At 33.5% G+C, this 41517-nt stretch carries 49 protein-coding genes, 1 tRNA gene and 1 pseudogene (1 of these 51 cut by a window edge); 44 read left to right on the plus strand and 7 right to left on the minus strand.

The features are described 5' to 3' along the window. Nucleotides 1–11, minus strand: the 5' end (the start) of a protein-coding gene (locus tag ACFSW4_RS05975; protein WP_377328085.1) for a hypothetical protein. The gene continues 394 nt to the left of window position 1, outside the view; only the first 11 of its 405 coding nucleotides appear in the window; the start codon lies at nucleotides 9–11; its stop codon lies beyond the left edge, outside the window. A 422-nt stretch (nucleotides 12–433) separates the two neighbouring features. On the opposite strand from ACFSW4_RS05975, the gene ACFSW4_RS05980 reads away from it, so the two are divergent. After that, a complete protein-coding gene (locus ACFSW4_RS05980; protein ID WP_054751342.1) occupies nucleotides 434–1090 on the plus strand; it encodes a hypothetical protein in 657 nt (218 codons plus the stop codon). Nucleotides 1091–1470: 380 nt separating this feature from the next. Here the strand turns inward: ACFSW4_RS05980 and lexA are convergent, their stop codons facing one another. Beyond that, entirely contained in the window at nucleotides 1471–2091 is a 621-nt protein-coding gene (lexA, locus tag ACFSW4_RS05985) for a transcriptional repressor LexA (RefSeq protein ID WP_054751340.1), read from the minus strand. Nucleotides 2092–2238: 147 nt separating this feature from the next. Between lexA and ACFSW4_RS05990 the strand changes: the two genes are divergently transcribed. From ACFSW4_RS05990 to ACFSW4_RS06045, 12 genes are all read left to right on the plus strand, one after another. Further along, nucleotides 2239–2472, plus strand: coding sequence for a DUF896 domain-containing protein (locus tag ACFSW4_RS05990; protein ID WP_054751338.1), 234 nt, complete (start codon nucleotides 2239–2241; stop codon nucleotides 2470–2472). A 218-nt stretch (nucleotides 2473–2690) separates the two neighbouring features. Further along, nucleotides 2691–4703 carry a transketolase gene (gene tkt / locus ACFSW4_RS05995; RefSeq protein ID WP_449305823.1) on the plus strand — a complete coding sequence of 671 codons (2013 nt, stop codon included), beginning with the start codon at nucleotides 2691–2693 and terminating at the stop codon, nucleotides 4701–4703. 95 nt (nucleotides 4704–4798) lie between these two features. Beyond that, nucleotides 4799–5233: a sporulation inhibitor of replication protein SirA gene (gene sirA / locus ACFSW4_RS06000; RefSeq protein ID WP_054751334.1), complete on the plus strand. Its 435-nt coding sequence runs from the start codon at nucleotides 4799–4801 to the stop codon at nucleotides 5231–5233. Between the two features lie 78 nt (nucleotides 5234–5311). Then, nucleotides 5312–5548: a YneF family protein gene (locus tag ACFSW4_RS06005; protein ID WP_377328089.1), complete on the plus strand. Its 237-nt coding sequence runs from the start codon at nucleotides 5312–5314 to the stop codon at nucleotides 5546–5548. A 136-nt stretch (nucleotides 5549–5684) separates the two neighbouring features. Beyond that, nucleotides 5685–6386, plus strand: coding sequence for a cytochrome c biogenesis CcdA family protein (locus ACFSW4_RS06010; protein ID WP_377328091.1), 702 nt, complete (start codon nucleotides 5685–5687; stop codon nucleotides 6384–6386). Between the two features lie 70 nt (nucleotides 6387–6456). Then, a complete protein-coding gene (locus ACFSW4_RS06015; RefSeq protein WP_054751331.1) occupies nucleotides 6457–6912 on the plus strand; it encodes a Na(+)/H(+) antiporter subunit B in 456 nt (151 codons plus the stop codon). Nucleotides 6913–6956: 44 nt separating this feature from the next. Further along, nucleotides 6957–7427 carry a CcdC family protein gene (locus ACFSW4_RS06020; protein ID WP_377328143.1) on the plus strand — a complete coding sequence of 157 codons (471 nt, stop codon included), beginning with the start codon at nucleotides 6957–6959 and terminating at the stop codon, nucleotides 7425–7427. A gap of 81 nt (nucleotides 7428–7508) precedes the next feature. Further along, complete coding sequence (locus tag ACFSW4_RS06025) at nucleotides 7509–8171, plus strand: hypothetical protein (protein WP_054751329.1); 663 nt, start codon at nucleotides 7509–7511, stop codon at nucleotides 8169–8171. Continuing rightward, entirely contained in the window at nucleotides 8150–8893 is a 744-nt protein-coding gene (locus ACFSW4_RS06030; protein ID WP_377328093.1) for a cytochrome c biogenesis CcdA family protein, read from the plus strand. The genes ACFSW4_RS06025 and ACFSW4_RS06030 overlap by 22 nt, the downstream gene beginning before the upstream one ends. A 16-nt stretch (nucleotides 8894–8909) precedes the next feature. Beyond that, nucleotides 8910–9482 (plus strand): TlpA family protein disulfide reductase, encoded by a 573-nt coding sequence (locus ACFSW4_RS06035; RefSeq protein ID WP_054751327.1) that lies wholly within the window; start codon nucleotides 8910–8912, stop codon nucleotides 9480–9482. 46 nt (nucleotides 9483–9528) lie between these two features. Further along, nucleotides 9529–10224 carry a response regulator transcription factor gene (locus ACFSW4_RS06040; RefSeq protein WP_377328095.1) on the plus strand — a complete coding sequence of 232 codons (696 nt, stop codon included), beginning with the start codon at nucleotides 9529–9531 and terminating at the stop codon, nucleotides 10222–10224. Next, entirely contained in the window at nucleotides 10217–11284 is a 1068-nt protein-coding gene (locus ACFSW4_RS06045; protein ID WP_377328097.1) for a sensor histidine kinase, read from the plus strand. The genes ACFSW4_RS06040 and ACFSW4_RS06045 overlap by 8 nt, the downstream gene beginning before the upstream one ends. Nucleotides 11285–11292: 8 nt before the next feature. Here the strand turns inward: ACFSW4_RS06045 and ACFSW4_RS06050 are convergent, their stop codons facing one another. Both ACFSW4_RS06050 and ACFSW4_RS06055 read right to left on the minus strand, forming a co-directional pair. Next, entirely contained in the window at nucleotides 11293–11724 is a 432-nt protein-coding gene (locus tag ACFSW4_RS06050; RefSeq protein ID WP_377328099.1) for a DUF2621 family protein, read from the minus strand. A 26-nt stretch (nucleotides 11725–11750) separates the two neighbouring features. After that, a tRNA-Sec gene (locus ACFSW4_RS06055) sits at nucleotides 11751–11847 on the minus strand. Between the two features lie 848 nt (nucleotides 11848–12695). Here ACFSW4_RS06055 and ACFSW4_RS06060 point away from each other — a divergent pair. The 21 genes from ACFSW4_RS06060 (at nucleotide 12696) to ACFSW4_RS06160 (ending at nucleotide 26891) form a co-directional block, all read left to right on the plus strand. Further along, on the plus strand, nucleotides 12696–12908 hold the full coding sequence (locus ACFSW4_RS06060; RefSeq protein WP_377328101.1) for a BhlA/UviB family holin-like peptide: 213 nt from the start codon (nucleotides 12696–12698) through the stop codon (nucleotides 12906–12908). Nucleotides 12909–12912: 4 nt separating this feature from the next. Beyond that, nucleotides 12913–13263, plus strand: a complete 351-nt coding sequence (locus ACFSW4_RS06065; protein WP_054751323.1) for a hypothetical protein — start codon at nucleotides 12913–12915, stop codon at nucleotides 13261–13263. A gap of 14 nt (nucleotides 13264–13277) precedes the next feature. After that, complete coding sequence (locus ACFSW4_RS06070; RefSeq protein ID WP_377328103.1) at nucleotides 13278–14537, plus strand: hypothetical protein; 1260 nt, start codon at nucleotides 13278–13280, stop codon at nucleotides 14535–14537. Continuing rightward, a complete protein-coding gene (locus tag ACFSW4_RS06075; protein WP_377328105.1) occupies nucleotides 14534–14812 on the plus strand; it encodes a hypothetical protein in 279 nt (92 codons plus the stop codon). The genes ACFSW4_RS06070 and ACFSW4_RS06075 overlap by 4 nt, the downstream gene beginning before the upstream one ends. Nucleotides 14813–14828: 16 nt before the next feature. Beyond that, the gene (locus tag ACFSW4_RS06080; protein WP_054751319.1) at nucleotides 14829–15257 is read left to right on the plus strand and encodes a hypothetical protein; all 429 of its coding nucleotides are present in this window, start codon (nucleotides 14829–14831) and stop codon (nucleotides 15255–15257) included. Between the two features lie 55 nt (nucleotides 15258–15312). Continuing rightward, nucleotides 15313–16188, plus strand: a complete 876-nt coding sequence (locus ACFSW4_RS06085; RefSeq protein WP_054751317.1) for an SU10 major capsid protein — start codon at nucleotides 15313–15315, stop codon at nucleotides 16186–16188. A 422-nt stretch (nucleotides 16189–16610) separates the two neighbouring features. Continuing rightward, nucleotides 16611–17411, plus strand: coding sequence for a hypothetical protein (locus ACFSW4_RS06090; RefSeq protein ID WP_377328107.1), 801 nt, complete (start codon nucleotides 16611–16613; stop codon nucleotides 17409–17411). Nucleotide 17412: 1 nt separating this feature from the next. Further along, a complete protein-coding gene (locus tag ACFSW4_RS06095) occupies nucleotides 17413–17616 on the plus strand; it encodes a hypothetical protein (RefSeq protein ID WP_054751310.1) in 204 nt (67 codons plus the stop codon). Between the two features lie 502 nt (nucleotides 17617–18118). Then, nucleotides 18119–18997, plus strand: a complete 879-nt coding sequence (locus ACFSW4_RS06100) for a hypothetical protein (RefSeq protein WP_054751309.1) — start codon at nucleotides 18119–18121, stop codon at nucleotides 18995–18997. A gap of 49 nt (nucleotides 18998–19046) precedes the next feature. Beyond that, nucleotides 19047–19262: a hypothetical protein gene (locus tag ACFSW4_RS06105; protein ID WP_054751307.1), complete on the plus strand. Its 216-nt coding sequence runs from the start codon at nucleotides 19047–19049 to the stop codon at nucleotides 19260–19262. Next, on the plus strand, nucleotides 19259–19654 hold the full coding sequence (locus ACFSW4_RS06110; RefSeq protein WP_054751306.1) for a hypothetical protein: 396 nt from the start codon (nucleotides 19259–19261) through the stop codon (nucleotides 19652–19654). Before ACFSW4_RS06105 ends, ACFSW4_RS06110 begins: the two co-directional genes overlap by 4 nt. 13 nt (nucleotides 19655–19667) lie before the next feature. Continuing rightward, a complete protein-coding gene (locus tag ACFSW4_RS06115; protein ID WP_377328109.1) occupies nucleotides 19668–21272 on the plus strand; it encodes a terminase large subunit domain-containing protein in 1605 nt (534 codons plus the stop codon). Nucleotides 21273–21291: 19 nt separating this feature from the next. Beyond that, nucleotides 21292–22641, plus strand: coding sequence for a phage portal protein (locus ACFSW4_RS06120; RefSeq protein WP_377328111.1), 1350 nt, complete (start codon nucleotides 21292–21294; stop codon nucleotides 22639–22641). A gap of 904 nt (nucleotides 22642–23545) precedes the next feature. After that, a complete protein-coding gene (locus ACFSW4_RS06125; protein ID WP_377328113.1) occupies nucleotides 23546–23956 on the plus strand; it encodes a hypothetical protein in 411 nt (136 codons plus the stop codon). Nucleotides 23957–24014: 58 nt separating this feature from the next. Next, on the plus strand, nucleotides 24015–24149 hold the full coding sequence (locus ACFSW4_RS06130) for a hypothetical protein (protein WP_279401168.1): 135 nt from the start codon (nucleotides 24015–24017) through the stop codon (nucleotides 24147–24149). 101 nt (nucleotides 24150–24250) lie between these two features. Next, entirely contained in the window at nucleotides 24251–24544 is a 294-nt protein-coding gene (locus tag ACFSW4_RS06135) for a hypothetical protein (RefSeq protein ID WP_054751298.1), read from the plus strand. An 81-nt stretch (nucleotides 24545–24625) separates the two neighbouring features. Continuing rightward, nucleotides 24626–25024, plus strand: a complete 399-nt coding sequence (locus ACFSW4_RS06140) for a hypothetical protein (RefSeq protein WP_377328115.1) — start codon at nucleotides 24626–24628, stop codon at nucleotides 25022–25024. Nucleotides 25025–25080: 56 nt separating this feature from the next. Continuing rightward, complete coding sequence (locus ACFSW4_RS06145) at nucleotides 25081–25293, plus strand: hypothetical protein (protein ID WP_054751294.1); 213 nt, start codon at nucleotides 25081–25083, stop codon at nucleotides 25291–25293. Nucleotides 25294–25399: 106 nt separating this feature from the next. After that, nucleotides 25400–25909, plus strand: coding sequence for a DUF2441 domain-containing protein (locus tag ACFSW4_RS06150; protein ID WP_377328117.1), 510 nt, complete (start codon nucleotides 25400–25402; stop codon nucleotides 25907–25909). A 50-nt stretch (nucleotides 25910–25959) separates the two neighbouring features. After that, complete coding sequence (locus ACFSW4_RS06155) at nucleotides 25960–26304, plus strand: hypothetical protein (protein WP_377328119.1); 345 nt, start codon at nucleotides 25960–25962, stop codon at nucleotides 26302–26304. Between the two features lie 8 nt (nucleotides 26305–26312). Next, on the plus strand, nucleotides 26313–26891 hold the full coding sequence (locus tag ACFSW4_RS06160; RefSeq protein ID WP_377328121.1) for a hypothetical protein: 579 nt from the start codon (nucleotides 26313–26315) through the stop codon (nucleotides 26889–26891). Nucleotides 26892–26939: 48 nt separating this feature from the next. Here the strand turns inward: ACFSW4_RS06160 and ACFSW4_RS06165 are convergent, their stop codons facing one another. After that, on the minus strand, nucleotides 26940–27896 hold the full coding sequence (locus tag ACFSW4_RS06165) for a tyrosine-type recombinase/integrase (protein ID WP_054751284.1): 957 nt from the start codon (nucleotides 27894–27896) through the stop codon (nucleotides 26940–26942). Between the two features lie 462 nt (nucleotides 27897–28358). Here ACFSW4_RS06165 and ACFSW4_RS06170 point away from each other — a divergent pair, with 462 nt between their 5' ends. Together ACFSW4_RS06170 and selB are read left to right on the plus strand one after the other, a co-directional pair. After that, nucleotides 28359–29432 (plus strand): ATP-binding protein, encoded by a 1074-nt coding sequence (locus ACFSW4_RS06170; RefSeq protein ID WP_054751282.1) that lies wholly within the window; start codon nucleotides 28359–28361, stop codon nucleotides 29430–29432. A 19-nt stretch (nucleotides 29433–29451) separates the two neighbouring features. Further along, nucleotides 29452–31302 (plus strand): selenocysteine-specific translation elongation factor, encoded by a 1851-nt coding sequence (gene selB / locus ACFSW4_RS06175; protein ID WP_377328123.1) that lies wholly within the window; start codon nucleotides 29452–29454, stop codon nucleotides 31300–31302. Between the two features lie 37 nt (nucleotides 31303–31339). On the opposite strand, the gene selD is transcribed toward selB, so the two are convergent. Beyond that, the gene (gene selD / locus ACFSW4_RS06180; protein WP_377328125.1) at nucleotides 31340–32389 is read right to left on the minus strand and encodes a selenide, water dikinase SelD; all 1050 of its coding nucleotides are present in this window, start codon (nucleotides 32387–32389) and stop codon (nucleotides 31340–31342) included. Between the two features lie 162 nt (nucleotides 32390–32551). On the opposite strand from selD, the pseudogene ACFSW4_RS06185 reads away from it, so the two are divergent. From ACFSW4_RS06185 to acnA, 3 genes and pseudogenes are all read left to right on the plus strand, one after another. Continuing rightward, a pseudogene (locus ACFSW4_RS06185) lies at nucleotides 32552–32752 on the plus strand (SelT/SelW/SelH family protein); the annotation flags it as partial. Nucleotides 32753–32799: 47 nt separating this feature from the next. Then, nucleotides 32800–34191, plus strand: coding sequence for an L-seryl-tRNA(Sec) selenium transferase (gene selA / locus ACFSW4_RS06190; RefSeq protein WP_377328127.1), 1392 nt, complete (start codon nucleotides 32800–32802; stop codon nucleotides 34189–34191). A gap of 158 nt (nucleotides 34192–34349) precedes the next feature. Beyond that, a complete protein-coding gene (gene acnA, locus ACFSW4_RS06195; RefSeq protein ID WP_054751273.1) occupies nucleotides 34350–37055 on the plus strand; it encodes an aconitate hydratase AcnA in 2706 nt (901 codons plus the stop codon). 49 nt (nucleotides 37056–37104) lie between these two features. Here the strand turns inward: acnA and ACFSW4_RS06200 are convergent, their stop codons facing one another. Continuing rightward, complete coding sequence (locus ACFSW4_RS06200) at nucleotides 37105–39222, minus strand: catalase (protein ID WP_377328129.1); 2118 nt, start codon at nucleotides 39220–39222, stop codon at nucleotides 37105–37107. Nucleotides 39223–39414: 192 nt separating this feature from the next. Here ACFSW4_RS06200 and ACFSW4_RS06205 point away from each other — a divergent pair, with 192 nt between their 5' ends. From ACFSW4_RS06205 to ACFSW4_RS06225, 5 genes are all read left to right on the plus strand, one after another. Beyond that, a complete protein-coding gene (locus tag ACFSW4_RS06205; RefSeq protein WP_377328131.1) occupies nucleotides 39415–39981 on the plus strand; it encodes a redoxin domain-containing protein in 567 nt (188 codons plus the stop codon). 58 nt (nucleotides 39982–40039) lie between these two features. Next, on the plus strand, nucleotides 40040–40186 hold the full coding sequence (locus tag ACFSW4_RS06210; protein ID WP_377328133.1) for an FbpB family small basic protein: 147 nt from the start codon (nucleotides 40040–40042) through the stop codon (nucleotides 40184–40186). Nucleotides 40187–40238: 52 nt separating this feature from the next. Continuing rightward, nucleotides 40239–40460, plus strand: coding sequence for a small acid-soluble spore protein Tlp (tlp, locus tag ACFSW4_RS06215; protein WP_377328135.1), 222 nt, complete (start codon nucleotides 40239–40241; stop codon nucleotides 40458–40460). A 102-nt stretch (nucleotides 40461–40562) separates the two neighbouring features. Then, nucleotides 40563–40982 carry an acyl-CoA thioesterase gene (locus tag ACFSW4_RS06220; RefSeq protein ID WP_054751267.1) on the plus strand — a complete coding sequence of 140 codons (420 nt, stop codon included), beginning with the start codon at nucleotides 40563–40565 and terminating at the stop codon, nucleotides 40980–40982. 3 nt (nucleotides 40983–40985) lie between these two features. Continuing rightward, complete coding sequence (locus ACFSW4_RS06225) at nucleotides 40986–41282, plus strand: hypothetical protein (RefSeq protein WP_054751265.1); 297 nt, start codon at nucleotides 40986–40988, stop codon at nucleotides 41280–41282. The last annotated feature ends 235 nt before the right edge of the window (nucleotides 41283–41517 follow it).

Below are 41517 nucleotides of genomic sequence, written 5' to 3' on the forward strand. Positions count from 1 at the left end.
AATTTTCTCATCTAAAATAATCACTCCTTTATTATAAGGATTGATAATTAGTGGATAAAATATACAAAATATTTATTCTCTAACTGAAATTTAATTACTCCAATATGTATTGTTACAGACTATCAATTAGGAGTGATTACTACAAGGTTAGACTTTTATGCAAGTTGAATCCATTTAATTATTGATCCCATCATTTCATTGAATATAAACACACCTCTAAATAATAAATAGATAACCATTATTTCCTGATTAAGTATTTTGTTTCTCTATAATCTAAATGAGGATTAGAATTATTCATTCAGAACACTAGAGTTAAGTATAACTAAAGTTATATGAACCAATAATAATAATTCAACATATAAATTTTGAACTTGTAAGACTATTGTCACATTTTGTATAATGTTGGTAATGGTAAATAAAGGGGGAATATTTTATGGAGAAAGTATTAGAAATCGTGAAATCAAAGTACTTTGTAGCGATAGTCGTTGCTATCATATTTATCGTGATTGGTTATCAAGCAGGTTACGGTAGTGGGTTTGATGATAAGAAGGCTTTGATTGATAATAAGAAAGTTTCTTATGAGAGTCTAAATGAACAAGTTAAAGGGCTACAAACAGATGTTAGTAGTTATGATGAAGAATTGGCTGCTAAGGAAAGTGAACTAAAAGATATTAATAGTCAACTTGAAGAAAAGAAATCCGATTTAGAAAAGTTAATACAACTTGAGAAAGACCGAGATATTCTAAAATCGGAAAAATCAAATCTGGAGTCCGAGGTTAATTCATTAAGAGACAGTGTAGATAAATTGGAATCTAAACTTGCTGATTTAAAAGGTGGAGTCGAAAGAGCTGAAGGTGAAGCTAAACGTTTAGGTGCTGGACAATACCTGGTCGGAATGGACTTACCACCAGGTCGTTACGAAGTCTTTCCAGAAGGGTCTGGTAGTAATTTTGTGGTTTATAACAGTGAGGGAAGTTTAAAAGTAAATACGATATTAGGTAATAATGGTGTAGATAGCTATGTATTCTTGGTTAATGAAGAAGATTATATCGAAACAGAGGCGGCAGTTAAATTTGTGCCAGTAGAATAACAAAAAAGAGAAGGGTCTATTATTAGATCCTTCTCTTTTAGTGTATATTTTAGAAAACTTTAATCTAAGTCATAATTAATTCACCCATGAATTACCCAGTATTTACCCAGAAAAATTAATTTAATTTTATTTAGAAAAACTCAAAACACTTTTATAATGTGGATTATATCAGCATTTAGCTTAATTTTATTTAGATTAAATTAAGCAAGGTATGTTCAGAACTCAAGTTCATCCTTGGGAACGTGAGCAATATATGAGTAGTTATTAATATGATTAAACCCCTTAGTACATGGTGTGCTAAGGGGCTTTTTTTGCTAATTTAATAATTAATAAATATATAAAAAGCTGTCCCTTTTACAGGAACAGCTAATTCATTAATATTAGTGAATTTCCCGATACAAACCAATGACTTTTCCTAAAATAGAAACCTGATTCAATATAATAGGTTCCATCGTTGGATTTTCAGGTTCCAGGCGGTATTGGTTTTCATCTTTAAAGAAACGTTTAACCGTTGCTTCGTCATCTTCAGTCATGGCAACCACGATATCCCCGTTATTCGCCGTTGCTTGTTTTCTAACGATGACCATGTCTCTGTCAAAAATCCCAGCTTCTATCATACTATCACCTTGGATTGAAAGAACAAAGACGTCATCTTCAGTTGCTGAAATAGTAGATGGAATCGGGATAAATTCTTCTACATTTTCAATCGCCGTAATAGGTTCGCCGGCCGTTACTTTACCGATTAAAGGAGCGTATAAAGCGCTACGTTCATGGACGGTACTACCGTCATCATACACGATTTCAATAGCCCTAGGTTTAGTAGGGTCGCGCCGAATATAACCCTTTTCTTCTAATCTAGATAAATGACCATGAACAGTAGAACTTGAAGCTAAGCCAACAGCTTCGGCAATTTCTCTAACAGAAGGTGGGTAACCTTTTAAATTGACATTATTAACTATGAAATCAAAAATCTCTTTTTGTCTCTTTGATAGTTTTTTCATATTTTCACCTCAACGTTTAATCCTGGGTTTATTATAGCAATATTAACCAATATAAGCAAACATTCGTTCGTAAAAATTTAAAAACTTGTCTAAGAAGGATTCAACATGTAAAATGACAATCGAACCTATATAAAGGAGTTTTTTTGAATGATTTCTGATGAACGAATTAAACGGATAAATGAATTAGCTAATAAATCAAAGACAGAAGGTTTAACTGATCAAGAAAAGAAAGAGCAAAAGAAGTTAAGAGAAGAGTATTTACAAGCATTTCGGCAGTCATTTAAGAACCAACTAAAATCAGTTAAAGTTGTAGACCCTGAAGGTACAGATGTTACACCTGATAAATTAAAGAACGAAAAAGAAAATGGTCAAAAGCACTAAAAGGTTTCTTCAAATAGAAGGAATCTTTTTTTGTATGGATTTATCGATAGATTTGTTATAATAAATTTTGTGTGATTAATGATACATAAAGGGTATGGTATTTAAGGATGACAAGTTTTGTGTTGTGTATACTAAAAGTATTGTAAAATTACTATAAAATAACTTGTCAGATGTTACTAAACCATATACGATAAATGGTGGTAACTGATTGAACGGATATGAAAGGGGATTTTAAATTGACGAATATTGAACAAAAATCAATCAATACGATCAGAACACTTGCGATTGATGCAGTTGAGAAAGCAAGCTCTGGTCACCCAGGTATGCCAATGGGTGCAGCTCCTATGGCGTATACATTATGGAGTAAAGTTATGAATCATAACCCTAAAAATTCTTCATGGTTTAACCGAGATCGATTTGTTCTATCGGCTGGTCATGGGTCTATGCTACTTTATGCTTTACTTCATTTATCTGGCTATAAAGTATCAATGGATGATATTAAGAATTTCCGCCAGTGGGGGTCTAAAACACCTGGTCACCCTGAATTTGGTCATACAGATGGTGTCGAGGCAACAACTGGTCCATTAGGCCAAGGAATTGCTATGTCAGTGGGTATGGCGATGGCAGAACGTTTCTTAGCTTCCAAGTTTAATAAAGACAATCAAAATGTGGTAGACCATTATACGTATAGTATTTGTGGTGATGGTGATCTAATGGAAGGTGTATCTCAAGAAGCAGCTTCATTAGCAGGTCATTTAAAGCTTGGAAAATTAATCGTTATGTATGATTCCAATGATATTTCATTAGACGGTGATCTAAATCGTTCATTTTCAGAGAGTGTTGAAGATCGTTTTAAAGCGTATGGATGGCAAGTCATTCGCGTAGAAGACGGAAATGATACTGAAGCTATCGAAAAAGCATTATTAGATGCGAAAGCGACAGATGACAAGCCTACTTTAATTGAAGTAAAAACAGTCATTGGTTATGGGGCACCAAACAAAGGTGGTAAATCTGATGCCCACGGAGCTCCATTAGGTGATGAAGAGCGTCAATTAGTAAGAGAACATTATAATTGGGATCATGAAGATTTCCACGTACCAGAAGAAGTAAAAGCTGACTTTGAAGAAAAAATGGTAAAGCGTGGTAAAGAAGCTGAAGATGAGTGGAATCAATTACTTGGACAGTATAAATCAGAACACCCTGAATTAGCTAAGGAATTTGAACTGGCGATGAACGGAGAGCTTCCTGTTAACTGGAATGCAGATCTTCCAACCTATGATGAGGACTCAAAAGCACTAGCTACTCGTGCAGCTTCAGGCGAAGTACTTAATGCGATTGCTAAAAATGTGCCGCATTTATTTGGCGGAAGTGCCGATTTAGCTGGTTCAAATAAAACGATGTTAAAAGATGAAGAAGACTTCAAATATCCTGACTATTCTGGTCGTAACATTTGGTTTGGAGTACGTGAATTTGCTATGGCTTGTGCACTAAATGGTATGGCTCTACACGGCGGAGTTAAGGTGTATGGAGGTACGTTCTTTGTATTTAGTGATTACTTACGTCCAGCACTTCGTCTATCTGCATTAATGGGTACTCCAGTTACGTATGTACTAACCCACGACTCGATTGCTGTTGGGGAAGATGGACCTACTCATGAACCGGTTGAGCAACTTCCATCTTTACGTGCGATGCCGCATTTAAAACTAATTAGGCCTGCAGATGCTAATGAAACAAAAGTAGCTTGGGAAATTGCAGTTCAGTCTACTGATACTCCGACTGCATTAGTCTTAACTAGACAAGGGTTACCAGTACTGCCTGAAACAGCTAAAAAGGCACCCGAAGGTGTTCGTAAAGGTGCATATGTGGTTAATGAGGTTGAAAAACCAGATCTATTATTGTTAGCTTCAGGTTCGGAAGTTCAGTTAGTTCACAAAGCTAGTGAACAGTTAAAAGAAGAAGGAATTAACGCTCAAGTCGTGAGTATGCCTTCTTGGTACTTATTCGATCAACAAGATGATGATTATAAGGAATCAGTACTACCAAACAATGTTAAAGCTCGTTTAGCTGTAGAAATGGCTTCTCCATTTGGATGGGAGAGGTATACGGGGTTAGACGGTGATGTATTAGGAATTCCTACATTTGGTGCATCAGCTCCTGGAAACAAAGTTATTGAAGAGTACGGTTTTACGGTTGAGAATGTTGTAAGTCGTGCGAAAAAGCTTTTAAAATAGGTATTTTGACAAAAACAATCAGTTTACAGGATTAAAATTTTGACAAATTTCGCCTAAGATTATTGATATGATATGTCCCAAAAGGGGGACATATCATGTATCAATATCATTTATATTTAGTGAAATCAGATTATGCGAAGCATTTTTATTATAAAATTGATACGGTATATCGTTTCTTGCAAGAACAAATGATGGATCAACCATCTAAATCCGCACAAGGACAGTATAAGCTTGTATTGGACAAGGTATATGCGAAGGATCTATTTCTACATTTAAATTATTGGAAAGATCAAGATATTCATATAAATATGAACCGTAATCATATTAACTTAATGGATTGTAAGCAATCGATCTCGTTAACAGTTAATGACTATTCAATTTCAATTTCTGCTGAGACAATTGTTGACTTAGATCAAATATTGTTTCGATCAATTAAGACTTTCCACCCTCACGTATTTGTAGTAAATTATGAAACTTATGAATGTGGGTGGATTACACCTTTTGTTGGTAAACAAATCTATTCACTATAATCAAATTTCGACTATTGTCATAGGGTTGTTGTTTTAATATACTTATTGAGAGACAACTAGAAGGAGGAAAATTTAATAATGGATACAATTTGGGTCGTATTAATTGCTTTAGGAGCACTTATTATCGGTCTTGCTATTGGTGTTTTTGTTGCTCGTAAGATGATGATGAGTTACCTTAAGAAAAACCCACCTATTAATGAACAAATGTTACGCACAATGATGATGCAAATGGGTCAAAAACCATCACAAAAGAAAATTAATCAAATGATGAGAGCAATGAATCAACAAATGGATGAGCCAAAAAAGAAAAAATAAGTTAAAAGGATGGACAAGTAGTCTATCCTTTTTTAATTTCTGTTATTTTTTCACTAAATTTTCAAGCATTACAAGATAACTAAGGCCTGTAATTTGGTACGATACATGTAGGTTATGTTTAGAAGGAGAGTTTTTAATGGACCTTAATATATTTTTAGCCTTTGGTGCAGGGTTCTTATCTTTTATTTCACCATGCGTCTTACCGCTATATCCGGTGTTCTTATCCTACGTCACAGGAATGAGTGTTGAAGAGTTAAAGACTGAAAATGCAATGCTTAGAAAAAGAAGTTTATTACATACATTATTTTTCCTTATTGGATTTTCGGCAATCTTTATCATTATGGGATTCTCAACTTACTATATAGGTGAGTTTTTAATCACTTATCAAGACTTAATCCGTCAGCTGGGTGCCGTTTTAATTATATTTTTTGGCTTCTTCATGATTGGAATCTTTAACTTTGAATTTCTTATGAAAGAACGTAAGGTGACAATCAAGAACAGGCCAGCAGGATATATTGGAACATTGTTAATAGGAATGGCTTTTTCGATGAGCTGGACACCTTGTACAGGCCCGATTTTGGGCGCTGTGATTACTTTAGCAGCATCAGATCCTCAATCTGCTGTTGTCTTAATGACAGCTTATTCTCTAGGCTTCTCAATTCCATTTTTCATTTTATCATTCTTTGTTGGCAAAATGGATTGGTTAAAACGTCATTCAGCTAAAATTTCTAAAGTTGGAGGATATATTCTAATCTTCCTAGGTATTGCTTTATTTTTTGATTGGATGAAAGACCTTACAGCTTATTTAGCTAGCTTCTTTGGTTTTACAGGTTTCTAATATCGTTTGTATTTCATATATTAAGTGTATTAGAATAAAGTTAATGAACGTATCGTGAAGGAGTTATGTTATGAAGCAACCTAATGATCTAATACTACGTACTACGACTCAATTAATTGCCTTTATTCTATTAGGTTTTAGTGTTTATTTATTCTTTGCTGGTCACAATGCACCTGGAGGCGGTTTTATTGGAGGATTAATGACCTCAGCCGCCATTATATTAATGTACATGACTTATGGCTTTGATAAAATCGAGAAAATATTACCCGTAAACTTCAGAACTTTATTTGTCACGGGTTTATTAATCGCTACGTTAGCTGGAATTGGCTCCATTTTCTTTGGTGAGTCCTTTTTATCACATACATCAGAATACTTTAATATTCCACTTCTAGGTGAAAAACACTTAGCAACTGCTATGATTTTTGATTTAGGTGTATATTTAGTAGTAGTAGGAATCACTTTAACCATTATTTTATCGATTTCAACCGATTCAGACGATAATGAATCTGACAATGTAGGTGTATAATAGTGTTCTTTGAAAGTACTTTATTTGCTGTGTTAACGACAGTGATGTTTATAGTAGGCGCTATAACAATGATTATAGTGAGGTCTCGTGCATCAAAAAAACCAGCAAGTGTAAAAAAAATTATATTACCACCACTTGGTATGAGTACGGGTGCATTTATGTTTCTCATTCCATATTTTCAAGTATCTTGGTGGCAAGTCCTTGAAGCTATTTCGGTAGGAATGGCCTTTTCGGTTTTATTAATTTGGACTTCTAATTTTGAAGTCAAGGGAAAAGATATTTATTTAAAACCATCTAAAGCCTTTATATTTATATTAGTTTTCTTATTATTGTTAAGGATTGCTCTTAAGGCTTATTTAGGACAAGAAGTTTCAGTTGGTGAGACAAGTGGCATGTTTTATTTACTTGCATTCGGTATGTTGTTCACATGGCGAATCGCTATGTTGATTAAATTTATGAAAATTAAGCAAAGCTTAAATTTCAGTCAGGTTAATTTCAGTTCACGGTCAAATTAATTTGGTCGTGAACTTTTTCTTTACATTCATCAAATTTTCATATTCATTCATTATGATTATTATAGAACGGAAGGTGAAAGTATGGCAGCAACGTCAGTATTAATATCAGTCGGAACATTAGTAGTCAGCTTTATCGTCGGTATAATAACTTATTTCTTGACTAGTCAAGAATCAATTGATGTAAGAAAAAAGAATATCGAAGAAGTGTCATCGTTTATTGTAAATGTCATCATATTTATTTGGATTGGGAAAATCCTTTTAAACATCAATCTTTTTATTCAGGACCCGTTAGCTGTATTAGCTTATCCAAGTTATTCTAGTGCATTTTACATAGGATTAATTGGTGCAGTTCTTGTCTTCGTTAGGAGGATGAAAAAAGGATTGGTTGATTTGGCGCCATTTCTAAACTCTTTGATGGTCATCTTTATTTTTACCTCTTTTACTTATGAATTTGTAGATTATGTTTGGAATGATAACTTATATACTTGGCGATACTTAACGTTGTTATTTGGAATAACGATGATCTATATTATGATTTCAAATAAGGTGTCATATTACTTAACAAGTGGACTATTAATGGTCTTATGGGGACTTGGACAAACTATTTTGTCAATATTACTTCCGTTTACAACAGTTTTTGGCTATTTAATTTCTATTTGGTTTTTCATTATTATTAGCATAATTGGGATCGTTTTGTTATTAACTAGAAAGCAGGTGAAAGCATGGCAGAAACAGCAGACTTAACTATTTGGTTAGCTTTAGGTGCGGGAATATTGTCGTTTTTATCCCCGTGCACTCTACCTTTGTTTCCCGCTTACATTTCTTATATAACGGGTGTAAGTGTTAAGGAATTACAAAATGATAAAAGTTTGAAAGTCCGGTCACTTATTCTGATTCACTCAGTCCTATTTTTATTTGGTGTATCGCTAGTTTTTATCGGATTAGGATTGGGCGCTTCATATTTAGGTCAATTTATTCAAGGGTTTCTAGTTGGGGAATCCGGCCAATTATTACAACGGATCGCTGGGATTTTTATTATCATAATGGGATTATTTGTAGCAGGTTGGTTAAATATAACGTCTTTTATGAAAGAAAAGCGTATTCAATTTGCTAATAAACCTCGCGGATATTTGGGAACCGTATTAATAGGAATGGGATTTGCAGCAGGTTGGACTCCGTGTATCGGTCCAATCTTTGGTTCAATATTAGTTTTAGCAGCAAATAACCCTGCCCAAGGTTCACTATATACCATTTTTTATGTCATAGGATTTGCTTTGCCGTTTTTAATCTTAACATTCTTTATGAGTTCAGCGAGGTGGATTGTTAAGTATAGCGGATTAATTATGAAAATTGGTGGTACCATCATGATCATCATGGGGGTTTTATTATTCACAGGTCAAATGTCAAGAATATCAAGCTTCCTATTAAGATTAGTGCAAGATACTTGGATGGCTAACTTAGGTTAGATGGAGGGAAAATAGGATGAAAAAGTATATCATTTTAGCTGTTCTAATAGTGATGTTTGGGTGGGCGGTTTATGACTTTGTTCAGTCAAACGAAACAAATCAAGAACAAGATGATAGTGGTTTTATGATTAGCAGTGAACCGAATGCAGAGAATACCGAAGAATCTAAAGTAGGATTAGATATCGGTAGTAAAGCACCAGACTTTGAGCTTGAAAATCTTCAGGGAGAAACTGTTAAGCTATCAGATTACCGAGGTCAAAAAGTGATGATTAACTTTTGGGCAACTTGGTGTCCGCCATGCCGAGCGGAAATGCCTGATATGCAAAAGTTTTATGAGGAAAAAGAGGTCGTTATATTAGCAGTTGATATGTTTGAAACAGAACAAAACTTAGATAATGTAAAAAACTTTAAGAACGATTTCAACTTAACTTTTCCAATTTTAATTGATGAAGGTGATGTTTCAACAGAGTATCAAATACTTCCGATACCTACTTCATATTTTGTGGATTCAAAAGGAATTATAAGACATAAATCCATGGGAGCTATGAATTATGAACAAATGATTCAAGCGTATGAAAAGATGGATTAGCCCCGTATAGTTTAATATAATGGTAAGGTAGGTGAGGTGTTTAGACATGAAAGAGACAATTTTAATAGTTGAAGATGAAGAGATGATTAGAAATTTAATAAGGTTATATTTAGAAAAAGAACAATACGAAGTCATTGAAGCTGCAGATGGAATTGAGGCACAAGCACAATTCCTTAAACACCAGCCTTGCCTCATTATATTAGATTTAATGCTACCTAAATTATCTGGTGAAGAATTTTGTGAATGGGTGAGAAATCAGGAAACAACACAGGAAACATCGATCATTATGTTATCTGCTAAAACACAAGTAGATGATAAAGTTAATGGTCTCAAATTGGGCGCTGATGATTATCTAACCAAACCATTTAACCCTGAAGAGTTATTAGCTCATATTGAAGCGGTGCTAAGGCGTACGGGGAGGTTTTGTCATAAAATTACTTACGATGGGCTTAGCATTAAGGTTAGAAAAGGTGAAGTGACATTAAATGGTGAGCCTATTCAATTGACAAAGCATGAATTTAATTTACTTTATTTTCTAATGTCTAACCCTAACTCAGTATATAGTCGTGAACAATTAATAGAACAGCTTTATCCAAACTATGAACACGATATTTTAGACAGAACGATCGATGCCCACATTAAAAAGCTACGATTAAAAATTAATGATCAAAAAGATCCAAAGCGCATTCAAACAGTGAGAGGAATGGGATACAAATTTGTCCCGAATCAGGAACATGTTTAAAAGCTTATTGGTAAGATTAACGTCACTTAACATTTTAATGATTACATTAAGTATTTTAATCAGTAGTTTTGCCATATACCAAACGGCATGTATATTGGTTGATTCCATTGGCAACCTCAATGAGAATCGGCAGTCACAGTTTGAGTGGATTCTATTTCAATATTTATTTGTATTTAGTTTTCTAACCATTATAATTGGGAGCGTTTTGCATTTTTATTTAACCAAAAGTTTAATTAATCCCATTCGTAAGTTGATTTTATCTACGAAAAAATTAAAAGAAGGCGAAATCCCTGAATCAGTTAATTATGAATCCAATAATGAAATCGGTGAATTAGTGAATCATTATAATGAACTGTTACACCGGCTTAAGGAAAACAATCAGTTAAGAAGAAAAATGGTTACAGATCTTTCGCATGAAGTCAGAACACCTATTCAAAACTTAAACGGCTATTTATACGCTATTAAAAATGGTGATATAGAGCAAAATGAAGTCGTAATGGAATCGTTGTTTAATGAATCAGAAAGATTGAAACATTTAATCGAACAGTTAGATCAGCTAAAAGAATGGGATTTAGCTAAACATAACGTCATACTCGATAAATCTACTGTTGAGATTTCAAATTTGATTCGAAGATGTGTATCAATTTTTCAGTGGAAATTTGATCAAGTTCATATTTCAATTGATTTGAAGTTAGATGAAGACCTGATTGAATTGCAAGAAGAAGGGATTCAACAAGTAATCAATAATTTACTAGATAATGCTTATAGATATCATGAAGGGTCTGATCCAGTTCAAATTCATGGTAAAAAACACGAAGACTACTATGAATTCAGTATAATAAGCAAAGGGCAACCTATAGCACCTACCGATCAAGAAGAAATTTTTAAACGATTTTACAGATTGAATCAACATGAAAAGAAGATTAACAGCACGGGATTAGGTTTAGCCATTGCCAAGGAGATAATTTCTAATCATAAGGGGAATATTGGAGTTTATTCATCAAAACAAGAGAATACTTTCTGGTTTACATTACCAAAAAGAAAAACAATGAGTACTTAATCATAAGCTCATTGTTTTTCTAATAAATGTTCATAAGAAGAGAAATCTATATTTTTTTCATTTAGTCGTTTGACTAAAAACTTATGATCTCGTTTAGGAGTTGCTAGTATGTAGCCTTCAATAATCACATCTAAAGTTATCTTCTTTTTGCGCTTTTGAAGTGCGACCTTCCCTATTTTAGCTGCTATTTTTTGTTTAGCTACATCCCTAAAAAGCTGAGGTACAGGTTCAACAAGTTCGTTTAATAATTTCTTTTCCTCTTCACCCCACATGTGGATGGTCTGGTCTACATAGTATTCTTCCCAGTCAATAATGGATTTTCCATCATCCTTAGGCAATTTTTTTAGGAATTTACGAAACATAAAAAAGCCGCCTATTCCTAATAACCCAATCATAATTAAGCCCCATAATATCATTAAATAACCAACTGTCTCAGACATGTTATTCACTCTCTTTAATTAATTGATGGCGGGACTGTGTGGGAATCGAACCCACCGAAGACGACACGCGCCTTCCAGGAGGTTTTGAAGACCTTGACAAGCACCAGCATTGTAACCAGCCCCATAAACCCTGTTATATCAAGGTTTTTAAAACCTTTATAACGGTTTTTTTAACAGTTTGAATCGGTTTTAACTTGTCCTCTTTCAGTTTCAAATTATACTTTTATTCTATTAAATTATCAATTATTAAGTAAAGTTCATTTAAAATTTGTTCAAGTTTAGAAATTGGCTGAATTAATGATATAATTGCATTTATTTTTGAAAATTTTTTAAAGGTTTTGTTTTCCCTTGTTAATGCTGATTGTTTTGACTAAGGAGATAATCGACCATATAGGGAATCCAAAAATAATGTTACGATTTAAGAATTGCTGTAACCCTTGATACAATAGGGTTTTTAAACGAAAATCTTTAGGCAATGTCGATACCCCCAATAAATACTGCCTATTTCGACAAAAGAGATAATCGACCATATAGGAAGGTGTAATTATTGCAGTGGACATTTAGAAAACGCTGTAACCCTTGGTATTACAGAGTTTTTAATCGAAAATTTTTAGGCGATGTCGATAGTATCTGTATTTATGGGGTATCTCAACAAATGACTTAATGCACCATATAGGAAGGTTCAGATTAAAAACCTTCATTTTAAGCCCAAAAGTGTCAAGTAAACAGCCCTTGAACCCTTGATATGACTGGCCTCTTATTTTCTCCTAATGGTAGGGTATGATTAATTTGTTTTAAGCAGTCAAATTGATTGATTGTTTAAAAGAGATTAACTATCTCTATGTAAGCACTAATTATTAATAACCTCCAAGAAGTCACGTTTTGACTTCTACTTTTCGCTAGAGTAGTCGTTTTGGCTACTCTATTTTATTTTTTTACTCATAAATATGAGTGGACAGGAGAGATAAAAAATGGATTTATCACAAATACCTTTAGATGTTTGGTTATCGCAAGGTGTTTTTGCGATACTATTTGTTTGGCTATTGATTGATACAAGAAAAGAAGCCAAAAAACGAGAAGAACAACTGACAGCACAGATAGACAGGCAAAATGAATCACAATCTAAAATTGTACAGACATTAGAACGCCTAGAAACCAAAATACAAAATATTAAGGGGGAATAAATGAATGGCTGAAATTACACAAGACGCATATCAAGATTTACGTGATTATATTCAAAACAGTTGGCAGTTTATCGAACTTCAAGACGATAGTGGAACAGCAGTATTACGACTTGATCCTAGCGACAGTCGAGTAACGTGGACGCATACAGCAGGAAGTCAAATTTTACAATTACAAGTAGTAGTTAAAGGTTCTGATACTGATATTACTGCCCCACAAACATTTGCACAATCGGTTATTTTCAATGTTGCTAGTGGTGGTAATCCATTAAGCACAGAAACATTTACAGCATTTACAATCGAACAAGACGAAGATCAATTAACGGTGATACATAATATTGAAGTACCGCAAGTTTAAGGCGGTGATTAATTATGGCAACTTTAATAAGTACACCGCAAGATTTAGATAATATTAGAAATGATTTAACTGGTACTTTTGAATTAACAAATGACATTGATATGTCTGGTTGGGGTAATTGGACACCAATTGATGATTTTGGTGGTTCATTAGATGGTAAAGGATATAAGATTCTTAATTTATCTATTAATCACAATGCTCATACTGGTTTGTTTGGGATAACTTCATCTACTTTTACAATTTTATATTTAGGATTTGAAAATATAGATATTGTAAACAGTAATTCAAATGCAGGTGCTTTAATTGGGTACACAAGTGGTAGCAACACTATTATTGATAACTGTTTTGTTGAAGGTGGAACAATTCAAGCATATGGTTATGCAGGTGGATTAATAGGTAACTTACGAGGAACTGCAACAGTAACAAATAGTTATACTAATTTAGATTCTATACATACTACTAATTATCGTTCAAGCGGTTTTATTGGTGCATTTGTGGGTGATAATCATTTGGTTGAAAATTGTTATTCAGTTACTAATAGTTTAACCTCTGCTGACCCTAATGAAGTATTTGGTTTTGCTTGGTATGAAAATAATTCAACAGTAAATAACTGTTTTTGGGATACAGAGGTAAGTGGTGTAACTCAAACACATCATGGTACAGGTAAAACAACAGCAGAAATGCAAACTCAATCTACCTATACCAATTGGGATTTTACTTCTATATGGGGGATAAATGGTAGTTATCCATATTTACAAGTGTTTGGTACACCTGAACAACCTGCTAAACAAGAATCTAGAGAAGTAACCTCTTACCTTAATATTATTACTTCTCAATTAGATGTCGCAATAGATGACTATGTACCACCAAAAATAGAAACACGATCTATTCAATCTGATATACAACCTATTTCTAGCCACATACAGAGCCACAGAGCAACTTTAAGAAGTATTGAAGGGTATTTGTCTAGGATTGATACAAATGCCACACAATCAAGCCATATCGTACGAGTTGGGAATGTAACAAGTTTTGTTTCTCCAATTCAATCTAGCGTTAATGTATCAACTTATCGACAACCTATAATACAAACTATTAATCTAGTATCGTATTTGAACCGCATACAAGCCGATACAGACGTTTTATTACCATCTAGTAGTAAAACCATTAATGGTTACATAACTATCGAGAGTAACCAATCTCGAACGTCATATAACGTGAATAATACTTATAGTCAAGTTATAGAAAATCCATCTTACAGTGAGGTGATGGAATGATTTATAAAGGTGATACTGTTCGTTTAAAAGTACACTTTAAATCGTTGAACGGACAGTCAGTTAATCCAGTTGACGTGTACTTAACAATCTATGATAAAGACCAAACTGAAATTGAATCAATTGCTTTAGACGACACCAATCAAGAAGATGTAGGTGTCTTTTTTTATGACTATGTACTACCCAATGACAAACCTGAAGTGATTTTCGAGTTTAGAGGATTGCATAATCAAAAACCTATCCTTGTTAGAGATAGGATTGAATCAAAATTTATTTAAAAAGGAGAGATTGTGTATGGCTGAAGAAAACACATTTACACAAGAACAGGTAGATGAGGCAATTCAGAACGCTAAAACAGAATGGACTGAGCAAGAGTTAGATCCAATCGTTACAGAACGTGATGAGTTACTTCAATACAAGCCGAAAGAATTAACAGAAGAAGAAAAAGCGTTAGCAGAAAAAGAGCAGAATTTATTTAAGCGTGAAGTAAATGCAACTTTAAAAGAAAATGGATTAGAGCAATTTGCTGATGTAGTTAAAGTACAAGATGAAGAAGAACTTAATCAAGCAGTTAAATCACTTAATCAGATTGTCAACGATATTAAAACAAGCGTTGGCTATGTACCACAGGATCATGCGACTGATGATGAGTATTCTAAGTTTGAAAAAGATAAGGATACAAAAGGCATGATAGGTACAAAATTAACTAAACTCTTTGGATAAGCCGATTTTATCGGTTTATATAAATTAAAACAACTATTAAAGGAGATTGATATTAATGTTTAACTCAGATAACTTTACACAAGCAGAACGAATTAGTTTAGCAAAGGAAATCGCAGTAATTGGTGTTCAAGCGACACCTTTAACATCTATGCTTATGGCAAAAGGTAATATTGAAAAAGCACTTAGCACTGTTTACACTTGGAGAGAAAAGACGTTGGATTCTACGGATGACATTTCAGCAGAAGAAGGTTCAGATACAACAACTTTCTATGAATCTGCTAGAGCAGAACTAAATAACGTGCTTGAAATCTTCAAAAAGGGTGCTAGTATCTCAGGTTCAGCACAGGCAATGAAATCTAGTCAATTAGCAGAAGAAGTAAATGATCGTCTATTAGAACTAAAAATCAACATGGAGAAGAAATTAATCAATGGTCTAAAAGATGATGGTTCGACTTCAGGTATTCGTCATATGAGTGGTCTAATTGAATTTGCAGACGCTAGTAACGCAGTCGCAGCGACTGACGCTGTAACTGAAGACAATATTAAAACTGCTATGCGTAACCTTTGGGATCAAGATTTAGCAGAGGGTACTTATTATGCTTTAGTCAATGCGGACATTAAAGAAGACGTAGACGCTATCTATCAAGATCGTTACAACTACAATCACAAACAAACTAACTTTGGTTTAGTGGTTGATTCTGTAACAACTAACTACGGTACTGTAAACTTTATTTTATCTAAGCACGTACCTGTTGATAAAGCAGTATTTTTTAATGACGCTTATGTTGACCTTGCATATTTACGTGAGCCACATTTTGAGCCACTTGCTAAAACAGGTGACTCTGTTAAAGGTCAAGTAATTGCTGAATCTACACTTAAAGTAGGATCACCTAAAGGTGTTGGTGTATTAACTGTAACTGCTGGTGTATAAATTTATACATAATCAAGGGCTGTCCATTTTGGGCAGTCCTTTTTAATTTTAAAAGGAGAAATTGGAGATGTTTAGAAAGGAAGAATATCTATTAAAACGTAGACGTAAATGTATTACTCATAAAGATTTATCCGAAGTACTAAATTGCAGTCAATCACTTATCAGTAGATATGAAACTGGTGATTGTAATATGTCAGACGACAAGATAGAGAGATATAAAAGATACATAGATCAAAAATAAAATCGAAAAGTAGAGGTGAAAATGTGAAGGTATTAGTAAATTCATCTTAACCACTTCTTCTCACCTACACTAAGTAGGCAAGATAAGGAGTGGCAGGAGATGAAATATTTAAGCCGAGTATCAGAGAGATAGTGGGAGGATTTACTTCTTTCACTAAAAAATGAAAAAAGAATTAAAAGACATGTTTCCAAAATGGTGTTTTGAAAAAGGTAACTACTCAACAGTATTAACAAATGATTTAGATAGTTTGTTGGGTTGTGTGATTGAGCAATATGTAAATGGTTATGAAATAAATCACTTTTACGACTTTAACACGTTGTTTGTAAATGACCCTAACTATCAATCAAAATTAATAGGTGTCGATTTAGCATTACACAATGGTAGATCGTGGTGTAATCATGTAGTTAAAGTGTCTGAAGGTGATTATGTGAATCCTAAAACAGCCAATATTAATGCAATAAACGGCATACATAAGGATAATTATTTTGATAAATATGCTATGTCAACAGCATTATTAATGTGGTCATTTTATGATTTACCATTGCCAAAAACTAAACTAGGTAAAATGCTGATTTTATCAATTGATAGTGGATTTTTAGGACACTACAATGACCGATTTAAAGATATACATACACACTACCTAGAGTTATTGGAGTTCCCAGAGTTGATTGATCTATTAAATGAAACGGATATTGAGGAATTTTATGAGTTACAACAACAATACAAAACTAAAGCAACTATTAAATTAAATGATGAAGGTTATCTAGAAACTAATCTACCCTTGTCCAAGTTGGAAGGGGTTTTTAATTTGCCTTTAGAACTACCTAGAGGGCAATTTACGTTACAGAAGAAGTATATTGATTATGCCTGTAGCACAAACAAAATTAATAGCAAAAGTGATATTAAACGTCAATTAGTATCTTTTGCTTTAACCAACAGAAACTTTTGTAAATTTACATACTTAAAAAGGGAGAGAAATTAATATGAAAATTAAAAATGATGATCTATTTTACTGTTACAGTAAAAAATTAAGCACGTATATCTATAAACATTCTGACGGAAAAATTGTACCTTTAACAATTGCAATTAATCCTAAGTCACAAAAAATGTTCAGTTTATATCCTAAATCAGAAGAATTGCAGAAGTGTTTAGATGTTTATAAAGAAGAAAATAGTCAAAATAAATAAATTTGAGCAATTATATTGAATTTACTCTGAAAATCAGTAAGGTTAAAAGCGTTGATATAATAGGGTTTTTGGGAAATGAATTAAAATTTACTCGGAAAATAAGATTTTGGTATCTGAAAACCTAATATTTACTCGGAAAATAGGAACAGTTAATGAGTTAAAAGTGCCGATTTACTCTGTTTTTAGGTATATAGTAAAACAATCAAAATTATAGTCCAAACTTATACATTTTACAGTATGTTTGGACGATATTCCAAAAATAGTAAATACCAGTTTACTCGCTAATTCGGAATGATAAAACTATTAATATACCAAATTTACTCTGTATTTAGGTATATAATTAATTATAATTAATAATCTCTTAAAGAATTATAATTAATATTTCCTTGCTTTTGTACTAGACGTACAACGCAAGAGAACAAGACAACTCATTTTTCTGTTTCTGGTCTGTTTAAATTTAATTTCTAATTTAACAATTTATAATTCAAAAAGGGGTTTTTAAATGGAAAAGTTTGCAGTCAGTTCTATTAAAATTAAATCATCATGGTTTGACAGTAATAGGAAAAAGAAATCTGTCTTTAAGAAAATGGGAAAAGATGAAGGTTTAAATTTATACTTACAATTGTTCCGTTTCAGGGTACATCAAGGTTCTAAAGACGAACATTATTTTATTACTAGCATTGGCTCGTTGGTAAAATACACAAAGGTGAATATCAAAACTAAACTGTCAAAGAAAGATATACATAAACTACTTAAACAAATGGATCATGCAGGAGTTATCGAACTGCAAAATTATAAACGTTGGGATACATTATTAGATGAAAAAGGCAATGTTTATGATGATAAAATGATAATACTTAAAGCAACAGACGTTCCGAATGTCTATAACGAAGATATAGATATTCCCAAAACTGAAGATGACTACTATATTCCAGTTTCTTTTGATTTAATTAATCACATGTACGAACAAGATCTAACTTCTAAAGCGGTAACGATTTATCTATTGGTTCGTAAACTATCAAATTCATCTGCTGAACGTAAAGCATGGATAAACATTAATACAATCAAAAATTGGCTTGGCTTTGGCAATGACACAATTAAAGATTGTTTAATTGACCTTAATAAACTTGGGGTTGTGGCTACTAACGTAAGAAATAAGAAAGGTGGCATAAAATTTGAACATTATGCTGTCTTTGGTGGATTGAAAAATCTAGAACAGCATAAACAAGACAATTTAGACGTAATTAGTAAATTTCTAAAACGATATAATGAAGATACTGTTTCTGAAGACCCATTACCGTTTGAAGAAATAGAAGAAACAGAGATTGATGATGGCTGGGGAATACCCCCTGTAGGTTATCGTACTGAACACGAACTCTAGTGAAAACTAGGGTTCTTTTTTTATTAATAAATTTTAAGAGGTGTTAATTTTGGAAAACAAGAAAATCGTAAAGTTTGAGGAAGAAGGTCAGAACTCAATTCTGAAGAATTTAGATAAAATTGAAAAACTATTAATAGAAAACTACAATCTATCAGTTGTTAATAATAACGAACTAGAAATATTGAACACTAAATTAGAAAAAGTCAGTGATGAAACCCAAAGAATTAGTAAATTTTTAAATATTGATAGAGGTGATGTCGAATGAATATTTATCAAGCACTGAAAAAAGTTAGTTGGGAAAAACAACATTATTTTAAATACAAGTTTCCTGATCTTAGATACCAAAAAGACAGACCGTTAAAAACGGAAGAACAGTTCTTAAAGTATGTTAATCGTAAAACTATTGATTCGTTTCTTAATTGGGAATTAACCGAAGAATATAAAAATCTAGTTATTTTATATCTTCATTCTCAGGTGGCTGATGATCTGTTAGAAACATATAAAGCAGTGTCTGATAAAGCCAAAAATGGTGATGAAAAATCAGTAAAACTATTTCTGCAACTAAAGAAGGAAATTAATACATCTTCTAAGCAAGTTGCTAAACAATTTCAATCGCCATCTGATGATGAAGATGATTATGATTTAGATTTAAGTTAAGAGGTGGTGTGAATTGGCAGCCAAACAGAAAAATCAAAAAGCAATTGAAAAAGTGATGGGTGACTTTCGACTATTTGCTAAAAATTTTATTAAAATTACAGACAATAACGGTGCTAATGTACCGTTTGTATTAAATCCTGAACAAGAGCATTTTATGAAGGAAATGGAAAAATACAATATCATTCTAAAAGGTCGTCAAATAGGTTTTACCACATTTAGTTTAGCGTATATGTTATATCTTGCCTTAACAAATCCAGATACTAACTACTTGATGATGACACACCATAATAAAGTTACTCAATCATTGCTAAGGCGACTTAATAAGATGTATGACATGCTACCACATAAAAAATACCCTAATTTGTTCCCGAAAAAGAAGATAAACAATAGAGATGAAATTTATTTTGATAATCACAGTCGTATTCAAGTTGCTACTGCTGGTGGTACAGATAGTATTTCAGGTAATACGTTTCAATTGATCCATTTTAGTGAAATGGCTAAATATCCTACTGATGAACAAAGTGAGATTATCGCTACAGCCATTCCAGCCCTTGCTAAGAATAGAGATAGTAAAATAATCATTGAATCGACTGCTTATGGTGAAAATGAGTATGCTGATATGTTTCGTAAGGCATGGAGAGGTAAAGAGAGTGTATGGAAAGCACACTTTTATAGTTGGTTGGCTAAAGCGTATAGTAAACAGTTTAAACATAGTTTTGATGAGGCAGAAGAATGGTTTAAAGTACATAATCAAGGTAGTCGTATGAGAAAGCAACATTTAGAACATGACGAAAAGGTATTAAAAGAAGAACATAAAGCAACCTATCGTCAGTTGATGTTTAGGCGACATTACATTGAAACTAATTCTATTGAGAAATTTAAACGTGAGTTTCCTACGACACCTGAAGAAGCATTTAATACGACTAATGTTGGTGTATTTGATACAAATAAAATAGTTGAACGTATGCAACATGTGATCGATCCGATTGAAACTAATGAAATATATGACGAGTTACCAGATGTATTGAAACCATATATCAATAAAAGTCTATACATATATCGACTACCTAAACCTTCAGTACGTTGCTATGGTGGTGTAGATACAGCAAGTGGTACTGGTGGAAGTAATGATAATAGTACAATCAGTATATTTAATGCAGAAGGTCAACAGATGGCTAGTTTTTATGCAAATGATGTTCCTGTCTATAAGTTCGCTGAAGTGGTGAACAGTTTAGGCAGGTTTTTTAATTATGCTTACCTTTGTATTGAACGTAACAGTTATGGATTACCTTTAATCGAAAGGGTTAGGAAAGAGTACGGTTACTTAAACTTATTAAAACAAAAGACGTTCGATAAGAAAGGGCATAGAAAACTTCAGTTAGGTTTTCAGACAACCAATGTAACAAAACCAATTATTATTAATGACTTTGTAGAGCATTTTGACTTGAATATGATTGTCATTGAATGTGTGGAAACATTGGAAGAAATGAAAATCTATCAGGACAATAATGGAAAATTAGGCAATAAACGTGGAGAAGATCGACATGACGACTTAGTGATTAGTGTGGCTATGTCAATACAAGCCATGAAACACGCTAAATATTATGTCGAGATATAAACGTAAGGAAGGTGATTGAATGACTGCTTTAGATAAGTACGTAAGTGAGAAATATGACGGTAAGCAAGATTGGTTTGTAGAAGAAGTCAATCAATTAAACAACCAACAACGTATTTTAGATGTTCAACAGAAAAAAGAGTATTTGAATGGTAATCATAAAATACTTCAAAAACAATCGTATAAGTACAATGGTAAAGAATTTGAGCCAAAGAAGATTGTATTGCAATATGCTAAAACATTATTAAACTTTCAAAAATCATATCTGTTACAGAACCCGATTACATTAACTGGTGACGAATCAGTTGTTAAACGTTATCAAAAGGTTAATCGCAAGGGGAAGTATGATCGTTTTAATCAGAAGATATTGGATAAGGTATTAAAATATGGTCGTGTGGCGGAATATGTTTATTTAGATCGTGGTGTGATTAAGAGTAAATTAATACATACTGATGAATTTGTACCTGTCTATAACGAGCATAACGAGTTAATCGCTGTTATTGAAGGTTTTGTACATGATGGTATTAGTCATTATATTGTGTATGATGATGAAGTGGTACGTAGGTATAATGATAAAGGTGGAGAAATTCGATTAATTGAGCAAAATGCCAATTTATCAGGTTTGCCGATTATCTATCATAATGAAAATGAATTGAATGAAGTTGATGGTCGTTCAGAGTTAGATGATTGGATTTCTATTCTAGACAACTTAGAAAGTTTATTAAGTAAATATGCTGAGGCGACTGAAAAATTCCTTGATCCAATCTTTTTAAATATTGGGCAACAATTGAAGGGTGAATCTTTACCTGCTGATTTAGTGGGTAAGGGGATTAATTTAGATGATGGATCAGACGCTAAATATTTACAAGCAAAATTGGATAGTAAGAGTTTTGAATCATTACATAAAGTGTTATTGCAATCGTTATTAGACATATCACAGACACCTGCTGTTAGTATGAATAAGACAGATATATCTAACCTCAGTGAAGTATCTATTAAGTTGTTATTCCAGTTGGCTAACATTAAGGCGAGTATGAATGAACAGTTCATGAGAGAAGGTATAGAGGAACGACATGATAAGGTTAAGTCATTGTTAGCGTTGCAAGGTGTTAAGGTTAATGATGATAAGTACGATACGTTAGATATGGTATTCCAATATGCTATGCCACAGAATGATAGTGAGATCATTGAACAGTTAGAGAAGTTGAGAGATATGGGTGCGATTAGTTTAGAATCGTTGCTTGGTCGTAGTCCAATGACTAATGATGTGCAAGAGGAAATGAAAAGGTTACATAATGAGGTTGTGGATAACTCTGTTGATAACTCAAATAATGACGGGGATGTAAATGATAATAATTATCAAATATATTAAATTGAGTTAGAGTGTAGTGATAATGGGGGATTATATTAATAGAGTATAGAGCCATTTCCTTGCACATGTTATAGATTTTTTGAGTTCAGATGTAGGACTATATAACTATACTTAATAGAGTATAACTGCTAGGTGGTACAATTTATTGCTGTTATATCAAGTTTTGTGGCTTAATATGATGGCTGTTATAAGCAATCTAGCAGTTATAATGCTTGGCTAGTATACCAAAATACAATGATCCATTTGATTTATAAGGTGAATATGGTAAAATAAACCTAATAAAATATTAATTTTAATAGATTAAAATTGCTCGGTGTGAAATTGGTCGGCTGTTATAGGCGAAAAATTGCTTGGGGTGGTAGAGGTCGGCTGTTATACCTAGTATGACGTGATAACCTATATTATAAGACACTTCCTATAACATACGATATGTAAACTCTCATATATTTACAGTTAATATATGTAAAATACCCCGTTTAACACCATTAAACCCCCTAACTAACCCATTTACACACCCGTAAATAAGCGAGGTTATTCTAATGAGAATTAAACATAACCCTAAAGCGATAAAGGATTTGCATGAAATTATGAATAAACATATAGACGACAAGACTATTGAACGTTGGGCTAAATTGATTCATAAACATATGTCAGAATCCAACGACAGTAAACAATAATTTTAATATGTATAGGTGATTCTCATGAAAATTAAACATGATCCTAAGAAACTTAAACAATTTCAAAAAGAATTTAATGAACATATAAATGACAAAACAGTAGAACATTGGGCAAAAACTATTCATAAACACATCTCAAAAAAATAGGAAAAAAATTGAAGGATTCCTCCAAAAAATGTAGAAATATGTAATTTAGCATATTTTATTAATTGGGGAGAGTGTTTATTATGTTTGATGTACAAGAATTATTGAAAACATTAAAAGATCAACATAGGGAAGAACTTATTAATTACCAACAAAGACAAGACGCTAAATTGCATTATATTGATTTTATTAATGATTTAACTTATCGCTTACATCAAGAATTTTATAATTTATCTCAAGCAACAAAAAGCGTTCGAGTACTAAATGAAGATGACGTATTTTCATTACATGTTAATGAAAAAATGTTACGTTTGTATAAATTCAAAAATATTAATGATATGCCAGATAAGATTATGGTGATTTATACAAACGATGCTGGTAATCAAGGTGATGAATTATTTATTGATGAAGGTGTTTATCGAAGTAGCAAATTTTATGTAGAATTAAGTGATGAATTAATCGATCATTACATTGACCACATATTTCAGAATTAATAAGTAAAAGGTATAACCCTCTTATTTGTCGAATAATGGTAATTAAGGGGGTTTTTATATGACTGAAGATAAAAATAAAGCAGAGAAAATTGGAGACGATTTAGAGCAAATCGGAAAAGGTTGCCAACAAATAGGTTGTGCTTTAACAATATTAATTACCATTCCTGTTATTATAATATTGTTTTTATTATAGTAGGTCATCTGATTAAATTCAGATGCTTTTTATTTTGGTTAAACATATTTCATTAATGCTGTATCATACCTTTTAATAATAAAATGAAAAGGGTGGTAAATATGGATAAATTTCAAGACAAATTTACTGTTGGTGAGATTAAGGAAATAGTAAGAGAGATTGATGATATTCAGAAGTTTTCTATACGTTATAGTAGTGATGAAGAATGGTTAATGAATATCGTGGATCAAATATCTAGAGTGGCTGGAATGTTTGGAGATGTAATCATTCAACAATTAGAAGATGGTTATATTCATACAGGAGATCCTCAAGATTATATAAAGAAGAAGTTAGGGAGTGCGACAATTTATAAAGATAAGTATATAGAACATTATCCAGATAGAGTTAAATTTTAGTCATTAGTTACTCAATAGAGTGGTTTTAAGAAGGAAAATGTCCTTGATTGTCGAATGATGATAATTGGGGTGGTGTAATTAATGGAATTAAATACTTATTTAGTTGTAGCCATAATTGGCGGATTGACCGCACTGGCTAGTGTGATTGGTAGTATTATACAAGCAATATTAACAAAAAAATATGAAAAAGAACGTGCAATTAAAACATCTGTTTTAGATAATGCATATAAGGCATATGAACACAAGAATGAAATTGCAATGAAAATATCTGATAAGACAGGACAAACTGTAAATATATATCCTTGGGATATGCATGTTATATCGTATACAAAGATTCTAAAGTTAGTGGATAAGAAGAGAGTTAACAAGAATGATGTCATAAAATTACTTAGTGATATAGAAGAAATTCAAGATATATATGATGAGCATAATGCAAAAATGAAGAAAAGGAACAATCCTAGTAAAATTTCCCTGAAATAAGTTTGCAGGAATTTATTCCCTTTTGTTGAAGTTAGTAGATGAAAGGGGAAATTAGTGTGAGTGAAGTGTCAATACTTAATGATTTTAAACAAATTTCCAGAGAAGATAATAGTTTTGCTATCACCAAAGAAAACCCATCAGAAGATGTGATTGACAGATATAAAGATAAAGTTATGAATTTAGAAAGTAATAATTATATTAGTATTGATCACATAAGAAAGTATTATAAACATAGGTATTGTCTAGAGGTATCTGGTAAATTACTATAACAATACTAATTTAGGTCATCTGATTCAGTCAGATGGCTTTTTATATGGAAATCATTTCCTTTTTAGTGTATATTATAATTAGTACATTAAGAAGGGGAGAATATAGATGAATAGATTGTATCATGTTCGTGAAATAGGAAATAAAAAGTATTCTGTTGGGGATCAATTAGAGTTTAGTGGTTATAATAATTTCTTTAAAGATTATGATACAAAAGATATTCCATTAGTAAATACAAAGAAAACTATCTTTCAAGGATTAACTTACTATTGGCATTTTGCTAGAGAAACAATATTTGAAGAGGTTAGAAAAAATATTGATCCTAATTTACCTTCTAGACAAAGATGTTTATGGTTGACTGATATTAGAAATTTAGATTATTGGATGCATACTAAAGATTTTCATCCTGAAACTCATCAAGTATTATTGTTAAACTTAGATGGCAATGCATTTAAATGTGATGCGACTTTTGTAGAAGGTAATCCTAAAAAGTTAAATGATGTTAGGGAAGACGCAAAAAATTATTGGAATCAAGAGATAGTTAATGAGAAAAGAGTAGAGTATTTGTATGAGGGAAGAGCAACAGTAGAAGAAGTTTTATCATTTAAAAACGGTTAATTAGCACCCAATAGGGTGCTTTTATTTTGCACTAAAGGAGAGTGATTTTAATGAACAATATACAACGTTTAGAAATGGAAGTTAAGAACGTTAACCTAAATCAATCAGAACTATCAATTTACCTTCAAGAAAACGGACTACAACCGTTTCAAGAATATAACCCTGAATCTGCCACAAGTAAAAAGAAAATCTATCAATCAGCATTATCTATCTTAGAATCATTGGCTAATGACCCAGAACGTATGAAAAATATTAAACATGATGATTTGGATATATCTGAATTTGCAACTAATATTCAGAACAGAATAGATCAGTTGGAACGTAAAATTAGAGGGTTAAAAATAGACGAGAAGATTGAAACTGAAACAAACTTCTTTAATTTATTCGATAGGTAGGTGATTTAATGTTAACAGAAACTTTTAACCATCTCTTGAATGAGTATGGTAAAGATGTTTATTTAAATGATGAAACTACATCACGTAAAGCGTTAATCAATAGTACGTCTGTTACAAGTAGTTATAAAGAGAATTTTGACGATCATATAATACATACCAATTTTCCTATTCAACGTGGAGATACAATAACAATTAATAATGAGATATTTATCGTTGTGTCTGATGTGCAATTAAAAAGCGATTACGAGTATAAAGCAACGATTAGACCATGCGATCAAACAATTGAAGTAATCGTGATTGAACAAAAATTAATCGGTTATGATGATATGGGAAGACCTGTATATGAAAATACTGAAGTACCTTATGACATACCTGCTTATATTGATTGGCAACGTTTGGCTATTGATGGCACTCAAATTAGAGTATCAGATCAAGAAATAGATATTGTTGTACAAGACAACGAACAAACTCAAACAATAGTAGTAAATGATGAATTTGATTTATTAGGTAAGCGATATGCTGTTGATAATATAAATAAGTTTAGACAGGGATTATTAATATTACGTTCTAGTATTGTCCTTACATAAGCAAGATAATAAATTCCCCTACACGTATAAATGTAGGGGAAAAGATTATCACTTAAATAAGTTTGCTATTGGTGAATACTGATTGTGCTTATATTGTATATCTCTATCCGTCATTTGAATATATCGTCTTACCATATTCATGTGCGAATGTCCTAAAATCTTTTGCAAACTAAAAGGATCACCACCGTTACGAATATAAAACAATGCCCCTGTATGTCTGAAAACATGAGGTGATACACGATTATTTATCTTGGCTACTTTACCATAGACAGATAAATCAGTTCTTATCGTGTTTTTAGTTAATGGCTTACCCTCATATGACAAAAAGAAGTATTCGTTATCAAATTCTTCAGTTTCAAGTAGATATGCCCTTAATACTTTTATAGTTTTAGTTGAGATTGGAACAAATCTACCTGTTCGAGTTTTAGTTGTGTCTGCTTTTACATAAACTGTGCCTTCATTTAAATTTACATCTTCTTTTCGTAAATTCACAAGTTCAGATACCCTTATTAAACTGTCCAAAAGTGTGTAGCAGATTACTTGGGTACGATAACCAACATATGATCCGTCATCACAAGCCCCAATTAGTCGTTTGACTTCTTCATCTGTTAGAGATTCAACTACATCAATTGGCGATTTAATAGGTTTAAATCGTTTGTGAATCGGTTGATTAATCCAACCTTTTTCTTCATAAGCATATTTAACAAATGCTCTAGTGGTTCTTACTCGAATATTAATGGTTGCAGGTGCAAGATTCATTTCTTCCTGCATGAAGTCAATCCAACTACAAAATAATTCTGTTGTCATTTGATTACTTGTTAAATCACCTTCTGTGTAATCTAGCAAGTAGTTAAAATTCACGTAATATTCTTCTATAGTCCGTTTTGCCAACCCTTCTGTTTTCTTAATGAACATGAATTGCTCAAACATTTCAGACATGCTGAAATCATTCTCGATTTGCTTAGTTAGTTCAACATTACGTTGATACTTCCTAGTTTTACGCATAAAAATACCCCTTTCAAAATTTTATTGAAAGAGGACATAAAAACCTGAATCAAACGGTCTTGCCTACAGATCAAAACGGTCTTTTATGACAGTTTGGAACAGTTTCATTTAGACCGAGTGGAAACCGTTATATGCATATCGAACACTTGTTTGTTAAAAGTGCTATAATTGACGGGTTATAGGGGATAGGTTTTATCAATCTAAAGGTACGGTTTTGAAGACCTTGACAAGCACCAGCATTGTAACCAGCCCCATTTCTTTCATCATTATAGAATGTTGAATAATAGATTACAAGTATAATATATGTGAACAATTGTATTAATAAAAAGTAATTTTCTAAAAATTTTAAATCGTTTTTGCCTTTAAGACATTTTTTGGTTAAAATAAGAATTGTGTAATAATATTGAAGGCCGGTTCATAGTTATTTAGTGTATATAGTCGTTTTTTGGGGGGATTAATCGAATGAAGAAGCACCCACTGGTGATAAATGGAGGTCATCATCTAGACATCGATCAGGACTTACTAAATTCTGCTTTTCAATGGTTCGATAATCATTCTACTAACATTAAGCTGATCTTTGATGAAAACTATAAAATAAGGTATATATCTTATTCAGCTGAGTTATTACTTGGTTATACCAGAGATTTTTTATTAAACTCAAACTTATTAGACTACGTTTGTCAAGAAGATTTAGAAACCATCAAAGAATATGTTAACTCGATAGGTTTTGATCGTACTAGATTAGAAATTGCTTTTAAAAATTGTGATGGACGCACAGTCTACACATCGACACACTTAGGCCAAATTAATGATAACCATAAAGGGAAAACTTATTATATTTGTGTCATTAATGATATATCTGAGTTAAAGACAGCCCGTAAAATGCTTATGAACTCCGAGAAATTATCATCAGTTGGGCAGTTAGCGGCAAGTGTAGTTCACGAGATCCGTAATCCGCTAACATCTATTAAAGGTTTTTTACAACTATTAGAGAGTGATTCTAAAGAACATAAAGTCTATTTTGATATAATGACAGAAGAGATAGAAAAAATTGAATCCATCACTTCTGAATTACTCTACATTGCCAAACCATCTCCTAATCAAATGAAAGACGAAAATTTAACAACCATTTTAAAAGAAGTTTGTATGTTAATGAAATCGCAGGCGAGATTAAGTGAAATAAGTATTGATTTATCGACAGACCAAGCCGATCATTTCATTAATTGTGATCGATCCCAAATAAAGCAAGTTTTTATTAATCTGATAAAAAATGCAATTGAAGCTATGGAACATTCTGGCACAATTAGAGTTCATATTTATAAAGATGATGTATTAACGGTAGACGTCATTGACGAAGGCCATGGTGTTCCTGATGAATTAAAAGATCGCATCGGTGAACCATTTTTATCTACGAAGGAGAAAGGGACTGGACTAGGTTTAATGGTCACTAAACAAATTTTAGACAAACACCATGCATCATTAAAGGTGTTAGATCATGAAATTAAAGGAAGTATTTTTAGAATAAGATTTTATTAATGATGGTTGGTGTGACGTCATGAATAAACAGCATTATACAATAGGACTAGCAGGACATATAGACCACGGTAAGACAGAATTAGTTAAAGCGTTAACTAATGTTGATACAGATCGATTAAAAGAAGAAAAAGAACGGAAAATATCTATAGAATTAGGCTATGCACCATTAATTAACGAAGACAACTTAAACGTATCAATAATAGATGTGCCTGGTCATGAGAAATTTATTAGACAAATGATCTCTGGCGTATCATCCATTGACTTATCATTGTTAGTCATTGCTGCTAATGAAGGAGTTATGCCTCAGACGTTAGAACACATGGAAATCTTAAATCATTTAGGGCTACATGATGTTATGATTGTGCTAACGAAAATTGACCAAGTTGATGAGGAATTATTAACAATGGTACGAGAAGATCTAAACGATACATTAACTGGGACATTTCTAGAAGGACAGTCTTGTTTTGAAGTGGACTCCGTTTCAAAAAAGGGGATTTCTCAGTTAAACGAAGCTATTTTAAATAAGTTGAAATCTCTTAATTCCAGACCAACTGAAGGTCATCTGGTCTTACCAGTTGATCAAAGCTTCCATCTGCACGGAATTGGAACTATTATAAGAGGAACGGTTACACAGGGGAGCTTAAGAGTTGGAGAAAAAATTTATCTTCTGCCAAATGGTTCTAAAGCACAGGTGAAGGGACTTCATCATTTTAATCAACCTGTGAATGAAGTCTTCGCAGGTCAAAGAGCTGCTGTAGCACTTAACAACGTAGACTTGGCAGATGTCAATCGAGGGGCAGTTCTAACTAATTATGCAAATACAACAGCTTCTAGCAGAATTGATATTGAACTAAATGTAAGCTTTTTATTTAATTCTTCAATAAAGCAAAGAGCTCCTATTAAATTACATACTGGAACTAGTGAAATTTATGGTAAGGTCATTTTCTTTGACCGTAATCGGTTGGAACCAGATGAAGATGTCATTTATGCACAACTAGTGTTAGACCAGCCTATATACGTTTTAAAAGATCAAAGATTCATACTTAGAAGGGCAACACCAGTTGAGTTGATTGGCGGAGGGAAAGTAATTGAACCGTTCGCGAATAAACATTCACACAACCAAAAGACTATTGAGTTGTTAAAACAAAAAGCAGTCTTCAGCGAGGCGGATTACTTATTGGACATCATTGAGAAAGAACCTGGAATTACCGAAGATCAATTGCATGAAATGTCAGACCAAATTTTAATGCAGCTGATTTCGACCCAACACATTATAAAAATCGACCAGCATCTCTATTCAAAGACCTACATCACTAAAGTCAAAGAGGAAATTACTGATACATTAAATCAATTCCATAAAGAACATCCATTATTAATTGGAATGAATAAATCTGAGTTATCATCACAGATATCTACTTCTGCAAGAGAAGGGAAAATAATTCTGGATTATTTAATTAGTACCGGTTATATAGAACAAGAACACTATTTTGTTAAAAGTAAAGAGTTTAAAGTGAAGTTAACAAATGAACAAACACAATTTTTAAATGAATTGTTAAAAAACTTATCATCTGATGGGTTGAAGGTTAATAGCATTGATCACTATTTTGACGATAAAATGGATAAACAGGATTGGATAGAATTTTTAATACAACAACAATATATCGTTCAGCTAACGAGTGAGTTATATGTTGAGAAGGAAGCATTTCATGAAGGGATCTCTTTGTTGAAACGTTCGACCCAGGAAACATTTGAAGTCAAAGAGGCGAAAGAAACACTTGGACTTTCTAGAAAGTATGTCATCCCTTTTCTAGAGAAATTAGATAAATCTAAGTATACGATTAGATTGGACCAAAAGCGTAAGTGGATTTAAAGTAAGGGTCCCCCAGTTAAGCTGGGAGACCCTTGTTTTAGTCTACATAAATTGCAGATTCATTTTTTTCAGTAACATAACCAATTATTTTTGCACGATGACCTGTTAGTTCATTAATGTATTGTTTTGCTTCTGACTCTTTCATAGAAATGAGTAACCCACCAGAAGTAATAGCATCAGATAGAACGAGCCTGTCAATCTCGTTTAATTGATTGTTAAATGAAACGTGGCTTTTTAGCCACTCTAGGTTAGCTTTAGAACCTCCAGGTATGGCTCCTTGTTGAGCTAAATCAATAGTACCTTTAATGACAGGTATTTCTTCGTAATTAAGTTTCATGGATACACCACTTGCATATGCCATTTCATAGCTGTGGCCAAGTAGACCAAAACCTGTTACATCTGTGCATGCATGAACTGAATAATGTTTAAATAATTCACTAGCTTGTTTGTTTAATAACTGCATCCACTTAATGGCTTCATTTGCAATGTCATTTGATGCAAGTCCTTTTTTTATACCTGTTGTGATTATACCAATTCCTATAGGTTTCGTTAGAATTATAACGTCACCTGGTTGTGCTTGATCATTTCGAGTAATAAGATCCGGGTGGGCGAGGCCAGTAACAGATAATCCAAATTTTGGCTCATCATCATCAATTGAATGACCACCTATAATTGAGCCGCCTGCTTCATGAACTTTATCTTCCGCACCTTGTAAGATTTGAGCGAGCACGTGACTGCCATATTTTTTTACATTAAAACCAACGATATTTAATGCAGTCTTAACATCTGCACCCATAGCATAGACATCACTTAATGAATTAGCTGCAGCAATCTGACCAAAAGTATAAGGGTCGTCGACAATGGGTGTGAAATAGTCAACGGTTTGAACCATCGCTAGTTCATCAGTTAATCGATAGACACCGGCATCATCTGAATGATTTTGACTATAGATTACGTTTGCATCCTCTTGATGAGTATTAACTTGACTCAAAACTTGAGTCAGTTCGCTCGGGGCGAGTTTGCAACCTCATCCAGCTTTGGTTGACAATGAAGTTAATTTTATAATTTCATCTTTATGGCGCTTCACCAATCTCACCCCCTTAATTTGTTATTTACATTATACTAAAACTGTTAATAGTTGAAAAAGTAAAACTCTTTTAATATTCTTAAATTAATGTAAAGAAAAGGGGGATTCATCATGGAACATAAAGTAACCATTGAATTTTGTATGATGTGAAACTACGCACCAAAAGCTGCGAGTCTCGCAGACAGTCTATTTTCTGAATTTCATCATAACATTAGTGAAATGAAACTTGTTCCATCATCTGGTGGTGCATTTGAAGTCATCGTAAATGAACATAAATTGTATTCTAAACTAGATACGGGTGTATTTCCAAAACATGATGATATAATAGAGTTATTGAAAGAGAAAGAAGAAAGTACGCGATAACATTTCGCGTACTTTTTCCATATTTAATCGAAAGGTAATGTGTGCTTATGAAGAATTTATTTAGATTAATACCTTCTATTCACGACATTCTACATTCAGATGAAATGCAAAAACTAAAACAGGAGCAAGGGTTGCCTGAAACCTTTTTAAAAAGACGAGTCAACCAAGTAGTAGATGATATCAGAGAAGAGCTACTAAAGAATGAGTTGTCATTTGAATCAAAAAATGAAGCCTTAATTGTGATTCAAAATCGAGTGGTACATAACATAAAAAAATATTTATCTGATCGAATAGAACCTGTCATAAATGGTACAGGGACTATTTTACACACTAACTTAGGACGAGCTCGATTATCTGAAAAGGCCATTCATCAAGTGGTTCAAGTAGCTAAGCATTATTCTACTTTAGAATTTGATCGAGATTCTGGAGAACGAGGTTCTAGGCATGATTTAGTTGAAGAACTTATAAAAGAATTAACTGGTGCTGAAGCGGCTATTGTCGTTAATAATAATGCTGCGTCTGTCTACATGGTATTAACGGCGTTTGCAAAAAATCATGAAGTTATTGTCTCAAGAGGTGAATTAGTTGAAATCGGTGGAAGCTTTAGAGTGTCTTCTATTATGGAAGAGAGTGGAGCTTTATTAAAAGAAGTCGGCACAACGAACAAAACCCATCTTTTTGATTATGAGAAAGCCATTAATGACCAAACCAGCCTAATGATGAAAGTTCATACGAGTAATTTTCACATGGTTGGTTTCACGGATCAAGTCACCAGGGAAGATTTAGTTGAATTGGGTAAAGACCATCATGTGATGACATATGAGGATCTTGGAAGTGGTATGGTCTATGACTTAACAAGACATGGTATAGGAAAAGAGCCGCTAGTAATGGACGTTCTTAAGTCAGGAATTGATTTAGTGTCGTTTAGTGGTGATAAATTATTTGGTGGCCCCCAAGTTGGTATTATTGCAGGAAAAAAGCAATATATTAAACAATTAAAGAAACACCAGCTTGCTAGAGTACTAAGAGTTGATAAGATGACTTACGCTGCACTTGAATCTACTTTAAAACAATGGTTACAACAAGATTTAAATATTCCCACTATTAGAGACTTATTAATAACAAGGGAGGAACTTCAGAAACGAGTTAAACTTTTTATTCGTCGGTATTATGAATGCCATCATAAAGGTTTGACATTAAAAGAAATCCCGCTTAAGTCAATGGTTGGTGGAGGAACGTTGCCAGAGATTGAATTAGATTCATATGGTGTTTCAATCACAAGCAGACACTTAAGTGCTACAAAACTAAAAAGTAAATTACGAAATTTAAAACCGCGAATTATTGCTAGAGTTGAACAAGAACAGGTTTTGTTAGATTTTCGAACAATTACACCTGAAGAGGAAGTTATTATCTTGAAAAAATTGGTTGAAATTGATTAAACCAAGTCTTTAAAGCATTAAATCTATAAAAATGCATTCAAATGTTTTACTTCTCGTATAAATTCAGATAAAATGTAGAAGTGCGGAAAAAGAGTGATTCTATTTCAATAATAAGAATCATCTATTAAACTACATATTTTCATTAAGGGGGTAAAAACGTGACAGCAAATGCCTTTAATGCAAAAAAGCAATTTGAATTGAATGGTAAGACGTATAACTATTATCATCTAAAAGCATTAGAAGAAAAAGGCTTAGGCAAGATCTCTAGGCTACCTTTCTCTATTCGTGTTCTTTTAGAATCAGTTTTACGTCAACATGATGGTCATGTTATTAAAGATGAACACATTGAAAAATTAGCTAAATGGGGAAAAGGGGAATCAGTAGATGTTCCTTTTAAACCATCACGAGTCATTTTACAGGACTTCACAGGAGTTCCTGCAGTAGTAGATTTAGCTTCTCTACGTAAAGCAATGGTAGATATGGGTGGAAGCCCAGACCAGATTAACCCAGAAGTACCAGTGGATCTGGTTATCGACCACTCAGTACAGGTTGATCAGTATGGTACTCCAAATGCACTAAAAGCAAATATGGAAATTGAATTCGATCGTAACAAAGAACGTTACGAGTTCTTACACTGGGCTCAAAAAGCCTTCGATAACTATCGTGCGGTTCCACCAGCAACAGGTATCGTACACCAAGTTAACTTAGAATATATTGCTAACGTTGTACATGAACAACAACAAGATGATGGTACGTATGATGCGTTTCCTGACACACTTGTAGGTACTGACTCTCATACGACAATGATCAATGGTTTAGGTGTACTTGGTTGGGGTGTAGGTGGTATTGAAGCTGAAGCTGGAATGCTTGGTCAACCTTCATACTTCCCAACACCAGAAGTTGTCGGTGTAAAATTAAAAGGAAGCTTCCCAGAAGGTACAACTGCAACTGACTTAGCACTTAAAGTCACTCAAGTGTTACGTGAGAAGAAAGTTGTTGGTAAATTTGTTGAATTCTTCGGCCCTGGTTTATCTGAGATGCCACTAGCAGATCGTGCAACAATTTCTAACATGGCTCCTGAATATGGTGCTACTTGTGGTTTCTTCCCAGTTGATGAAGAATCATTAGATTACATGCGTCTAACTGGACGTTCAGAAGAACAAGTTCAACTTGTAAAAGAATATTTACAAAAGAACGATTTATTCTATACACCAGATCAAGAAGATCCAGAATTCACTCAACTAGTTGAGATTGACCTTTCTGAACTTGAACCAAACTTATCTGGTCCAAAGCGTCCACAAGACTTAATTCCTTTATCTCAAATGAAGAAGTCATTTAATGAAGCTTTAACAGCTCCTGCTGGTAACCAAGGCTTCGGACTTTCTGAAGATGAAAAGGATAAAGAAGCAGTTGTTAAATTTAACGATGGTAAAGAAGTACCTATGAAGACTGGTGCTGTTGCTATTGCAGCGATTACGTCTTGTACGAATACGTCTAACCCACACGTAATGTTAGGTGCAGGTCTACTAGCTAAAAATGCAGTAGAAAAAGGATTAAACGTACCTGATTATGTTAAAACATCATTAGCTCCTGGTTCTAAAGTAGTAACGAACTACCTAGAGAACTCAGGTTTAATGGAATATTTAAATGAACTAGGTTTCAACCTAGTTGGTTACGGTTGTACAACATGTATCGGTAACTCTGGTCCGTTACTACCGGAAATTGAAGAAACAATTGCAGAATCCGATCTAACTGTTGCTTCAGTACTATCTGGTAACCGTAACTTTGAAGGTCGTATTCATCCATTAGTTCGTGCAAACTACTTAGCATCACCACCATTAGTTGTGGCGTATGCTCTAGCAGGTACAGTAGATGTCGACATCTTAAACGAACCATTAGGTCAAGATAAAGATGGCAATGATGTTTACTTTAAAGATATCTGGCCTTCATCTGATGAAATCAAAGCGGAGATTGAAAAGGTTGTAACACCTGAAATCTTCCGTAAAGAATACGAAGAAGTATTCAATTCAAACGAAAAATGGAATGAAATCCAAACAACAGATGAACCTCTTTATGAGTGGGACGATGATTCAACTTACATTCAAAACCCACCATTCTTTGAAGAAATGTCTAAAGATCCAAAAGAGGTTACGCCGCTTAAAGGAATGCGCGTAGTTGGTAAATTTGGTGACTCTGTAACAACAGACCACATTTCACCAGCAGGTGCTATTCCAAAGGATATGCCAGCAGGTAGATATCTAATGGATAAAGATGTATCTCCTCGTAACTTTAACTCTTACGGTTCACGTCGTGGTAACCATGAAGTTATGATGCGTGGTACGTTTGGTAACATTCGTATTCGTAATGAAATTGCAGGAGGTAAAGAAGGTGGCTTCACTACTTACTGGCCAACAGGTGACGTTATGCCTATTTACGACGCTGCAATGAAGTATAAAGAAGATGGTACCGATCTATGTGTCATCGCAGGTAAAGATTACGGTATGGGAAGCTCTCGTGACTGGGCAGCAAAAGGTACTGACCTATTAGGTATCAAGACCGTTATTGCTGAAAGCTTTGAGCGTATCCACCGTTCTAACCTTGTTATGATGGGCGTATTACCACTTCAGTTCCAAGATGGTGACAGCATTGAATCTCTAGGTCTAACTGGTAAAGAAACATTTGATGTTCAAGTAACAGAAGATGTTAAACCACATGATTTAGTCAAAGTTACCGCAACTGATGAAGATGGTAATACTAAAGAATTTGAAGTAATTGCACGTTTTGATAGTGATGTAGAAGTTGATTACTACCGTCACGGTGGAATTCTTCAAATGGTTCTACGTAACAAGCTACAAAATGCATAATATTAGCAACTTTAAAAGCACATCGCTATTAGCGATGTGCTTTTATTCTTTATGCTTGTTTACGGTCGTGATTTTCACGCATCCAGTGACGATGTTGTGCAACGGCGTCAATAAAAGCTTGATTGAATTGTGTTAAATCATGAGCATCATTAACTGTCACTACTCCTAAGTTAGAATATACTTCTCCGGTATGATCATTTGTATAAGCAATATTTTTAACTAATGTATTTGCTAATAGTTCCAAAGCTTCGTTCGTTGCGCCTATCGGTTTAGCATGAGCAAATGTGTCATTAACGAAATCTTTTGCTTCCTTATAACCACTTAACATATCTATATGCTGCCCACCTGGTATAAATAAAGCATCATACATAACTGAATGACTGTTTGCAAAGCTTTTATGTGGTTCAATTTGGTCACCTTCAGCACTGTTAACAGGGCTGAATGTTTTGCTGATGAATTCCAAATGAACGTGTTGTTTTTCACATGCGACCATGATTTGTTTTAATTCGTTATAGTTAAATCCTTCATCAACTAGTACAGCTACTTTACGTGTTTCGGGTGATTTATTGGTGTTTTCCTGGCTCAGTGCAGGAGATGTTTCAGTTATGGCCGCATTATTCTTTTTAGTAGGTTGGTTGGCTCCTATACCTTTCGCAATCTCTTTGGCAAGATCATGATCAACTTGGTTAAACATATCAACAACTTTTTGACGAATTTTTTTATCTTTCACATTACCAACTTCAAAATAGAAGGCTTTAATGATATGTTTCTTTTCTGCAGGCGACATACTATTCCAAAAAAGTCTTGCTTGACTAAAGTGATCATTAAAACTTTCACTGCGTGTACGAACTTTTCTACCGTCCACCTTCTCTTGATAATGTTCATATCCACCATCCTTACCAGGAGCTGGTGTGGGATCATTTTGGCGGATAGAATTTGGAAAATAGGATACTTTTCCTTTGTCGATTGTCATTCTATGAAAGCCATCTCGCTGATTATTGTAATACTGAATAATAGGTCTATTAATTGGTATTTCATGAAAGTTAGGCCCGCCTAATCGTAGTAATTGAGTATCTAAGTATGAGAATAAACGTCCTTGTAGAAGGGGATCATTTGTAAAATCAATACCTGGAACGACATTACCTAAGTGGAAAGCTGCTTGTTCAGTTTCAGTGAAAAAATTATCCTGATTACGGTCAAGAGTCATTTTGCCAACTATTTTTACAGGTACTTGTTCTTCTGGCCAGATTTTAGTAGCATCCAAAATATCAAAATCGAAATCAAATTCTTGTTCTTCCTCAATTACTTGGAGTCCTAGTTCAAATTCCGGATACTCACCATCATTAATAGCATCCCATAAATCTCGGCGGTTAAAGTCTGGATCTTTACCCGCGATTTTCTGTGCCTCATCCCAGGTTAAAGAATGAACACCAAGTTTAGGCTTCCAATGGAACTTAACAAATCGTGCTTTACCTTCTGAATTGACTAATCTAAAGGTGTGTACCCCAAATCCTTCCATCATTCTGAAACTCCTTGGAATCCCTCGGTCTGAAAGTAACCACATAATCATGTGTGCCGTTTCTTGATTATTGACGACCCAGTCCCAAAATGTATCATGTGCTGCAGAAGCTTGAGGAATTTCATTATTTGGTTCAGGTTTGATGGCATGGACCAAATCTGGAAACTTAATGGCATCTTGAATAAAGAATATAGGCATATTATTGCCCACTAAATCAAAGTTTCCTTCTTCGGTATAAAATTTTGTTGCAAAACCTCTGACATCACGGACCGTATCCGCAGAGCCCCTAGAGCCCACGACAGTTGAAAACCTAACAAAGACGGGTGTCTTAACATTTGGATCTTGAAGGAATTTAGCTTTAGTTAGGTCTGTTAATGGCTCATAAACCTGAAAGTAGCCGTGCACCCCAAAGCCTCTAGCATGTACGACTCTTTCTGGAATGCGTTCATGATCAAAGTGAGTTACTTTTTCACGGAAGTGAAAGTCTTCCATTATGGTGGGGCCACGTTCACCTGCTTTTAGTGAATCAGAGGTATTTGATACCTTTGTTCCTTGATTTGTTGTTAAATCTTGACCCTCATGATCTACTTTAAAATCTTCTAATTGTTGTTGTTTTTTATTAGGTTCGTTTTCAGGTTGTTTAGTCATACTGATAACCTCCTTGTAAATTCTAATGTATAGTTTGTCTTTTTCCTATTTACTTATTCCAAATTTAGGAACATCTTTAACAAAGTTTTCACTAGTTTTGATCAAATCAAATTCTCCTAGGGTGTAATTTTTGTTAAGATAAGGTTGTGATAATAAGTAAGTGTTCTAATGTGGGCAAGGAGGCACAACACGTTGATTTGGAAACGAATATTTGCAATAGGAATTATAGTAATCTTATTAAGTATCGTTGTTTATAATACAGCTTTTTCAAGTGACAAAAGCGAAAATGAGGATTCAATATTCATCGTACCTGAAGGAATGGAGGTTGAATCTGGAGGAACAGATGTGGGAGATATGGCACCTAATTTTCAATTGGAAAATATGGAAGGTAAGAAGGTACAGCTTCAAGACTATAGAGGTAAAAAAGTTTTCTTGAACTTTTGGGCTTCTTGGTGCGGGCCATGTAAGGAAGAAATGCCACATATGCAGAAATTTTATGAAGAATACGGAGACGAAGTAGCTGTACTGGCAGTTAATACGAATGAACCAGTATTAGATAATGCTAGAAAATTTGTAAAAGATTACGAACTGACGTTTCCGATACTTCTTGATAAAACAACCGAAGTAGCAGCTAGGTATAAAATTCCTAATTTGCCAACGACCTATTTTATTAACACAAAAGGTGAGATTCAGTTGCAAAAGAAATCAGGTCCTATGACATATGATGAAATGGTTCAAAAAATGGAAAAGTTAGATTAGTATAAGTATATTTTACCAACATAATGGTCAAACTATTTGCAAAAAGGAGACGATTATGTTGCGTAAAAAGGATTTTGTCACATTCCAATCTTTAATTGAAAGTGAAAAAGAAAAAATCATGAAAAACCCTGATGAGATGGAACGGATTTACGATAAGCTTGATGAGCGACTAGGTATTATTAAAAATAATGAAAAACATGCATAGTAATGGTCACACTTCACATATTAAAAACAAAATGTGAAGGAGATGAATGTGCATGACAAATCGCAATCAACCTAAACCTGACGATCGTTCTGATAATGTGGAAAAAATTCAATCGAACATTCAAAATACGATCGAAAATATGGAAGAAGCTGAAGAATCAATGGAATCAGCTTCAGAAGAACAAAAGCAACAAATCCAAGCAAAAAATGAAAGAAGACGTCAATCAATTAAAGGGTTAAGGGAAGAAGCGAGTGACGAAGCGAAAGATCATTAAAAAGTTGGCTTATGGCCAACTTTTTTATTTGTTATGTTAAACTTTAATATGTGAATGACTATTATTTCAGTTAACATTTTAGATTAAGGGAGAGTTCGAAGCATGGTCATCAATGAAACAAACGTCAAAGTTAGATATCAAGAAACTGATCAAATGGGAGTTGTCTATCATGCAAATTATCTTGTATGGTTTGAAATTGGACGAACCCATTTAATTGAACAATTAGGGTTTAGTTACGCACAGATGGAAAATGAGGGCGTAGTTTCACCAGTACTGGATATTGAAGCCAAGTATAAACAAGCGATTCGTTATGGTCAAACCGCTAAAGTAAAAACATGGATTGATCATTACGACGGTTTTAGAGTCATATATGGTTATGAAATTTATTCTGAAGATGGAACATTATCAGTTACAGGTAAATCTACTCACGTATGTGTGAAAAAATCTAATTTCAGACCAATCTCAATTAGAAAGCATTTTCCTGATTGGCATGAGGCATATTTAGAAGCTGTGGAGGAGTAAGATATGGCCTTTGGATTAAAAAGAGAAGAGCTAAAAGAATGGAAAAAGAGAGTTCAGGCAGGAGAAATCGCTTTTATAACACATTATTGGTTAGATGAACGCTTTCCAAATATGAAGACTGTAACAAAAGTAGGTTGTAGCGATATAGATAAATTAATAAAGTGGGGAAGGAAACACGGGCTTAATCCTAAATGGATACATAAAGATGAGAAGTACCCACATTTTGATTTAATCGGTTCATTTCAAGAAGATGTTTTAAGAGCTGAAAATAAGCTAGATCAACTGAGTCGGTTTAAATAACTCCGAGGCTTGTACAAAATATATATTAATCTAGAAGAAGACGAATATTAGAGGAGAGATCAATCCCTAATATTCGTCTTCATTATTTAGCTGCGTCAAAATGCTTCGCTTTCCGCAGGCACGGCGCGGGCTTCCCCAAACTCACTCCCGTTCGTTTGGCGTGATTTTCAGCTCGTGCTGTTCCTGCAGGAGCATTCCTATCGAATCAGGTTTTCACCTCTTGAATTAAAAAGGG

This window comes from Piscibacillus salipiscarius (genome assembly GCF_042685285.1).
In the GTDB taxonomy this organism is placed as follows: Bacteria; Bacillota; Bacilli; order Bacillales; family Alkalibacillaceae; genus Piscibacillus; species Piscibacillus salipiscarius.

What these genes read in the sequence shown, in the direction of transcription:
- ACFSW4_RS05980 (WP_054751342.1), top strand. Translation starts at nt 434, where the DNA reads ATGGAGAAAGTATTAGAAATCGTGAAATCAAAGTACTTTGTAGCGATA.
- lexA (WP_054751340.1), bottom strand. Translation starts at nt 2,091, where the DNA reads ATGAAAAAACTATCAAAGAGACAAAAAGAGATTTTTGATTTCATAGTT.
- ACFSW4_RS05990 (WP_054751338.1), top strand. Translation starts at nt 2,239, where the DNA reads ATGATTTCTGATGAACGAATTAAACGGATAAATGAATTAGCTAATAAA.
- tkt (WP_449305823.1), top strand. Translation starts at nt 2,691, where the DNA reads ATGAAAGGGGATTTTAAATTGACGAATATTGAACAAAAATCAATCAAT.
- sirA (WP_054751334.1), top strand. Translation starts at nt 4,799, where the DNA reads ATGTATCAATATCATTTATATTTAGTGAAATCAGATTATGCGAAGCAT.
- ACFSW4_RS06005 (WP_377328089.1), top strand. Translation starts at nt 5,312, where the DNA reads ATGGATACAATTTGGGTCGTATTAATTGCTTTAGGAGCACTTATTATC.
- ACFSW4_RS06010 (WP_377328091.1), top strand. Translation starts at nt 5,685, where the DNA reads ATGGACCTTAATATATTTTTAGCCTTTGGTGCAGGGTTCTTATCTTTT.
- ACFSW4_RS06015 (WP_054751331.1), top strand. Translation starts at nt 6,457, where the DNA reads ATGAAGCAACCTAATGATCTAATACTACGTACTACGACTCAATTAATT.
- ACFSW4_RS06020 (WP_377328143.1), top strand. Translation starts at nt 6,957, where the DNA reads ATGTTTATAGTAGGCGCTATAACAATGATTATAGTGAGGTCTCGTGCA.
- ACFSW4_RS06025 (WP_054751329.1), top strand. Translation starts at nt 7,509, where the DNA reads ATGGCAGCAACGTCAGTATTAATATCAGTCGGAACATTAGTAGTCAGC.
- ACFSW4_RS06030 (WP_377328093.1), top strand. Translation starts at nt 8,150, where the DNA reads ATGGCAGAAACAGCAGACTTAACTATTTGGTTAGCTTTAGGTGCGGGA.
- ACFSW4_RS06035 (WP_054751327.1), top strand. Translation starts at nt 8,910, where the DNA reads ATGAAAAAGTATATCATTTTAGCTGTTCTAATAGTGATGTTTGGGTGG.
- ACFSW4_RS06040 (WP_377328095.1), top strand. Translation starts at nt 9,529, where the DNA reads ATGAAAGAGACAATTTTAATAGTTGAAGATGAAGAGATGATTAGAAAT.
- ACFSW4_RS06045 (WP_377328097.1), top strand. Translation starts at nt 10,217, where the DNA reads ATGTTTAAAAGCTTATTGGTAAGATTAACGTCACTTAACATTTTAATG.
- ACFSW4_RS06050 (WP_377328099.1), bottom strand. Translation starts at nt 11,724, where the DNA reads ATGTCTGAGACAGTTGGTTATTTAATGATATTATGGGGCTTAATTATG.
- ACFSW4_RS06060 (WP_377328101.1), top strand. Translation starts at nt 12,696, where the DNA reads ATGGATTTATCACAAATACCTTTAGATGTTTGGTTATCGCAAGGTGTT.
- ACFSW4_RS06065 (WP_054751323.1), top strand. Translation starts at nt 12,913, where the DNA reads ATGGCTGAAATTACACAAGACGCATATCAAGATTTACGTGATTATATT.
- ACFSW4_RS06070 (WP_377328103.1), top strand. Translation starts at nt 13,278, where the DNA reads ATGGCAACTTTAATAAGTACACCGCAAGATTTAGATAATATTAGAAAT.
- ACFSW4_RS06075 (WP_377328105.1), top strand. Translation starts at nt 14,534, where the DNA reads ATGATTTATAAAGGTGATACTGTTCGTTTAAAAGTACACTTTAAATCG.
- ACFSW4_RS06080 (WP_054751319.1), top strand. Translation starts at nt 14,829, where the DNA reads ATGGCTGAAGAAAACACATTTACACAAGAACAGGTAGATGAGGCAATT.
- ACFSW4_RS06085 (WP_054751317.1), top strand. Translation starts at nt 15,313, where the DNA reads ATGTTTAACTCAGATAACTTTACACAAGCAGAACGAATTAGTTTAGCA.
- ACFSW4_RS06090 (WP_377328107.1), top strand. Translation starts at nt 16,611, where the DNA reads ATGTTTCCAAAATGGTGTTTTGAAAAAGGTAACTACTCAACAGTATTA.
- ACFSW4_RS06095 (WP_054751310.1), top strand. Translation starts at nt 17,413, where the DNA reads ATGAAAATTAAAAATGATGATCTATTTTACTGTTACAGTAAAAAATTA.
- ACFSW4_RS06100 (WP_054751309.1), top strand. Translation starts at nt 18,119, where the DNA reads ATGGAAAAGTTTGCAGTCAGTTCTATTAAAATTAAATCATCATGGTTT.
- ACFSW4_RS06110 (WP_054751306.1), top strand. Translation starts at nt 19,259, where the DNA reads ATGAATATTTATCAAGCACTGAAAAAAGTTAGTTGGGAAAAACAACAT.
- ACFSW4_RS06120 (WP_377328111.1), top strand. Translation starts at nt 21,292, where the DNA reads ATGACTGCTTTAGATAAGTACGTAAGTGAGAAATATGACGGTAAGCAA.
- ACFSW4_RS06125 (WP_377328113.1), top strand. Translation starts at nt 23,546, where the DNA reads ATGTTTGATGTACAAGAATTATTGAAAACATTAAAAGATCAACATAGG.
- ACFSW4_RS06130 (WP_279401168.1), top strand. Translation starts at nt 24,015, where the DNA reads ATGACTGAAGATAAAAATAAAGCAGAGAAAATTGGAGACGATTTAGAG.
- ACFSW4_RS06135 (WP_054751298.1), top strand. Translation starts at nt 24,251, where the DNA reads ATGGATAAATTTCAAGACAAATTTACTGTTGGTGAGATTAAGGAAATA.
- ACFSW4_RS06140 (WP_377328115.1), top strand. Translation starts at nt 24,626, where the DNA reads ATGGAATTAAATACTTATTTAGTTGTAGCCATAATTGGCGGATTGACC.
- ACFSW4_RS06150 (WP_377328117.1), top strand. Translation starts at nt 25,400, where the DNA reads ATGAATAGATTGTATCATGTTCGTGAAATAGGAAATAAAAAGTATTCT.
- ACFSW4_RS06155 (WP_377328119.1), top strand. Translation starts at nt 25,960, where the DNA reads ATGAACAATATACAACGTTTAGAAATGGAAGTTAAGAACGTTAACCTA.
- ACFSW4_RS06160 (WP_377328121.1), top strand. Translation starts at nt 26,313, where the DNA reads ATGTTAACAGAAACTTTTAACCATCTCTTGAATGAGTATGGTAAAGAT.
- ACFSW4_RS06165 (WP_054751284.1), bottom strand. Translation starts at nt 27,896, where the DNA reads ATGCGTAAAACTAGGAAGTATCAACGTAATGTTGAACTAACTAAGCAA.
- ACFSW4_RS06170 (WP_054751282.1), top strand. Translation starts at nt 28,359, where the DNA reads ATGAAGAAGCACCCACTGGTGATAAATGGAGGTCATCATCTAGACATC.
- selB (WP_377328123.1), top strand. Translation starts at nt 29,452, where the DNA reads ATGAATAAACAGCATTATACAATAGGACTAGCAGGACATATAGACCAC.
- selA (WP_377328127.1), top strand. Translation starts at nt 32,800, where the DNA reads ATGAAGAATTTATTTAGATTAATACCTTCTATTCACGACATTCTACAT.
- ACFSW4_RS06200 (WP_377328129.1), bottom strand. Translation starts at nt 39,222, where the DNA reads ATGACTAAACAACCTGAAAACGAACCTAATAAAAAACAACAACAATTA.
- tlp (WP_377328135.1), top strand. Translation starts at nt 40,239, where the DNA reads ATGACAAATCGCAATCAACCTAAACCTGACGATCGTTCTGATAATGTG.
- ACFSW4_RS06220 (WP_054751267.1), top strand. Translation starts at nt 40,563, where the DNA reads ATGGTCATCAATGAAACAAACGTCAAAGTTAGATATCAAGAAACTGAT.
- ACFSW4_RS06225 (WP_054751265.1), top strand. Translation starts at nt 40,986, where the DNA reads ATGGCCTTTGGATTAAAAAGAGAAGAGCTAAAAGAATGGAAAAAGAGA.